Below are 55,799 nucleotides of genomic sequence, written 5' to 3'. Positions count from 1 at the left end.
CGTCGATAAGCGCGCCCATCATGCGTCGGCCCAGGCGTGGGTCCTTGTGCCGGTAGCAGGCGATGATGCGCTGGTAGGCGCCGTGCGCCAGTCTCAAGCGCGTCGTTGACGGGTCGGACAGCAGTACATCGACGCATTCCCTCTGGCGTGGCGTGCGCAGCGGGGCGGTCTTGAGCAGGGCGCGCCGGCAGTCGTAGAGGCGTTCGCCCTTGACACCGCGTCTTCCGGTGGCTTCGCGTTGCAGGCGGCAGCACACCATGGTGAGCCTGACGGCGGCCAGATGCACGACGTGGAACGGGTCGATGACCTCGACCGCCGTGCGCAGCATGCGCGCGGCGGCCTGTTTCCAGCCGGAGAACGCGTCCATGGCCACGACCTCGACTTGGCTGCGAAAGCGTGCGCCGCGCGCTTCGAGCCAGTTCGCGAACGCCCGGGCGGAACGGCCCGGCACCATGTCCAGCAGTCTGGCCGGCGCCCCGTCGGCGCGCGGGGTCAGGTCGACGATCACGGTCACGTACCGGCCGCCGGATGCGCCATGGCGCCACACGTGCTCGTCCACGCCGATGCGCGTCACCGCCCCGTACGGGTCGGATTCGGACAGGATGCGCATGCCGGCCGCGCGCACCGCCCGGTCCAGCGCGTTCCACGAGCAGCCCAGCGTGCGCGCGCACGCCGATATCGACGCCGACTCCAACGCGACGCGCCGCAACGCCCAGTCCACCGCGGCCCGCGACAGCAGCGTGCGTCCCGACGCCAGCGCCCCCAGGTCGTCGTGCCACATACGCGCGCACGCGACGCACTCATAGGAGCGCACCCGCACCCTCAGTCCGAGCCCAGTGGCACGTGCACGACGGTGCGTTCACGCGAGGTGCGCACCCTGCACATGCAGCCGCACGAGACGCACGCGCGCGCCGATTCGTCCCCCGTCTCGCATCGGATCTGCCACACGCCCGAACCGTCCCCGCGACCGAGAAAACGCATGGACCGGGCACGAAGACCCAACCGATCCAGCCCCAACAGGCGCTGACCATCGAACACGCTAAAATCAGGGACAGGCCGTGCCCCGTTCTTTTTATCTTTCACACAACAAATGATGGAGTACGGCCCTTACACACTAAAAAGGGAAGAGCCATAAAAGTCTTTCCCGCACCAAATCGACTCGAGCGCAGAGTATGAACGAATCACCGGAAATCAAAAGGTGGCCCGGCACTCAACGTGCCGGGCCACCTCAGTCAGCTGATCAGAGAATCAGCGGGAACTCACTTCTGGCCCTGGGCCGCGACAGCGGCGGCGCCGGCGGCGGCGGCCTCGGGATCGAGGTACTCGCCACCCTTCTTGATCGGCTTGAAGTTCTCGTCGAGCTCATAGACGAGCGGGATCGCGGTCGGGATGTTGACCTTCGCGATCTCCTCTTCGGTCAGGCCGTCGAGCATCTTGACGATCGCGCGCAGCGAGTTGCCGTGGGCGGCGATCAGGACGGTCTTGCCGGTCTTGAGCTCCGGGATGATCTCGGCATCCCAGTACGGCTCGACGCGGGCGACGACGTCAGCGAGGCACTCGGCTTCCGGAACCGGGTCTCCCGCGTAGCGCGGATCGTGGTTCTGCGCGTACTTGTCGTTCGGATCGATCTCGGGCGGCGGGGTGCCGTAGGAGCGGCGCCACAGCATGAACTTCTCGTCGCCGTACTCCTCGCGGATCTCGGTCTTGTTCTTGCCCTGCAGCGCGCCGTAGTGACGCTCGTTGAGACGCCAGTCACGCTTGACCGGGATCCACAGGCGGTCGGCCTCGTCGAGCGCGATGTTCGCCGTGTTGATCGCGCGGCGCAGCAGCGACGTGAAGACGATGTCCGGAAGGACACCCTTCTCCTTCATGAGCTTGCCGCCGTTCTTGGCTTCCTCGCGGCCCTTTTCGGTCAGCGGGACGTCAACCCAGCCGGTGAACTGATTTGTCTTGTTCCATTCGCTCTGACCATGTCGGAGCAGTACCAGTTTGTATGTCATACGCTTCAGTCTAGCGTTGCGTGCTGCCAAAATCGGCGCGCCGCGCACATCTGCGTTTCACACAACGTTTCACGCATATGTCGACGGTCAGACCATCAATGCGAATCCGTTGAACGCGAGCGCCGTCGCGAGCGCGAGCAGTCCAAGCGAGCGCATCGCGCGCATGTATTTGCGTTTGGCGATGTCGAGTGACGCGAACCATCCGGTCAGCAGCGCGCACAGCGCGCCGAGGATGCCGAGGAACGCGTTCAGCACGGACAGATGCGCCAGCCGCTCCCCCAGCACGCTCGTCGTCGTCCACGCCGCGGCCGCGCCGAGCATGACGATCGCGACGAGCGCGATCGTGCACACGGTGCCCCAGGTGCGTCCCATGCGCACGGCCCATGTGCGCTTGCCGACCTCGCGGTCCGTCTCCAGGTCGCGCAGGTTGTTGACGCACAGCACGCTCACGGCGACGAGGCCGATGGCGGTCGCGCCGACCCATGCGGCGGCGTCGAGCGCGCCGGCGATCGCGTAGGTCGTGCCGAGCGTGGCCACGAGTCCGAAGAAGACGAACACGGCGACCTCGCCGAGTCCGATGTAGCCGTACGGGTGGCGGCCGCCGACGTATCCCCAGCCGGCAGCGAGGCATAGCGCGCCGACGAGGACGAACCACCAGTATCCGGTGATGATGACGACGGCGACGCCGCACGCGCAGGCGAGCGCCGCGTTGGCGATGGCCGCGGCGAGCACATGCTTCGGCGGCACGCCGGAGGCGACGAGGCGCACCGGCGGCACCTCCATGCGGTCGGCGGGCGTGTCGAGGTCGTCGTCGAGCATCGCGGCGATCGCGCGGGCGGAGCGGTGCGCGTCGGTGCCGCGGATGCCATCGGCATAGTCGTTGACGAAGTTCGCAGCGATCTGCAGCAGCACCGCGACGAGCAGACACAGCACGGCGACGGCGACGGTGCGCGCGGTGTCCGGCACGCACGACGTGCCGCCGTGGAGGACCGCGCAGCGCGGCGCCGACGACGTGGCCGCGCGGTCGCGCACGATGCCGACGCCGGCGACCGTGCCGATCCACACGGGGGCGACACTCAGCGCGAGCGTGCGCATGCGCATGCCGCTGATGTACTGGTCGATGGTCACGGGTTCCTCCGTTGTTCGCATTCGTCTTGTCGTTCGGGCGGCGCGTTGTTCGACGGCGGCCGTCGGCGTTCCACACTACGCGCGCCGCGGTGTTTCGGGAACGGCGGCGCGTCGACATCACGAAGACCTCCACATTCGGTGGAGGTCTTCGCTGGGCGTGGCGGCGATGCGCCGCCGTCACGTCATCGTTCGGTCAGGCGTGTCCGCCCGGCATCGTCGGAGGCACGGTCGGAGCGCCCGGCGCACCCGGTGCGGCAGGAGCGGACGGGGCCGCGGGCGCCGACGGAGCGGCGAACTGGCCGGTCGGCGCGCCCGGAGCCATCGGCGCGGCAGGAGCCGGCGTCTGCGGCTGGTTCGGCACGCCGAACTGCCAGTTGCTGTTGTCGGTCGTGCCGACCGGCTGCGTCGGCGGCACGCCGGACTGCCAGCCGTTGTTCACGTAGGCGCTCGACGGCGTCGGATAGGCGGTCGGGATCGGCACGGCCGGCTGCGCGGTGCCGTTGCGCAGCTTCGTCTGCTGGGACTCGAGCCACATCGCGATGATCGTGCCGGCGAGCATGAAGATGACGGCGAAGAGCATCAGATAGAAGCCGACATGGAAGTTCGCGGCACCATGCGTGTTGAATCCACCCCATGCGATCTGGTCGATGAAGTACACGGCGTAGACGATGGCGAGCGTCAGCGAAACGGCCTTGTTGTTGAGGAACACCAGGCCGGCGATCGCGACGGCGAGCACAAGGAAGATCCAGCCGATGTTCACCAGATCCATCGAATCCTTGGCGATGAGCGCGATCGACTTGCTTTGCTGATTGACCGCGAGCCCATCATAGAGGTCGTAGGAGCTCGAGTATCCCTTGACCGAGAAGAACGGCACGAACACGGCGATGACGCCGAGCAGCGCGCCGAAGAACGTGATGAAGTCCGCGTAGATGATGTGCAGCTTGCCGAGCTGGATGCGCGTGGACAAGGTGGCGGCGATGTTGGCGTTCTGCTGACGCGGCGCGCCCTGCGGCGGCATGTACGGGGCGGCGCCCTGCGGCTGCGCGTACTGCGGTTGCTGCGGCTGTGGTGCGGCGAAGGGGGCCTGCGGCGCGGGCTGCGTCATCGGCGCGCCCTGCGGGGGCATCGGTGCGCCCGGCTGCTGCTGATTCGGATCCATATTCCTCTTCTTCCTCTGATGGATACGGCGGTTACGTTGCCCACTCTACATGCCTTGCCTCATTTTTCGCTGACCGCACCATCATGTGGCCACAGGCCGCAGGCGACGAAAAACCGGCCCCGAGGGGCCGGTTGCACATCATCGTCGCATCGACGTCACTGCTGCTGCGGCGCCTGCGGGGCCGGCGGCTGCGGGGACGGCACGTCGCCGTAGGTCGTCTGCTGTCCGATGACGAGGTTGTCGGCACCGGTCGGCGACGCGGGATCGGGCACCTGATAGACGTCGGTCTGCGACACCTCGGTGAGGGACGGCGCGGACGGCGCCGGAGGAGTCGGCATGGCGGCGGCAGGAGCCTGCGGCGATGGCGGGACCGATGCCGCAGGGGCCGCCGGAGCCGACTGCGCATACGGAGGAATCGGCGCGCCGGGCTGCGTCGCCGGGGCGGCCGGCGCCGCACCCATCGGCGCCATCGGAGGAACGGACGGCGACGCCATGGCGGTGTTCGGATGCTGCGGGCCCTGCGCCTTCTTGAGCTGCATCACGTTGTAGAACTCGACGCCCGTCGCGATGAGGATGAGGAACACGGTGACGGCCCACAGCCAGTATCCCGCGCCATAGCTCACCTTGACCTGCACGAGGCCGGAGTACGACGCCGCCTCACCGGCGGCATGGCCGGCGTTGATCGTCTCGAACAGCCACAGCAGGAACTGCAGGACGGCCACGACGAACGCCGCAAGCGCCTGACGGATGACGGCGAGCACTGCGACGGCGACGGCAAGCACGATGACGATCCAGCCGTCGCCCTTGATGAGGCTGACCGTCTGCGAGAAGAAACCGGGGATCGATACGGTCGCGTACGGCAGGAACGTCGCGATGATGGCGATGACGGCGGCGACCACCGTCGTGACGGCGGCGACCGAGACGCCAAGATTGCCGATCTTGACCTTCGGGTCGGTGAATTCACGCAGCGTATGCTGCAGGTCGGATGCAGGCTGCGGCGCCGACGGCATCGGCGGCACCTGCGGCTGTTCGTTGAAACTCATGTCCTTTCCTCTCTTCTCTCGTTGTCGTCGAAGACACATGTCCCGCCAACGGCGAGCGCCGCGGGCGGAAGTCCGACCACCGTATCAGGAAACGCGCGCGATGCACAAAAGGACACCGTCGATTATGGACGTCCGAGAATCGGCCGGCCGCACATCCGACGGCGCGGCCGCGCTGCCGGATGCAAAGGCAACCGGCAGGGCGGCCGCGCCGAGGGGGGAAAAAAATCGATGCTCAGCTGTTGAGCGGCTTGACGAGCGGGAACGTGATCGTCTCGCGGATCGTGGCTCCGGTGAGCGCGATGAGCAGACGGTCGATGCCCATGCCCATGCCGCCCGCCGGCGGCATGCCGACGCCGAGCGCCTCGAGGAAGTCCTCGTCGATGTCGCAGGCCTCCTCGTCGCCGGCGAGCGCGTCCTTCGCCTGTGCGACGAAGCGTTCGCGCTGCACGATCGGGTCGTTGAGCTCGGAGTATCCGGTCGCCAGTTCGAAGCCGCGCACGTAGAGGTCCCATTTTTCGACGACGCCCGGCTTGGAACGGTGCGCCTTGACGAGCGGCGACGTCTCGACCGGGAAGTCGCGCACGAAGGTCGGCTCGTAGAGCTTGTCCTCGTAGAAGTGCTCCCACAGGTGTTCGACGAGCTTGCCGTGGTTCTCGACCTCGTCGCGTTCGACGCCGAGCTTGTCGGCGATCGCGCCGAGTTCGGCGACGCTCGTGGCGGGCGTGATCTGCTGGCCGAGCGCCTCGGACAGCGAGTCGTACATGCTCATCTGCTTCCATTCGCCGCCGAAGTCGTATTCGGTGCCGTCGAGCAGCGTGACCTTCGTCGAGCCGAAGACGTCGATCGCCGTCTTCTGGATGAGCTCCTTGACGAGCTTGGCGATCGTGTCGTAGTTGCCGTAGGCCTCATACGCCTCGACCATCGTGAACTCCGGCGCGTGCGTCGCGTCGACGCCCTCGTTGCGGAAGTCGCGGTTGATCTCGAAGACGCGGTCGATGCCGCCGACGAGGCAGCGCTTGAGGAACAGCTCCGGCGCGATGCGCAGGTAGAGGTCGAGGTCGAAGGCGTTCATGTGCGTCGTGAACGGGCGCGCGGCTGCGCCGCCGTGGATCGTCTGGAGCATCGGCGTCTCGACTTCGAGGAAGTCGTGCTCCTCGAAGGTGTGGCGCAGCGACGAGACGGCCTTCGAGCGGTTGCGCACCATGTTGCGGATCCTCTCGTCGGCGATCATACCGATGTACGGCTTGCGCGTGCGCGTGTCCTCGTTGAGTTCCTTGTGCAGCGTCGGCAGCGGCTGCAGCGCCTTCGACGCGATCGCCCATTCGTCGGCGAAGACCGACAGTTCGCCGGTCTTCGATGCGATGACGCGGCCCTTGACGAACAGATGGTCGCCGAGGTCGACGAGCTGCTTGAAGAGCTTGAGCGAGTCGGCGCCGATCTGCTTCTTCGACAGCATCGCCTGGATCGTCGTGCCGTCGCCGGCCGCGAGCTGCACGAAGCACAGGCCGCCGGCGTTGCGGATGAACAGGACGCGGCCGGCGATGCCGACGACGTCATCGGTCTCGGCGCCCGGCTCGAGCTTGCCGTCCCACTTCGCGCGCACCGCGTCGATCGTGCTCGTCACGTCGAGCGAGACCGGATATGGGTTGAGTCCGTCCTTGAGCATCATCGCGCGCTTGGCGACGCGCATCTGCACCTGCTCGGGATGCGCGAGCGGGCCGAATTCCTTGTTCGACGGGTCGATGGCCTCGTCAAGCGTCGCGCCCTCGTCGATGCGGCGCGTGATCGTCTCGTCCTGCCTGAGCAGCAGCTCGGCGCGCTCGACGGTGCTCATCGACGGCGCCGTGACCTCCTCGTCCTCGACGGCGACGGTCTCGTCGGCCGGCGTCTCGGGAAGCGCTTCATGTTCGTTGTTCGTGTTCTGTTCGGTCATGTCCTCGTTCTCGTCCTTCTTGTCCTTGCACCACACGCGTGCGCGCACCGTGCGCTCGGATATCGGCGCGGCATCCGCCGACGCACACCGTGCGTTTGGATGCCGGGGATTCGAATCCCTCATCGCCCATGGCACACAGATACCCGCGGCACGCATATATGCGCCGGCGCGGGCTCGGTATAGCGCACCAGTGTAACCGCCCGCCACTACACGCGCGCCGCCCGCTTTTCCCACCGCGCAACCGGCGCGACACGCCGAAGTTGCAATTCCTTCACGATTGCGTAAACTGTCACCTGTTGCCGGAAAGCAACATCGGGCTGTGGCGCAGCTTGGTAGCGCGCTTCGTTCGGGACGAAGAGGCCGCGAGTTCAAATCTCGCCAGCCCGACCACTTCAAAGCCTCACCTTCGGGTGAGGCTTTTCGCATATCCGCGCACCGGTGGCGTCAGTCCATCCTCCGCGTCCCATCCCATCGACCGCCTCGACGAACCCACCCGCAACCAGGCCGGTTTCCGTCCCGATCCATCGACCAAGCCGATGAGTCCACCCTCAGACAGGTCCATTGGCGTCCCGATCCGTCGACACGGCCGACGAACCCACCCGCTGCGTCCCGATCCATCGACCAGGTCGACGAACCCACCCGCGAACCAGCCCGTTTCCGTCCCGACCCATCGACACCGTTGACGGAACCACCCACAGCGAAACAATCCATCGGCGATCCCGACGAACCCACCCGCAAAACCAACCGGTTTCCGTCCCAAACCGTCGATGGGGCCGACAACCCCACCCGTTGCGTCCCGACCCATCGGCGACCCCGACGAACCCACCCGCGAACCGGCCCATTTCCGTCCCCGGAACGTCGATGGGGCCGACGAACCCACCCGCCGGCCCCATCTATCCGCCGTGCTTCGGCAGCGCAGCGGCGACTTCCGATCGTCCGCGCCCCTACCGCATCTGCGCGCGCTGCTCCTTGGCTGCGGCGCGCTGCGCTTCCTCGGGCTTCTCGCCCGGATGCACGGACTTGTGCAGCTGCACGAGGTCCTTGAAGCTGAGCTTCTTCGCCGGCTCCGGCACGAAGTAGCGGTCGTAGGAGATGAAGCAGCGCTTGTAGATCAGCGCGATGATGATCGAATCGGCGACGAGCGTCAGCGCCGCGACCGCCGCGAGGATGACGAACTGGTACTTCGCCGCGCTCACCGGGCTCTTGCCGGCGATGATCTGGCCGGACATCATGCCCGGAATCGTCACGATGCCGCTCGACGCGAGCATCGCGATCGACGGCAGCAGGCCGAGGCGGATCGACGAGATCATCGACGGCTTCGCCGCCTCCCATTTCGTGGCGCCGAGCGCGAGCATCGTGTTCACCTCCGCGTACCGTTCGCGCATCGATTCGAAGAAGCGGCTCAGGCCGAGCGCGAGTGCGCTGACGGTGTTGCCGAGCAGCATGCCGGTGAGCGGTATGACGAGCTGCGGCGCATACCACGGCTTCGGCCGCACGATGAGTTCGGCGACGATCGCGAGCATCAGCAGCATCGTCACGACGAGCGACAGCAGCACGATGCCGACGAGTCCCTTCGGCGCGCCGGTCGCACGTCCCATCGTGATCTGCACGGCCGCGAGCAGCATCAACGCGATGAGTCCGATGACGAGCCACACGTTGTTCTGCCGGATCACGTATTCGAGGATGAAGCCCATCGCGAGCAGCTGCACGAGCGAACGCGCCGTCGCCCAGATCAGCGACTTGGCGACGCCCGTCTTCATCAGCGCCGAGATGGCGGCCGCGACGAGCACCATGACGACGGCCGCGACGAGTCCCCATATGTCGATGTCGAAATACGATTCCATCAGCTCACTCCTTCTCATCCGCCGTGCCGTCCGCAGTATCGTCCGCCGATCCGTCGACGACGTCGGCGCGCTGCGCCGCGGCGACCTGCGCGGCCGTCGGCAGCGGCACCTCGCGCAATGCGCCGTCCTTGAGCACCATCATGCGCGTCGCGCGTCCGTCCGGCGCGCGGTGGCGGATGCGCACGACCGCCGTGCCCTCGTGCGCGGCGAGCTTGAGCAGGTCGGCTACCTTGTCCGCGTTCTCCTCGTCGAGTCCGGCGTCGACCTCGTCGGCGAGCAATACGCGCGGCTTCGTCAGCAACGTGCGCGCGAGGCTGACGCGCGCCGCCTGTCCTCCGGACAGGTCGCGCGGCGCACGGCCGAGGTCGATGCCCCGGCAGCCCATGCGGTCGAGCGTCGCGCGGATGTGCGCGTCGGAGAGCATGTCCTTCGGCTCGTGCGCGCGTTCGCCCTGCCGTACCTTGAGCGTCCACGGCAGCCGGATCGCGTCGGCGACCGTCTCGCCGATGAGCGTCGACGTCTGCGGCAGATAGGCGACGTTGACGCGCCACTGCTGCGGCGTGAACGTGTCGGAATCCTTGCCGTCGAGCGCGAACGAACCGGTCGTGTACACGTTGAGGCGCGCAAACGCGGTGAGCAGCGTCGACTTGCCCGAGCCGGACGGTCCGGTCAGGTCGACGACCTCGCCGCCGTCGACATGGAACTCGAGTCCTTGGAACACCGTCGTCTCGCCGCCGCCGCGCCTGGGCATGACCGCCGTCACGTCGCGCGCCGTGAACAGATGCCGCGCGCCGCCTGATGCTCCCGTCACCGTTGCTGTGGATGTCTTCGTCGTCTGTGCCACGACCTCACCTTCCGTCATCTGCAGTCCGCCGCGCGACGTCGGCCTCGCGCGGCCTTGTTCTGCTGCCACTGTAGCGCGCGGAACGCCGCCCCCCCCCTGCCGTTTTCCGCGCTTGGCGCGCGGGACGGGCGGAGGCGGCGTTCGTGTGAGTCGGCCGCGGCCACGGGTAATGGGGTAACTGGAAAAGCGAAGTGCCGCGGCGCCGTGCGTCGAGTGATGGGTCCCTGTCGTCTCCTTTCGTCGAATGATGTCGTGATTACGGATATCGTCGTCTCAGCGTCCGTCGCGGCCGGCCGCGTCGTGGCGGCGGCTTCGCATGTGGGAAACGATGCCCCAGACGATCGCGATGACGCTGAGCAGCACGCCGAGTCCCATCAATGTCCAGTTGACGAGCCCGCGCCAGTCGATGGAGTCGAGCAGGCCGCTGTTCATCGTCGAGCCGACGAGGATCGTCAATGCGCCGATGATCGTGACGACGACGCCGAACACGATCGTGCCGACGCTGGCGCCGCTCGGCCGCACGGCCTTCGGCGCTTCGGGCGGCTGCGGCGCGCTGTACATCGGCACGGCGCCGGACGGCGGCGTGCCGGTACCGTCCGACGTCGCGTCGGCAGCGCCCTGCGTCGCGTCGTCGTCGGCGATGACGGTCGCGTCGAGCGTCGTCGTGTCGTCCGTCGTTTCCGTGTCGTCCGTCGTCGGGGCGCCCGTGTCGTCCGTCGTCACGTCGGCGACGTCGTCCGCCGTTTGCGACGACCACGACCAGCCGGTCGGCAGCGGCCGCGTCATGTCGGCGGCGCCCTGCCGCGGCATGACGGCCGTCGGCGCCGTTTCGTCGACGGCCGCCCGTTCGATGACGACGGTCGTCTCGTCGGCCGCCGTCTGCATCGGCATCTCCCGCATGTCGCCGTCGTTGGGCGCCGGAGCGTCGTCAGCGTCGAATTCGGCGAAACGTTCGCTCAGCGGCACGTCCATCTCGGTCGTCGCGTCGTCCGGCGACGGCGTGTCCTGCCGTGCGATGACCTCGGTGTCGTCATCGCGCATGTTGTGATCTGCGTTGTTCATGTCGTTTTCCGTTTCCTGATTCGCTCAACGCTGCGAGGCGTAGCGTACGGAGACGCCGCCCGAGATGAGCACGTTCGGTTCGATGACGAGTTCGGCTTCCTTCGGCGCCTTGTCGGCGCTCGCCGCGCACGGCCAGTAGCGGTCGGACTCGATGAGCTGCTTCATCTGCGCGTTCGCGGCCGACGCGAGGTCGACCTTGCCCTTCGTCACGCTGACGCCGGTGCACAGATCGGCCATCCTGCGCGATGTGAAGTACATGTCGTCGGTGTCGACCCAGGTCGACTCGTCATCGGCGTCGTCTTCGTCGTCGGCGTCCTCGTCGACGACATCGGTCCTGTCGTCGGGATCGCCGACCTCGACTTCGATGCCGGGCATCCTCACATGCGTGTAGCCGACGATGTTCTCGTTGTCCCAACCGACGACGTCGACGTCGGCGAGGCCGCTGCCGCGCGACATGAAGGTGTACGGGCCGCCGACCATGTCGGTCGGATAGGTCGCGTCGCCGCTTGCGAACTTCCACGAGCAGCCGTCGGGGATCGTCACGATGACGCGCGCGTTTGTCACCGTCATCGGGATATGGCCGGTCGGGCAGGTGCTCGTTCCCGGATGCCCGTCGTTGAGCCACACCGTGTGCTTCTTCGTGCCGGATAGGTTGACGCTCAGCTGGTCGTGGCGGTAGTCGTCGCCGGTGACGGCGATGCCGCGTTCGAGCTTCCTCCAATCATCGGCTGACGACGTCAGCTCGACGTTGCCGCCGGCGACGCTGATCGGCGTGTAGTCGCCGTCGATACCGTTCTTGTAGACGTTGACGGCCGTCCATGCGCCGCCGACCGCCATCGCGCAGACGGCGACGAACATCGCGATCCAGGCGAAGGGATGCAGGCCGCCGGTGCGGCGTCCGGCGCAGCCGAGCACGATGATGACGACGCCGAGCACGACGCAGACGGCGCCCGCATAGAGCACGCCCGGCTGCATCGTGCTGACGAGCGACGTGTTGTTCACGGCGAAGGAGCAGACGGCCATCGAGACGATGAGCAGGCCGAGCACGAGCAGGACGAGCATCGGTCCGGCCGGCTTGCGACGCATGGTCTTCACCGGCGCCGGACGCGACGGCGGCGCGACGTAGGTCGGCGGCACGTTCGGCTGCGGAGCGGCCGGCTGCGGGGCGGCCGCGTACGCCGGCGCCGCGGACGGCATATCGGGCGCCGTGTCGACGGGCGCGTCGCCGCTCATATACATGTCGGGGCGAAAGGGATGGTCGGGCTGCGCCGCACCGGCGGCCGGAGCGGCCGCGGCGTACGCGGCGCCGTTCGCCGCCGGCTGCTGCGGCATCGCGCCGCCGTACGGCATGTTCGCCGGAGGCGTCGTCGGCGGATTGCCAGGCTGGGCGGCGCCGCGCACGGCGAAGCGGCGGCGGCCGTTGTCCACGAGCAGGAAGAACGCGAGCGCGGCGAACAGAAAGGCACCCATGTTGACGCTCCACGACCCCCACCACAGGAAGCCGAAGCCGCTGAACCCGCCGATGAGGATGCACAGGATGACGCCGACGAAGGACCAGTCCCAGTGGCCGTCGATCACCTCCTCGAGCAGGATCCGGTGGTCGAGCTCGTCCGGCAGCAGCAGCCAGCAGATGCCGTAGAGCACGGCGCCGAAGCCGCCGAGGAAGAACGCGACGACCATCAGGACGCGCACGAGCGTCACGTTCCAGCCGAGTTCGAGGGCGATCGCGCCGCACACGCCGGCGATGACGCGGTCGTTCGTGCGTTCGACGCGGCTTTCGCGGATCCAACGGAAGAAGCTCGCCTCCGGCTTCTGCGCGGCCGGCTGGGGTTGGGCAGCGTATTGCGGTTGACCCTGCTGACCGGGCTGCCCTTGCGGCCTCGGGTCGTACTGTGTGTTGCTCATGGTTCCATTACAGCAGCCCGAAGGCGTCAAAACCCTCAGGGGACACCCTGATTTCCTCCTGATTCCTCGCCCGGACCCTCGGTTTTCTTCCTGAACGGCGGCACAATGGAGGCATGTACGACACCTCTTCGACGTCAAGCGCCGCCGTGCGTCCGGCGGCGGCCGGCACGGCGGACGACTTCCGTCCGCTGCATCCGGCGCGGCTGCCGCTGATGCGGCCGCGCAGGGGACGCTGGATCGCCGGCGTCGCGCGCGGCGTCAGCATGCATCTGGGCGTGCATGTGTTCTGGGTGCGGCTCGCCTTCGTCGCGCTGTGCGCGCTGTACGGCGTGGGCTTCGCCGCCTATGTGGCGCTGTGGCTGCTGATTCCGGCCGGCGACCCCGAGGCCGAGGCTCGGCGCATCGCCGCGGCCGCGCACGCCGGCGACGCGCCGCTCGCGAAAGGCAACGTGAACCCGGGGACGCCGTCCGCACATGGCAATGTCGCCGGCGTCGCCGACTACACCGGACTGGGGTCGGCGCCGCCGGCGATCAGCGGCGAAAGCCTCAAGCAGCTGTTCGACGAGGCGTCAAAGCCGGCGCTGTTCGCGTCGCTCGGCGTCCTGCTCATCGCCTGCACGGTCGTCGTCAACATGGCCGCGTCGCGCACCGGCGCCTTCCTGCCGGCCGTGCTCGCCGTCGTCGGCCTCGGCGTCGCCTGGATGCGCTACAACGCGCCGCGCGGGCAGATCACGACGACGGCGATCGGCGTCGCGCTCGAATTCGTCGCCTACGTCGTCTTCCTTGTGCAGCCGCTGTTCGCGCACCACGAGGTCACGCTCGCGCGCAGCCTCGTCAGCGGCCTGCTGCTCGTGTTCGCCGTCATCGGCACGCTCACGCCGTGGATCATGGCGCTGATGCGCGGGTTCACGAACGAACGCGCGCTCAAGGAACGCGAGGAGGAGCGCGCCGACATGACGGCGCATCTGCACGACGGCGTCCTGCAGACGCTCGCCTTGATCCAGCTGCATGCGAACGAACCGCAGACGGTGTTCACGCTCGCACGCTCGCAGGAGCGCGAGCTGCGCAGCTGGCTCTATCAGGAGCGCAAGACCTCGGACCGCTCGGTCAACGCCGGGCTCACGCAGATCGCCGCGCAGATCGAGGACAGCCACGGCAGGCCGATCGACGTCGTCACCGTCGGCGACGCGCGGCCAAGCGCGCAGACGGACGCGCTGCTCGACGCCGCCGCGCAGGCGATGGTCAACGCGGTGACGCACGGCGGCGAACCGGTCTCCGTGTACTGCGAGGCGTCGGACACGCTCGTCGAGGTGTTCGTGCGCGACCACGGCGGCGGCTTTAGCATGGAGGACGTGCCGCCCGAACGGCTCGGCATCCGCGAGTCGATCATCGGACGGATCAGAAGGCGCGGTGGCAGCGTGGAGATCGTCTCGAGGCCCGGATGGGGCACCGAGGTGCGCATGCACATGCCGATCGCCGCGCCGGACGGCGCGCATGCGGCGCCGGATGAGGGAAAGGAACGGGCATGAGCGAACAGGACGGGTCGTCGCGGCCGCGGGTGCGCATCGCCGTCGTCGACGACCATGAGATGTTCAGGGCGGGCGTCATCGCGACGCTCGCGCCGACCTTCGACGTCGTCGGGCAGGCGGCGGACGTCGAATCGTCGGTGATGATGATCGCGGACACGCAGCCGGACGTCGTGCTGCTCGACGTGCATGTGCCGGGAGGTGCGGGCGGAGGCGGCGCCGAGATCCTGACGAAGTCGCGGCCATTGTCCCCCGATTCGGCGTTCCTCGCGCTGTCGGTCTCCGATTCGGCGCAGGACGTCGGCGCCGTCATCCGCGCCGGCGCGCGCGGCTATGTGACGAAGACGATCACCGGCAACGAGCTGATCCATTCGATCGAGCAGGTCGCCGACGGCTACGCGGTCTTCTCCCCCAAGCTCGCCGGATTCGTGCTCTCGGCCTTCCAGGGCGCGCCGCCGGCCGCCGACGACGGCGCGGACCGGCAGGTGCACGACAGCGAGCTCGACCGCCTGTCGACGCGCGAACAGGAGGTCATGCGCCTCATCGCGCGCGGCTACACGTACAAGGAGGTCGCCGCCGAACTGTTCATCTCGGTGAAGACCGTCGAGACGCACGTCAGCTCGGTGCTGCGCAAGCTGCAGCTGTCGAACCGCAACGAACTGACGTTGTGGGCCGCCGACCGCCACATCGTCTGAGCGATTGCGCAGGCGCGCGACACGGCATACGATTCGAACATCCGTTCGCACAAGGCGATCGCGACGACGGCGTGTGCCACGGCCGATGCCCTACGATGGTGCTCAGCGAGACGGCGGCGCAGCGGGCGCCGCCCGGACGGAAAGGCGGCTGCGATGGCGCACGACGAGGACGACCTGCTGGCGAAGCTGACGCGGTTCAGCGAAGGCGTCGCGCCGCCCTTCGCGCAAGCCGACACGACGGACGCGACAACGGACGGCACAGGCGATGCGAACGGCACAGGCGACATGAACGATACGAATGTCGCCGATGACGGCGCCGGATTCGACGTCGACGAGTTCCTGCACGGCCTCGACGCGATCTTCGCCCGCCACGAAGCGGCCACGAAGGCCGAACCCTATCTGCTCGACGCGATGGACCTGGCCGAGAACGCCGGCGACCTTCCCGGCCTGCTCACCGTGCTCAACGAGACGATGGGCTTCTACCGCTCGCAGTCGCGCCACAAGGACAACCAGTGGATCATCCAGCGGGCGATCGAGCTCGCGCTGCGCCTCGGACTCGAAGGCACCGAAGCATGGGCGACGACGCTCATCAACGCGGCCACGTCGCAGCGCGCCGCCGGCAACTACGAGCAGGCCGAGGAACTCTACCGTCAGGCGCTCGACTGCGCCGACCATGTCTACGACGCCGACGACCGACGGCTCGCGGCGCTACACAACAACCTGTCGATGCTCTACGGCGAAACCGACCGTCCCGCCCAGGCCGTGGCCGAACTGCGCGAGGCGCTCGCAATCCTCGAACACGGCAGCCCCGACCCGGACACCGACGTCGACGTCGCCTCCACCTGCGCGAACCTCGCGCTCGCGCTGCTCGCCGAGGCGACGGCGGGCGACAACGACGCCGACACGACATCCGCGGCGCTTGACGAGGCGCGCGCATGCGCCTCACGGGCGCTGGCGATTTACCGCGCCGCCGACGCCGAGGGCAGCGCGCACTACGCATCGGCGCTCGCGACGGCCGCACAGGTGGCGTTCGCATGCGGCGATTTCACGGGCGCCGTCACACGCTACGAACGCGCGCTCGCCATCATCGGCGCATGCTACGGCGAGCACACCGACTACTACCGCGTCACCGAAGCCAATCTCGGCAAGGCGCGCGAGGCGCTGCGCGCGGCCGGCGCGTCGGCTGGCGAAGCCGCGGCGAACGCGCGGGACGAGAACCCGCAGTCCGCCGGCATGGCAGGCAGCGGTACAACGAACGACGCGACGGGCAGCGGCGCGGCAGGCACCATGACCCAGGCATCCGAGGCATCATCCAGCACGGCGCCGTCCGACGCGGCCGCTTCTCCGCGTCGCAGCGGCCTGCAGCTCGCCCGCGATTTCTGGCTCGCTTACGGCAGGCCGATGCTCGAGGAACGCTATCCGGACTACGTGGGCCGCATCGCGGCGGGTCTCGTCGGCCCGGGTTCGGAATGCTTCGGCTTCGACGACGCGCTCTCCGAGGACCATGACTTCGGCGCGCGCTTCTGCCTGTGGCTCACCGACGACGACTATGCGAGGATCGGCGAGCAGCTGCAGCGCGACTACGAGGCGCTGCCGCGCGAGTTCGACGGCGTCACGCGTTCCGCCACGACGCCGCGCGCGTCCGGCGGCGGCCGGCGCGACGGCGTGTTCCCGATCGGCGGCTTCTTCACGGCGCTCACCGGATACGCGAGCGCGCCGGGCGCCGACGAGCCGCATCGCTGGATGATGCTCGACGAGGCCACGTTGGCGAACGCGACGAACGGGCGCGTCTTCGCCGACCCGTTCGGCGCGTTCTCGAAGGCGCGCCAGTCGTTCAGGATGATGCCGGACGACGTGCGGCTCGCATGGATCTCGCGGCGTCTGGGGATGATCGCGCAGGCCGGCCAGTACAACGTGCCGCGCATGCTCGCGCGCGGCGACGGCGCGGCAGCGTGGCTGTGCATCGACGAGTTCACGATGGCCGTCTCCTCGCTTGTGTTCCTGCTCAACAATCCGGTGACGGTCGGCTATGCGCCGTACTACAAGTGGCGTTTCGCCGCGCTGCGCGCATTGAGCCGGCGCGCCGGCATGCGATTGGCCGGCGTGTGCGACGAGCTCGAGGCGCTGCTGCGCCGCTCGTCGGCCGCCTGCTTCGGCGGTGCGGGCTTCGGCGAAGGCGGCTCCGGCGCCGCGCCGCATATCGAGACCGTCGAGCGCACGATCGAGGCGATCTGCGCGCAGATCGTCGAGGAGCTGCAACGGCAGGGCCTGACCGATTCAGACGCCGACTTCCTCGAATGGCAGCGCCCGTATGTGGAGGCGCACATCCACGACCCCTCGCCATGCCTGCACAGCCTGTGACGGCCGCATGGCACGACCACATCGGATATGACCACATCAGAAACGGAGCCATGATGACGCAAGCACATGATGCGACGCAGGACGACGGCTCGCTGCCGGACGACGAACGCACGGCGCTCGTCGAGCAGATCGTGCGGCATGAATGGAACATGTTCCAGCGCACGACGAACGAAGGCGGCCGTGCCGCCTGCCAGGGCAACTGGCCGATGTTCGCGCTGATGCGCACAAGCCAGTTCATGCCGTGGCCGATCGAGCTCATCAGGTCGTATCTGCAGGATCTGGTCGACGCCAAACATCGGGGCCGCAACCTCGTCGAGGAGAAATACGCACGCATGATGGCATCGACCGACCCGGAACGCTACCGGCGCGACATCGCCCCGTATATCCCGGCGCTCGACGACGCGCGCGTCGCTCGGCAGGAGCGGATCGTGGCATGTCAGCTCGACTGGGCGCGCGACTTCACCACGCGTTTCCCCCACATCGGCGCGAACATGCGTGTGCTGACGAGCGATCAGGACACCGGCGAACAGACTTCGTACGAGACGTATCTGCGCGGGGAATTGGGCACCTACTCGCCACGCACATTGGGGTTGTACGAGGATTTCGTCATGCGGCTGCAGGCGCAGGGCGGCAATCTCACGCAGCTGACGGTGGCATGGACGATGCGGCTGGCGGGCAGCGGCTCCCTTGACGAAGCGGAACAGGTGCAAGGCGGTTCGCCACGCGATCGACAGGGAGGCAGGCACGCCGATGCGGACGCGATTTGAGCTTTGCGCCGAAGAATCGGCAAGCCTGACGATACAGTGAGGAACCGTGCAGCATTTCTGGAAGCAATTCGCATGGACGCTTGTCGCATCGACGGTCACACTCGCGTTTTTCCTCGGCGTGAGCGCGTTGATGATGCCGCCATGGCGCATCGAACCGCTCAGCGCGCATATCACCGTCTCGACGTCCGACACCGCGATCGCCGCCGATGGCATCACGACGCCCCAGGAAGGCACCTACAAAGTCAAGGAATCGAAGATTCGGCTCAGGATCAGCGGCGGCAGGACCGTCGATGCGATCGTGCGCGAGCCAATCGGCGCGCCGAAGGGGCGCCCCGCATGCTCCTTCGTGCACGGCGCCGGCACCGGCAAGGCCTCCGAGGTCTACGGCGACATCGCCGGCGCGATGGCGTCGGCCGGCATCACGACGCTCGTGCAGGACAAGCGCCTCGACAACTACACACCGCTGTCGCGCGACTACCTGTCGAACGCCGAGGACTATCTCGCCGGCCTCGACGCGCTGCGCGCATGGCCGGGCGTCGACGCCGCGAAGGCCGGCATCTACGCGGAATCGGAAGGCACCTGGATCGCGACGCTGATGGCGGATCGGGACAAGGACATCGCGTTCGCGATCCTGACCTCCGCCCCGGTGTTCTCCCCCCGCCAGCAGATGGCGATGGCGGCGACGCAATACCTCAACATCATCGGCGCGCCGAGCGGCGTCATCGGCATCATCCCGAAGCTCATCAGCCTCGACTTCGCCCCCTTCGGCCTCAACTACGCCGACTTCGACGCGGCCGCCTACCGGCACAACCTGACGATGCCACTGCTCGTCAACTACGGCACACGCGACCCGTCGATGCCGTGCGAGCAGGGCGCGCAGCAGCTCATCCGCGACGCCCATGACGTCGGCAACGAGAACGTGACGGTGCGCTACTACCCGACGAACCACCAGATGCGCACCGGTTCGTCGCTGTCATTGCCCGGCCTGCAGCTCGAGAAGCACTACACGCACAACCTTGAGGACTGGGTGAACGCGGTGGCCGCCGGCGCGACGGCGACGGACTGGACGACACCGCCGATCGCCGGCGCGCAGCCGTTCCAAGAGTTCGCGGTCCCGGCCAGCGTCAGGCCCGGCTGCATCCATTCGCTGCTCGAGGTGCTCGTCGTCGCCCTGCTCGTCGTCCTGCTGTGGCTCATCGTCGTCATCTGCTGCCTGATCACGTTCCTGCGCCGCCACCACTGCGACGCCGAATCACCGGGGCGCAAGGGGCATACGCTCGTGCACCGGTATACGGCGCAGTCGAGGGCGCTCATCATCGGCAACATCATCCTCACGCCGACGCTCACCTGCGGCTTCCTCGCCTACTTCGCGTTCGTCGCGCGCGCCGCGCTCAAACTCGAGGACGATGCGGCGACGCTCGAAGCCGGATGGGTCGCGCTGCGCATCGGCGCGTTCATCGCGATCGCGATGCTGTGCTGGCTGTGGATCCGCCTGTATTTCTTCTACGGCCCCGGCGAACTCGACCCGCGCGACGCCGACCACGACCTCCCGCGCAAGGAATACCGCATGGCACGCGGTCACAGCTGGATCATCGGCATGCTGTCCGTCTGCGTGCTGCTCGCGCTGGCGCTCGCCGACTTCTTCGGCCTCATCGGCTCATGAGACCTTGCATGTGCAAACGGCGGGCCGTCCGCGGAAAATGGACTCCGCGGACGGCCCGCCGTTTGCACAGGGCTACGTGAGGCTCAGGCCTTCGTGCCGACGACATCCCTGACCGCCTTGTCGAAGGCGTCGATGAACCAGTCGAAATCCGCCTCGGTCGTCGTAATGTTCGGATAGACGCGCAGGATCGTGTCGTCGTTCGTCGACGTCATCGTATGCACGTGGTACTTCTGCGCCATGACGGCGGCCACGCGGTTCGCATAGCCGACGCCGTCGGCGTCCACGCCGAACTTGAGGCCAATCATGAAGCCGCGGCCGCGGATCTCCGCGATGACGTCCGGATACTTCTGGTGGATCTCCTCGAGCTTGGCGAAGATGTACTTGCTCTTCTCGCGGACCTGGCCCGCCACGTCGTGCTCGATCATGTACTGCAACGCACTGAGCGCGACGGCCGCCGAGATGTTGTTGTCCTGGTAGGTGGCCGTATGCATCATCGCGCTGTCGTAGGATCCGTAGGCCTCCCGATACAGGCTGTCCTTGACCTGGATGCCCGAGACCGGCAGCACGCCGTCGCTCATGCCCTTCGCGAAGGTGAACGCATCCGGGACGAGTCCCTCGTAGTACTGATGCGCCCAGACGTAGCCGGTGCGGCACAAGCCGGCCTGCACCTCGTCCATGATCATGTAGACGCCGTACTCGTCGCACAAGCGGCGGATCGTCGGGAAGTAGTCGTCCGGAGGCACGACGACGCCGCCTTCGCCTTGGATCGTCTCGGCGATGAACGCGATGACGTCGCCCTTCTTGAACTCCTCCTCGACGGCCTCGAGGTCGCCGTACGGCACATAGGTGTGGTCGGAGATGACCGGCTGCCAACGGCGCCACACGTCCTTGCCGCCGGCGCTGACGGCGCCGAGCGTCTTGCCGTGGAAGGAGTTGAGCGTCGAGACGATGCGCTTGCGCTCCGGATGATTGCGCCCCGCGGCGATGCGCACAAGCTTGAGCACGGCTTCGACGGCTTCCGCGCCGCCTCCGCCGTTGACGATCGTACGGGTCAGTTCCGGCGTGACGAGCGCCATGTCATGTGCGAAGGCCGCCGTGATCGGCTTGAGCGCAAGCGGATCCATCGTCAGCGGCTTCGTGGCGAGGTACTTGCGCACGTTCTCGACGATGAACGGATTGTTGTGCCCAAGCAGATAGACGCCGACGCAGCCGATGAAGTCGAGTCGCTTGTTGCCCTCCGCGTCCCAGATATAGCAACCCTCGGCGCGTTTGATGTCGAAGGTCAGTCCACCGGCGAGGCCGAGTTTCGTGCGGTACTCGTTCATATGCTTGAGCTGCATGTCCTTGACCTGGTCCTCGGTCAGGTCGAAGGCCTCGTCGAGGCTGATGAATCCCGGATACAGTTCGGATGCGGCAGTCATGGTCAAATCCTTCCGTTTCTTGTTTGTGAGCGTGTGCTCACTTTAAAACATCGAGATTTTCCGGACGATTTCACTTATGTTTCCAGCAACGATCATAGATGTCGATTCTGTTACTTGAGCGCACGCTCACTTATATATCGCATGCGACGACTGCAACTCAGTGCAGCCGCACGATGGCGCGCGCGAGGTCGCGCGCCTCGAGCGCCAGACGGTCGTCACCGGCCATGACATACTCGACCTGCGCCTTGTCGACGATGTCGACGACGGCATCGGCGAGGACCCGCGCCGGGCAGTCGTCGGCGACCTGCCCCATCCCGCGCGCCTCCTCGAGGAAGGCGACGAGCTTCGTGCGCCAGCAGTCGTGCGGTTCGACATACGAGTGTCCGTCGCGCGTCTTCGCCGCCCAATACGCGACGACGACGCACGCCTCCGCCTTCGACGCATCCGTCACCGGCATGAGCTCGTCGATGAGCGCATGGACGGCATCCAGACCGTGCCTGCCGGCGATGCCCCGTTCGATTCGCGCGTTGGTGTGCGCGACGACCTCGCGGTAGGCGCGTTCGACGATCGCATCCATGTCCTTGAAATACCGCCACAGCAGACTGTTCGAGACGCCGAGCTCGGCGGCAAGCGCGCGCGAGGACGCGGCTTCGAGCCCGCGGCCGCGTTCGACGAGCGTCAGGAACGTGTCCACGATCTGCTGTCGGCGTTGTTCGTGGTCGACGACCTTCGGCATCGCTGTCCTCCCTTTTGACCCTTCCGTCGGCATGCGGCCGCGTCCACCATCGTACGCGAACATGCGGTCGGGGCCGCCTTCCAGAACATCATGGAAGACGGCCCCGACCGCGCGGCGGATGGGAGGCTCAGCCAACGACCGCCGCCTCGAGCACACGGTAGGCGTCATGCCGGCGCGCCCGCATGACGAGCGCCTCGACGACGCCGACGACGAGCGAGACGCATGTGCAGACGACGAGCGTGCCGCAGGTGACGCCGAAGGTCGCCTCGCCGACGAGTCCGGGGAAATACACGACGGCGCATACGAGGATCGCGACGAGCAGCAGCACGCCGGCCGCCGGCGCGACGACCGATTTGAGGACGCCCTCCCTGGCGCGCAGATCGGCGCGACGCACGAACATCACGACGACGGCAAGGCATGCGAGCACGAGCAGCAGGACGAAACCGAGGACGGCGGCGCCGGAGAACCACGAGAACACCTGCGTGAACGGATCGAGACCGGCGACGCCGACGCAGGCGAGGATCACCGTCGACATCGCGGATACGACGAGCGACGCGACGGTCGGCGAATGGTGCCGCGCATGCAGGCGTCCCAGCGCGGCCGGCAACGCGTGGGTGTCGGCCATCGAGCGCAGGTAGCGCGCGAGCACGTTGTGGAAGGAGACGACGGCGGCGAACAGGCTCGTGATGATGAGCGCGCTGATCACGTTCGCGAACCAGCCGCCCACGTATTTCGCGCCGGTCATCTGCAACATGTCGCCGGCGGCGAGCGCGACCGCGTCCACATCTCCGTCCGAGCACCAAGCGACGACGATTGCGAACGACGAGACGAGGCAGAGCAACGTGACGAAGACGACGGCGACATAGGTGGCGCGCGGCACCGTCACGTCCGGGTTCTTCGCTTCGGCGCGATAGATCGACGTCGATTCGAATCCGACGAAGCTCGCGATCGCGAAGATGATCGCGACGCCGGGCGCGCCCTCGAGCGAGACGGACGGGGAGAACGTGGCCGCGAAATCGATACCGAGCGGCAGATGTCGGGCGAAGATCGCGACGCACAGCACGACGGCGACGGCGATCTCGCCGGCGATGAGCACGTTGACGACCTTCGCACTCATCGCGATGTTGCGGTAGCCGAGCACGCCGACGACGCCCGCGGCGACAAGCGAGCAGACCCACCACGGCAACGACAGCCCGGTCATCGACGCCATGCATGTGGCGATCTGCATGCCGAGGAAGCAGTAGATGGCCGATTGGATCATCGCATAGGTGAACAGCGCAAGCGTCGATGCGCCGAGACCGAGCACCGGATGGATGCCGCGGCCGATCGCGTCGAAGAACCCGCCCGATCCGGTCACATGACGACCCATCGCCGCAAAGCCGATCGAGAACAGCAGCAACGCGACGCCGACGACGACGAAACTCACCGGGAACGCGGCGCCGTTGCCGTTGAGGATGCCGAGCGGCGTGCCGCCACTGAGCACGGTGAGCGGCGCTGCCGCGGCGACGACCATCATCGTGATCGCCGGCGTGCCGGGGCCGCCGTGCTTCGTCCCCGCGGATGCAGACGGAGCGGCGGAGCTGATTGGGGATTGGACCGGACGCACACTGGCGTCCGCGCATGGTGCGGATATGGATGATGCGGTCATCGTCGCCTTCTTTCGGTCGGGAACGGAGCGGATATGCTCACGAATCGTCGATATGCATTGCCTCCATCGTGGGTGTCGGATGCGGTGTTCTGCTTCGGCATCGAATCGTGCCGGATATCCGGGAAGATAAATGAGCAGCCGCTCACTTACGTAATCGCGATGTTTTCGGTTGGTTACGGAACCGGCCCGCGACCCCGTCCGCGGACACACGGCCGTAACACGGCATACGGGAGCAAACGAAAAAAGGGTTCCGGGATGAACTCCCGGAACCCTTGGAATCAGGCGGATAGGGCGAGATTCGAACTCGCGGACGCTTGCGCGTCAACGGTTTTCAAGACCGTCTCCTTAGACCGCTCGGACACCTATCCAATGTGCTTGGCGCACGGACGACCAGTATACCATGCGTCGTTCCCGACGCGGGGCCGCCGTCCATGCGCCTCGCCGCATCATCACGTCGCCGACGCGAAGGTCACGCCTCCCACGTCGTCGGCTCGATGACCTCCTTGCCGCCCATGTAGGGACGCATCGCCTTCGGCACGACGATCGAGCCGTCCTTCTGCTGGTGGTTCTCCATGATCGCGACGAGCCAGCGCGTCGTCGCGAGCGTGCCGTTGAGCGTGGCGACCGGCTCGGTGCCGTTCTCGACGCGCTCTCGGATGTTGAGGCGGCGCGCCTGGTACTGCGTGCAGTTCGACGTCGATGTGAGCTCACGGTAGCGGCCCTGCGTCGGCACCCACGCCTCGCAGTCGAACTTGCGCGCGGCCGACGAGCCGAGGTCGCCGGCGGCCGTGTCGATGACGCGGTACGGCACCTCGACCTTGCCGAGCATCTCCTCCTCCATCGCGAGCAGGTGCTTGTGCTGCTCGTAGGAGTCCTCGGGCTTGCAGTAGACGAACATCTCGACCTTGTCGAACTGGTGGACGCGGATAATGCCGGTCGTGTCCTTGCCGGCGGCGCCCGCCTCGCGGCGGTAGCACGAGCTCCAGCCGCAGTAGCGCAGCGGGCCGTGGCTCAGGTCGAGGATCTCGTCCTCGTGCATGCCCGCGAGCGCGACCTCGGACGTGCCGACGAGGTAGTCCTCGTCGGGCTCGCGCAGACGGTAGATCTCATCGGCGTGCGAGTTGAGGAAACCGGTGCCGCGCATCACCTCGGGACGCACGAGCGTCGGCGTGATCGCGAGCACGAAGTCGTGTTCGTGCGCCTGGTCGACGGCCATCGTCAGCATCGCGATCTGCATGCGCGCGATGTCGCCGCGCAGGAAGTAGAAGCGCGATCCAGAGACCTTGACGCCGCGCTTCATGTCGATGCCGGCGACGCCCTCGCCGAGCGTGAGGTGGTCCTTCGGTTCGAAGCCCTCGGCTGCGAAGTCGCGGATCTGGCCGACCTTCTTGACGACGACGTAGTCGTCCTCGCCGCCTTCCGGAGCCTCCGGCTCGACGATGTTCGACAGCTGCCACATCGCCGTGGTGTACTGTTCGTTCGCCGTGTCCGCGTCCGCCTTGTACGCGGAGACCTGCTCGGAGAGCTCCTTCGTCTGCGCGATCAGCGCGGCCTTCTCGTCGGCGGCCGCCTTCGCGACCTGCTTGCCGATCTCCTTCTGCTTGGCGCGCGCCTCCTCGTACTTCTTGAGCGAGGTGCGGCGCACCTCGTCGCTTCTGAGGACCTCGTCGACGAGTTCGACCGACTCGCCGCGCTTGCGCTGGGATTCCTTGACGACTTCAGGGTGTTCACGGATGAATTGAATATCGAGCATGGCTCAAGCGTAATGCGCGAAGCCGACAGCTGACCGTCGTTTTTTCCGATGGTTTTCCACGGCGCGCGGACGGGTCCCGCGGCGCCGCGCGCACCGCTTGCTAAGATGGGAAACCGGTAGCTGGGCGCGGACGCCGCCATCGGTGCGGCGCCGGCGGCCGTGCGAGGAGAAGCGAGGGCGAGCCATGGACCAACAGACACTGATCATTCTCGCGACGATGGTCGCGCTCATCGCGCTCATCGTCACGGTCATCGCCGCCATCCGCATCACGATGCATCGCCGGCGCGTGCAGCGGCTCGAGCAGCGCCGCGACGACCAGGTCCACTACGCGTTCATCATCAACCCGTCCAAGCCGACCGCGGCGACGACGCGCGCACGCATCAAGGAATACTGTGCGAACAAGGGACTGACCGAGGTCATGTTCATCGACACGCAGCTCGACAAGGACGGACGCGCATGCGCGAAGGAGGCGCTCGCGCGCGGCGCCGACGTCGTCATCGCCGTCGGCGGCGACGGCACGGTGCGCACGGTCGCGTCCGCGCTCGGCGGCACCGGGCATGCGATGGGCATCATCCCGATCGGCACCGGCAACCTGTTCGCGCGCAACATGGGCATTCCTCTCGATGACGTCGAGGCCGCGCTGACGATCGCCGTCTCCCACGGCTCGCACCGCGTCGACGTCGGCCGCCTGCGGATCCTCGACGACCCGGACGAGGACCATGCGCACGCGTTCCTGATCATCGCCGGCGTCGGCTTCGACGCCGTGATGATCGACGACACCGACCCGAAGCTCAAGAAGAACATCAGCTGGCTCGCCTATTTCATCTCCGGCGCGAAGCATCTGTTCACACCGAAGTACCATGCGTCGATCACGATCAAGGGCCCCGACGGCGAGACCTTCACGCAGCAGGACACCGAGTTCCGCACGTTCATGGCCGGCAACTGCGGCCAGATCCCGGTGTTCTCGCTGATGCCGGACGCGTCGTTCAACGACGGCCTGCTCGATTTCGAGATGATCGACACGAACGGCGGCCTCATCGGCTGGGCGAATCTCTTCGGCGACGTCGTGCACCAGACGATCACCGGCAAGGCCTCGCAGAGCCCGCTGTCGACGCATTCGCACATCGACCAGATGCAGGGCGTGCAGGCCGAGGTCATGCTCGACAAGCCGGTGCCGGCGCAGGTCGACGGCGACATGCTGCCCGAGACGCGCCACATCCTGTTCTCGGTCGACCGCGAGGCGCTGCTCGTGCGCGTGCCGCTCGACGACGGCATCAGCGCGACGACGCAGATCCCGCCGATCAAGGCGCCGCTCGCCAAGGACTGAACGCGCGCCGGCGCAGCCTCCTTCGCGCACGAATCCGCCGTTGGCGCCGCTGCAATCGATTTCATCTCTTTGCCACCGGCTAAACTGGCACAGCGTCTGCACGGCGGCCACGCCCTGCAGCATCGAGCAGTAACTGTTGTCCCCGTCAGAATGAAGGAAGTATGGTTGCACCTAACGCGGGCATGCCCGCCACTGAAGCAGATCTGATCAACGTCGACGAAGTCATCGGCAAGTACTACGACGTCGTCCCGGATCCGTCGGTCCCCGAGGAGCGCGTCATCTTCGGCACCTCCGGTCACCGCGGCTCGTCGCTGAAGACCTCGTTCAACGAGGCGCACATCGTCGCGATCACGCAGGCGATCGCCGAATACCGCAAGGCCGCCGGCGTCACCGGCCCGCTCTACATCGGCCGCGACACGCACGCGCTGAGCCTTCCGGCATGGAAGACCGCGATCGAGGTGCTCGTCGCGAACGGCGTGCGCGTGCGCGTCGACTCGCGCGACGACTTCACGCCGACGCCGGTCGTCTCCCAGGCGATCCTGACGCACAACCGCGCGGCCGACGGCACGCAGCGCTTCGAAGGCGCCGACCTCGCCGACGGCATCGTCGTGACGCCGTCGCACAACCCGCCGACCGACGGTGGCTTCAAGTACGATCCGGTCACCGGCGGCCCGGCGCCGTCCGAGGTGACGAACGCGATCGCGAACCGCGCGAACGAGCTGCTCGGCGACTTCAGGAACGTCAAGCGCGTGCCCTTCGAGCAGGCGATCAAATCGGACCTCATCGAGCGCTTCGACTTCCGCGAGCACTACGTCGACGACCTCAAGAACGTCATCGACTTCGACGTCATCCGCAACTCCGGCGTGCGCCTGGGCATCGACCCGCTCGGCGGCGCCTCGGTCAACTACTGGCCGCTCATCAACGAGAAGTACGGCCTCAACATCGGCGTCGTGCGCCCCGAGGTCGACCCGACGTGGCGCTTCATGACGATCGACCACGACGGCAAGATCCGCATGGACCCGTCGTCGCAGTATGCGATGAAGGGCCTCGTCGACGAGCTCAACGCCGGCGCCTGGGACAAGTACGACCTCGTCGGCGGCACCGATCCGGACGCCGACCGCCACGGCATCGTCTGCCCGAACTGGGGCGTCATGAACCCGAACCACTACATCGCCGTCTGCGTCGAATACCTGTTCGGCGGCAACCGTCCCGACTGGCCGGCGGGCACCGGCGTCGGCAAGACGCTCGTCTCCTCGTCGCTCATCGACCGCGTCGCCGCGTCGATCGACGCGCGCGTCGTCGAGGTCCCGGTCGGCTTCAAGTGGTTCGTCGACCCGCTGTTCACCGGCGAGATCGCGTTCGGCGGCGAGGAAAGCTCCGGCATGAGCTTCCTGCGCTTCAACGGCCGCGTCTGGACGACCGACAAGGACGGCCTGATCCCCGACCTGCTCGCGGCCGAGATCACCGGCAAGACCGGCAAGAACCCGGCGCAGCTCCATCAGGAGCAGGTCGAGCGCTTCGGCGAAAGCTGGTACAGCCGCATCGACACGCCGACGACGCTCGAGCAGAAGCAGAAGTTCGCCAAGCTCGACGCGAAGGACGTCACGGCCACGACGCTCGGCGGCGAGGACATCACCGCGATCCTGACGAAGGCGCCGGGCAACGACGCGCCGATCGGCGGCATCAAGGTCGTCACCGAGAACAACTGGTTCGCGGCGCGCCCCTCCGGCACCGAGAACATCTACAAGGTGTACGCGGAGTCCTTCGTCTCCCCCGAGACGCTCGACGCCGTCCTCGACGAGGCCACGCAGGTCGTCGACAAGGCGCTCGGCGAGTGAGCGCCCGTGCGCCCGCGGCATGACCGCCGCGGGCGCACGTCATCGATTCCCGTGACGACGAAGGCCCGCAGCTGCAGCAGCTGCGGGCCTTCCGCTTACCGAGGGAGTCGCCTACCGGCGAGGCTCTCCCATCGACGAACGCGACGCGATGCTCACGCCTTGTTCGGGTTGACGAGCGTGCGCGGGCCGTTCGGGTCGCCGACGATGACCTCGTTGACCATGTCGAGGAACAGGCCGTCCTCGACGACGCCGACCATGTTGATGAGGTCCTCGTGCAGGCCCGCCGGGTCGTCGATGCGCTCGAGGTGCAGGTCGACGACGTAGTTGTTCTCGTCGGTGCGCACCGGCTTGCCGTCGGCGTCGAGGCGCAGCGTCGGCTTGTAGCCGCGCTCCTTCATGCGCTCGATGACGTGCATCGCGCCGAAGGGGATGACCTCGACCGGCAGCGGGAACTTGCCGATGACGTCGACGAGCTTCGAGGCGTCGACGATCCAGACGATGTGGTCCGAATTGATCGCGACGATCTTCTCCCACAGCAGCGCGGCGCCGCCGCCTTTGATGCCGTTGAAGTTCTTGTCCACTTCGTCGGCGCCGTCGATGCACAGGTCGATGTGGTCGACGTCGTCGATGTTGACGATCTTGATGCCGTAGCCTTCCGCCTGCTCCTGCGTGCGGCGCGACGTCGTCACGCCGATGAACTCGAGGCCCTCCTCCTGCTTGCGGCGGCCGAGTTCGTCGACGAGGAAGCGGACCGTGGAACCCGTGCCGAGTCCGACGATCATGCCGCTCTTGACGAGCTTCGCCGCTTCGATGCCGGCTTCCTTCTTCATTGCATCCTGCTGTGCCTTATCCATGACGCTCCTTTTGTTTCGTCCATCCGGGAACCGCGCCCCGGCTGCCTTTCAGTGTAGTGGATGTAGTGGAATCGCACGGACGCCGTCAGCGCGGACGGTGGACGAGGAACGACGCGCCGTCGAGCGTGATCGTGCCGTCGCCGTCGACGGTGCCCTCGACCTCGATGTAGCCGCGTATCGCGCGCGGGCGGCCGTCGTAGTGGGGGCTCGACGACGGCGGCGGCGTGAACGTGACCGTCCCGTGCACATGCAGTCCGCTGTGCCGCAGCAGCGGCTCCGGCGACGTCGTGTGCGCCGCGTCCGCCGGGGACGACGTGGACTGTGCGGACTGCGCAGTGTCATGCACCGTCGATTCCTCGTCCGGCGCAACGTCGTCGTGCACGGCCGGCGCTTCATGCGCGTTTTCAGCGTTCCGCGCATCGTCGACGGCGGCGCGCGCCGATGCCGCGTCCGCCTCGCGCACGGCGCGCTCGTCGGTGTCGACGACGCCGTCGGCGTCCGTCGTCTCTGGGCCGTCCGCGTCGCCGTCGACGCCGATGCAGCGCGTGCGCCGGTAGTCGTCCGCCGACAGTCCGCCGTCGAGCAGCATCCGCGCATCGAGCGGCACGTCGAGGCCACGCGCGTAGGACGACGCGAGCAGAGACTGCCATCCCTCCTTCGGCAGGTAGCCGTCGCGCACCGATGAACGGCAGTCGCCGGCGTAGGTGCGCGCGAGCTCGTCGACCTTCTCGTTGCCGGCGTTGCCGGCGTGTCCCTTGACCCAGACGAAGCGGACACGTCCCTTGCGGCGGTGGATCTCGTCGTCGATCGCGCGGATGAGCTCCGCGTTCTTCACCGGCTCCTTCTTCGAGTTCTTCCAGCCGTTCCTCTTCCAGCCGTGCACCCATTTCGTCGAGCAGTTGATCGCGTACTGCGAATCGGTCTCGATGACGAGCTCCTCGTCGCCGGGATGCGTGCGCAGCGCCTCGAGCACGGCGCACAGCTCGCCGATCTGGTTCGTGCCGTTCGTCGCGCCGCCGGCGTCGCAGTCGCCGCCGTGCGCGTGGCCGCGCGTCTCATGCGTCGGATGGTCCGCCCACGCCCAGCCCATCGGGCCGTTGGGATTGCCGAGTGCGGAACCGTCTGTGGAAACTGTGATCGTCATGGCTTCCAATGTACCCGCACGGTGCGCCGTCGCACCGCAGGACATATCGTGGAACACGCCGTGAAAAACCGATCCCGCGGCCCGCACGAGGATCGTGCATGGCCGCGGGATCGCGGTAACGCTGTATAGCGCGGTAAGACTACTTGCGCTGGTGGCGAGTCTTACGCAGCAGTTTGCGGTGCTTCTTCTTGCTCATCCGCTTGCGGCGCTTCTTGATGACCGAGCCCATCGTCAGCCTCCGTTCCTTACTTGAAAGTTTGCAACTTGCCTAACACTACACCGTTCATCCGACTTTGGCGAGTCGGCGCGCGCTGCGCTCACAGCGGGAACAGCTTGAACACGGTATCGACGGAGCTCTTCGGTCCGCTGAGCCGCACGCACACGGTGTTGTTGCGCCACACGGCGACCTCCTTCGCGTCGTCGCCCTTGTCGGCGTTGACGACGTAGGCGCCGGTGTTCGCGCCGTTGACCTTGACGCTGCCGGCGGCGATCTCGTCGCCTTCAAGCAGCTTGGTGAGCGCGTTGTACTGCGTGAGCGCCTCCTCCTCGCTCGCCCACTGCCCGACGACGACCTGCACGTCCTTGGCTTCGTCGCCGGTCGAATAGACGAGCCGGTACTCCTCGAGCGGCGACGAGGCGTCCCATTCGTCGGTGGCCTGCGCGTCGGTGCGCGCGAAGTTCGAGACGTGCTCGGGCATCGCCTTGAGCAGTTCCGACGCGTTCGCCGGCAGCGCCTTCGCGTCGATCGTCGGCTTCGCCGAGGCGACCGCCGTCGGCACGTCCATCGGCTCCGGCACATGGCGCACCGCCCAGCCGGGCCATGCGAATGCGCTGAGGATCGCGAGCACGACGATGGCGGCGGCCGCGAACACGACGATGCGCGCCTTGTGCGCCGTCGATGAGGTCTGCGTCTGCTGCTGCTTGCCGGAACTGACTGCCATGTGGCCCATCTTGGCACAGCCTTCTGACCGTGTGCGCGATGCGCAGACGCCGCCGTGCCCAGTCCCACCGAACCCCGCCGCCATACCCGCCGTGTCCAGTCCCACCGAACCCTGCCGCATAACTCGGGAATTGGCCCGAACTGTCGAGTCATGCGACGGCACCCGTCGATTCCCTTCCCCATCATGCGGCACGGCTGTGCGATACCGTGCGATACCGTGCGATGACGATCGCTTCGACGGTCATGATGTGCATATGCGTGCACTTTCGTCGCGGGCGGCCGTTCGACCATCACCCGGCCGGCGCATCACTCTGCAATCGACCCGAAATATCGAGTTATGCGCATGCAGCACGGCACCGGGGCGATGCTCCTGATCGCGCAGCAGTCGACATAGATCGCGCAGCGGCGCAGACGGCGCGCCAGACGGCCTCTGCACGAGCGCCAATCAGGCGCGCCCGCACCCTTGCACGCGCGCATGAAGGCAGCTAGGTTGCTGCATATGGCGAAAAGCAATGTGAGTTACGTATGCACCGAGTGTGGATGGACCGGCGCGAAATGGTTCGGCCGCTGCCCCGAATGCGGCCAGTGGGGCACGATCGAGGAGTTCCACGAGACGCGTCCCGCCGCGTCCACGTCGCGCACGGCCGCACCCGGCCGCACGTCGCGCACGACGCCGACGGCGGTCGCATTAAGCGCCGCCCAGCCGATCACCGACGTCGACACGGCGTCCGTCACCCGCGTGCCCACCGGCTTCGGCGAATTCGACCGCGTGCTCGGCGGCGGCATCGTCCCCGGCTCGGTCGTGCTCATCGCCGGCGAACCCGGCATCGGCAAATCCACGCTGCTGCTGGAGACAGCCGGCAACATCGCACGCAACACGCCGTCCGGCAACGTCCTGTACATCTCCGGCGAGGAGTCGCAGGCGCAGGTGCGGCTGCGCGCGTCGCGCATCAACGCCGTCAAGCCGAACCTGCTGCTCGCCTCGACGACCGACCTCGCGACCGCGCTCGGACTCATCGAACAGCACAGGCCGGCGCTCGCGATCGTCGACTCGGCGCAGACGATCGTCTCCCAAGACGTCGACGGCATCTCCGGCGGCTCCACGCAGGTGCGCGAGGTCGCGAGCGCGCTCATCGACACGGCGAAGTCGCTCGACGTGCCGGTGCTGCTCGTCGGCCATGTCACGAAGGACGGCTCGATCGCCGGCCCGCGCACGCTTGAGCATCTCGTCGACGTCGTCTGCCAGTTCGAGGGCGAGCCGCAGACGGCGTTGCGGCTGCTGCGCGCCGTGAAGAACCGTTTCGGCCCGACAGACGAGGTCGGCTGCTTCGACATGAGCGGCGTCGGCATCGAGGAGGTCGCCGACCCGGCCGGCCTGTTCCTGTCGTCGAACGAGACGCCCGTCGACGGCACCTGCGTCACGTTCACGCTCGACGGCCACCGTTCGCTGCCGGTGGAGGTGCAGGCGCTCGTCACGAACTCGGTGCTGCCGACACCCCGGCGCGCCGTCAACGGCGTCGACTCGAACCGCATCGCGATGCTCGTCGCCGTCCTCTACCGGCACGGCGGCCTGTCGTTGCTGAGCAACGATCTGTACATCTCGACGATCGCCGGCGGCGTCGCGAAGGAGCCGAGCTGCGACCTAGCGATCGTCGCGGCGCTCGCGAGCGCGGCGACGTCCACGCCGATCGCGCGCTCGACCTGCGCGGTCGGCGAGATCTCGTTGACCGGCCAGGTGCGTCCGGTGCCTCGTCTCGAACACCGGCTGCGCGAGGCGGCGCGCCTGGGGTTCACGACGGCGCTCGTGCCGCCGATGCGCACTTCGGTGTCGATTCCGGGGCTGCGCATCGTCGAGGTGCGCTCGCTGCGCGACGCGCTCGACGCGCTCAAACTGACGAAGCGCGGCAAATGACGCGGCGGGTGTCGGCTATGCGCCGACGACCTTCAGTGTCTCGTCGGCGTTGCGCTTGAGTTCGTCGACGAGCGCCTGCGCGGAGTCGAACTTGATCTGCGGGCGCAGGAAGCGCGCGAATTCGACGCGCACGCGGTGGCCGTAGAGTTCGAGCCAGTCGTCGGTGACGGCGTAGGCTTCGAGGACGCGCTCGTCGTGGCCGCTGTCCTCGTTGAAGGTCGGCTTGCGGCCGATCGAGATCGCCGCCGGCCAGCGGTACGGCGAATGCGGCGCGAGGCGGCTTTCGACGCCGCCGGAGGTGTACGGCTGCGCGATCGACGCAACGCCGCCGCCGTCGAGGTCGCCGAAGGGGCGCTGCGACTGCGCGTACGCCTCCTCGCTGCCGAGGTCGATGAGCCATCCCGCGTACACGCCGTCAACGGGCAGGTAGCCGTCGATCGGCGCGACGAGATTCGCCGTCGGGAACCCGATCGTGCGTCCGCGCTCCTCGCCGTGCGTCACCGTGCCTTCGACGCCGTGCAGATGGCCGAGGATGCGGTTCGCGTCGGCGACCCGCCCCTGGCTGAGCAGCCAGCGCACGTTCGTCGAGCTCAGTTCGCGCACCTCGCGCGCGTTGACGCGCTTGCTCCAGGCGCGCCGCTCCGCTTTGCTCATCCCCTCGAGCGGGTCGGAGGGCTCCCCCGGCCGTTCGGGCGCCTGCGGCGTAAAGTCGGCGGGCACGCGCACATGGCCGCCGTTGTCGACGACGACGTCGAGTTCGAACACGCCGGTCGCCTGCGCAAGCGTCCCGATCTTCTTCACGTCGCCTTCGAGGCCGGCGCCCATGCGCGCGTCCTGTCCGAGCACGAGCGTGCGCATGCCGACCTTGCCGACGAGGCGGCCGAGGAAGAAACGGAACGACTTCGCGGCGAACGCGAGGTCGTAGTGGACGATGAGCACGTAGTCGACGCCGAGTTCGTCCATCATCCGCAGCCGTTCGTCGACGCCGCTGATCGCCTGCGCGTCGTGCACGCCGTCGGGCACGCCGATGCCGGCGTGCGTCTTCGCGTATGTGTGCACGAAGGCGGGCCGCGGGTCGAACATGACGACGACGGCGAAGCTGTTGTGCGCCTTCGCGAGTTCGACGGTGCGTCGGATGACGGCCTGGTGTCCGCGGTGCACGCCGTCGAAGACGCCGACGGTGACGACCGATTTTCTGGACGTGCTCAGCGTCGGCCATGCGACGTTGCCGCCCTCGTCCGGTTCGAGCCGAATGATGTTCATTGCTTTCCTCCTGTTGCCTGTTCGCCGCTCCGCGACCTCACCGTGCCGCCGGGAACACGGCGGTCGGCCTGATGGTCTTCCCGTTCGCCTGTTCGACGATCGCGACGACGTCGCCGTCGTCCTCGACGACCGCCGCGCTCGTGCCGTCGACGTGTCCGGCGATCCACCGTCCGTAGCGCAGGTCGCACGCCTCGTCGCGGCTGACGGCGACCGTCGGCATCGCCTCGCGCACCGCGTCGACCATCGGGATCAGATGCGCCGCCATGTCGTCGGCGGGCACGTCGAGCACGGCGCGTGCGCGCGTCACCCGTTCGCCGTCGCGTTTCGTGTACTCGCGCGTCTCGGTGTGCGCGGTCACGACGTGCGGGTCGTCGACGGTGAAGCCGCCGACGGCGAGCCTGCGCAGCCGCGTCAGATGCGCGCCGCAGCCGAAGGCCTCGCCGAGGTCGCGTGCGAGCGCGCGGATGTAGGTGCCGGCCGAGCAGGTCACCGTCACGTCGACGTCGAGCACGGCGTCGCCGTTCGCGGCCGCGGCCGGGCGCGCATCGCCCACGTCGAAGCGGCTGATCGTGACCGGCCGCGCCTCGAGTTCGACGTGTTCGCCGGCGCGCGCGAGATCGTAGGCGCGCCGTCCGTGCACCTTGATTGCCGAATAGGCGTTCGGCACCTGCTCGATCGTGCCGTGAAACTTCTGTGAAACAACGTCGCGGATCATGCCGACGTCCGGCAATGCGGCCGCGCGCGGCATGTCGACGAGCGCGCCGTCGGCGTCGTCGGTCGTCGTGCGCTGGCCGAATCGGATCGTCGCCGCGTAGGTCTTCGTATGGTCGACGATGACGTTGAGCAGCCGCGTCGCGTTGCCGACGCCGACGACGAGCACGCCGGTGGCCATCGGGTCAAGCGTGCCGGCGTGGCCGACGCGGCGCATGTGCACGGCCGCGCGCACGGCGCCGACGATGTCGTGGCTCGTCACGCCCTGCGGCTTGTCGACGACGAACAGACCGTTGAGCGTGCCGTCCTGCGCACCCACCGGCTCAGTCCTGCGTCTCGTCGACCGTCGAGTCCGGACGCGTCGACGCCGCGTCCTGCGCGGCCGTCGTCGGCACGTCGTCCTCGTCGTCGTCGAAGTCCTCGAGTTCCTCGACCTCGACGACGTCGCCGTCGTATTCGGTGTAGTCGTCCTTGTCGCGGTGCTCCTCGTCGTCGAGCGCGCGTTCGGTCGCGGCCTCGGAGACGCCGGCGAGGTCCTCCTGCTCGAAGTCGTCGTGGCGGTACGGGTCGGCGTCGCCGGCGTACTGCGCGTTCGCGCGCATCCTCGCGAGTTCCTCGTCGCGCTTGCGCGCGGTGACGAGGATGTCCTCGATCTCGTGCGCCTCGCCGGGCACCTCGTCGAAGACGAACTCGAGCTGCGGCGTGAGCCTCAGCCCCGCCTTCGCGCCGACGAGCGAACGCAGGCGTCCCTTCGCCTGGTTGAGCGCGGTGCGTGCGCGCTTGCGTTCGCCGTCGTCGTTGCCGGTGTGCGACAGCGTCGTCCAGTAGACCTTCGCGATCTGCAGGTCGTTGGTGACGTGGACGTCGGTGATCGTCACGTTCTTGAGGCGCTTGTCGTGCAGCGCCGACTCCATGTTCGATGCGATGACGCGCTGGATGAGCGCCGCGATGCGTGCGGCGCGCGGATTGGTTGACTGCATGGGTTCTTCTTTCCTTGACTGCCGTGCCTGATGCCGGCCTGCGCTAGAGTACAGCGTACCCGAATGTCACGCGCAACGGGAAACGCCCATAGCCGAAGGGCCATGGGCGTTTCCATCCGAGCGTGCCGTCGGGGCGGCGATGCCGTCCGGCTACTTGCGTTCGATCTCGCGCATCTCGAAGGTCTCGATGATGTCGCCGATCTCGATGTCGTTGAACGAGCCGAGGTTGATGCCGGCCTCGTAGCCTTCGGTGACCGACTTGACGTCGTCCTTGAAGCGGCGCAGCGACGAGATCTCGAGGTCGTTGACGGTCGCGACGCCGTCGCGCAGGATGCGAGCCTTCGTACCGCGCTTGACTTCGCCGTCAAGGACCATGACGCCGGCGATGTTGCCGAACTTCGACGAGCGGAAGATCTCGCGGATCTCTGAATGCGAGGTCGTGACCTCCTCGTACTCCGGCTTGAGCATGCCCTTGAGCGAGGCCTCGATGTCCTCGATCGCCTTGTAGATGACCGAGTAGTACTTGATCTCGACGCCTTCGCGCTCGGCGAGGTCCGCGACCTGACGGTTCGGGCGCACGTTGAAGCCGATGATGACGGCCTTGTCGACGCTCGCGAGGTTGACGTCGTTCTGCGTGATCGCGCCGACGCCGCGGTGGATCACCTGGATGCCGACCTCGTCGGAGACCTCGATCTTCATCAGCGAGTCCTCGAGCGCCTCGACCGAGCCGGACGAGTCGCCCTTGATGACGATGTTGAGCATGTCGATCTCGGACTCGGCGAGCTTCTTCTTGAAGTCCTCGAGCGAGACGACCTTGCGGCGCTTCGCGAGCTGCGCGGCGCGTTCGGTGGCCTGGCGCTTCTCGGCGATCTGGCGCGCGGCGCGGTCGTCGGGGGCGACGAGGAACAGATCGCCCGCCGTCGGGACCGACGTCAGGCCGAGCACCTGGACCGGCGTCGACGGGCCCGCGGCCTCCATGTTCTTGCCGTTCTCGTCGAGCATCGCGCGGACGCGTCCGTAGGACGTGCCGGCCACGATCGAGTCGCCGATGTGCAGCGTGCCGGACTGCACGAGCACGGTCGCGACGGCGCCGCGGCCCTTGTCGAGCCTCGCCTCGACGGTCGCGCCGCGCGCATCCATGTCCGGGTTGGCGCGCAGGTCGAGCTCCGCGTCCGCGGTGAGCAGCACGGCCTCGAGCAGCTTGTCGACGTTCGTGCCCTGCTTCGCGGAGATGTCGACGAACATCGTGTTGCCGCCGTACTCCTCCGGGATCAGGCCGAACTCGGTGAGCTGGCCGCGCACCTTCTCCGGGTTGGCGCCTTCGACGTCGATCTTGTTGACGGCGACGACGATCGGCACATGCGCCGACTGCGCGTGGTTGATCGCCTCGACGGTCTGCGGCATGACGCCGTCATCGGCCGCGACGACGAGGATCGCCACGTCGGTGAGTTCGGCGCCGCGGGCGCGCATCGCCGTGAAGGCCTCGTGGCCAGGGGTGTCGAGGAACGTGATCTTGCGTTCCTCGCCCTCGAGGTCGACGGTCACCTGGTAGGCGCCGATGCGCTGCGTGATGCCGCCGGCCTCGCGGGAGACGACGTTCGTGCGGCGGATCGTGTCGAGCAGGCGCGTCTTGCCATGGTCGACGTGGCCCATGACGGTGACGACCGGCGGACGCGGCTTCAGATCCTCGTCCTCCTGCAGCTCCTCCGATTCGAGGTCGATGTCGAACTGCTGGAGCAGCTCCTTGTCCTCCTCCTCGGCGGAGACGATCTTGATGTTCCAGCCGATCTCCTCGCCGAGGATCTGGAACGTCGCCTCGTCGAGCGACTGCGTCGCCGTGGCCATCTCGCCGAGATGGAACAGCACGGTGACGAGCGCCGCCGGATTGACGTTGATCTTCTCCGCGAGGTCGGCGAGCGAGGCGCCCTGGCGCAGACGGATCGTCTGGCCGTTGCCCTTCGGGATGCGCACGCCGCCGATGACCGGTGCTTTCAGCTCCTCGTACTCATGACGCTTCGCGAGACGGTTCTTGCGAGCCTTCGACGACTTGCCGCCCTGACGGCCGAACGCGCCGGCCGCGCCGCCGCGACCGCGGCCGCCCCCACGCGACGGGCCGTTGCTCGGACCGCTGTGCTGGAAGCCGCCGCTGCCGCCGCCGAAGCGGTTACCGCCCGGACGGCCGCCGTTGCCGGCGCCCTGTCCCTGACGATGCTGGCCCCACTGGCCCGGACGCGCGCCGGTGCCCGGACCCGGACGTCCGCGGAATCCGCCGCGCGGGCCGGGACGGCCGCCGCGGCGGTTCTCGTTGTTGTTGACGGTCGGACGCGCCATCGGATGCGGGCGCGGGATGTCCGCAGGCGTCGGCGTATGCATGCCCTGCTTGCGGCTGAACGGATTGTTGCCCGGGCGCGGCGCATGCTGCTGCGCGCCGCCCTTGCCGGTGTTCTGCTGGCCCGGACGCGGGCTGCGCGGCCCCGGGGACGGCTTGGCGGCGTTCTGGCCCGGATGTGCGTTCGTGCGCGGCTGCGACGAACGCGGATTGCGCTGTTCGCGCTCCTCGTTCCTGCGGCCGCCGTTGCGTGAACCCGGCTTCGCGCCCGGACGCGGGCTGCGTGGCCCCGGCGTCGGTGCCGCAGGCTTCGCGGCTTCGGCGGCCTGCGGCTTCGGCGCGGCCGCCGATGGCTTCGGGGCGCCCGGCTTCGGGGCGTTGTGCTTCTTCGCGGCCGGCTTCTTCGAGTTGGATTCCTGGGACGCCTCTCCCGGCTTCGGGAATGCGGCCTTGAGGCGGCGCACGACCGGCGCCTCCACGGTCGACGAGGCGGATTTGACGAATTCGCCCATGTCCTTGAGCTTTTCAAGAACGGTCTTGCTGTCTACGCCAAGTTCCTTGGCGAGCTCATATACGCGTGCTTTCGGCACTCAATTTCTCCTATTTCCCAGCCGCGCGTATGCGAGCGCAGCTGCTATCTTCTCACGGCGAGCTTTCTGTTTCTCATCGTGCAACCATGGTTGTTCACCCTCGTTCTTGTCCTGAGCGTCGCGCATCACGCGCGCCGGTCAGTTTTCGTGCCCAGCTTACTCCCGCCGTTGGATACGCGCGGCGGGAATAAGCGGGCGACGAACGGCCCGGTCTAGGCCTTGCCGCCGTCCGTCTTGCCGTCCTTGCGCTCGCCGCGTGCGCGCACGAGCTGCGCGGCCTTCTTCTGCGCGTACGCCTCCTCGGATTCGATGCCGATCTTCCATCCGGTGAGCTTGGCGGCGAGGCGGGCGTTCTGGCCCTCCTTGCCGATCGCGAGCGACAGCTGGTCCTCGGAGATGAACGCGACGGCCGTCTGGTTCTTCTCGCTGACGACGCGCACGTCGGTGACGTTCGCCGGCGACAGCGCGGCGGCGATGAACTTCGCCGGGTTGCTCGACCAGTCGACGATGTCGATCTTCTCCTGGCCGAGGTTCTCCATGACGGCGCGTACGCGCGACCCGCCCGGTCCGATCAGCGCGCCCTTCGGGTTGACGCCCTGCGTGTTCGCGCGCACGGCGACCTTCGTGCGGGCGCCGGCCTCGCGCGCGATCGCCATGATGGACACGGTGCCGGAGACGAGCTCCGGGACCTCGCGTTCGAAGAGCCTGCGCACGAGCTCCGGATGGGAGCGCGACACGATGATCTCGGGTCCCTTGAGGCCGCGCGAGACGTTGACGACGTAGACGCGGATGCGCTCGCCGTGGCGGTAGTGCTCGCCCGGCACCTGCTCGCGGCGCGGCAGCAGCGCCTCGACGTCACCGACGGCCACATGCACGTTGGCGGTGTCCTTCGCGTCCTGCTGGACGACGCCGGTGATGAGCTTGCCCTTCTGTCCGGAGAAGGCGCCGAAGATCTTGTCGTCCTCGGCCTTGCGGAACAGCTGGGAGATGACCTGGCGCGCCGTGGCGGCGGCGAGGCGGCCGAAGTCCTTCGGCGTATCGTCGTATTCGTCGCCGAGCGCGGGCGCCGGGTGCGGGTTGTCTTCGGTGGGTTCCTGGGCGATTTCGTCACGCGCCCAGATCGTGAAGCTGCCGGCGCGCGGGTCGAGTTCGACGCGTGCGTGCTTGGCGGCGTGCGGAGTCTTGAGATAGGCAAGGCGCAGTGCCTCGGAGAGCGCCTCGTCCACGGTTTCGGCATCGATGTCCTGCTCGCGTGCGAGCTGGTGAATTCCGTTCAGGTCCAGTTCCATATGCAGACCTCCTCTGAAGCTATGTACGAGCGCTATGCCCTATGGTCACAGTCCATCATTACTCTAGTGTCTCATGCAGACACCTTCCGCCCCGCCGATCGTCCGACACTCCGCGCACCTTCGCCCGTGGCGCAGGCCGCTTGCACGGCTCATCGCCGCCGCCGTCGCATGCGCCTTCGTCGGCTCGGCGGCGGCCTGCTCAACGCCGCGCGTCGAAGGCCGCGCCGAAGGCGAGCGGAGCGTCGACGTCTGCGAGACGCTGCTCGGCGAGGCGACGGACGCATCGACGCGCGGCGCCGAGCCGGGCGCGCCGAAGATCGCACGCTACATGGCCTTCGAGGACGCATCGCACCGCTGGCTCGACGTCGCCATCCAATGTCCCGCGCGTTTCGCCGAGGGCACATTGCGCAGCGCGCAGGCACAGGCCGCGGCATACACGCTCGCCGGCACGATCGGCGTCGACTACGAGCCGCTCACCGTCACGAGACTCGACGACGTCGACGCGCTCGGCATCGGCGGCGACGCGCTTGCGAAGCTTGCGCTCGCCGAGGATCGCGCCGGTTTCGCGACCGAAGTGATCGCCGGCCGTTTCGCCGACGGCGTGGCCGACGACGCACGGACCGCGGCGCTCGCCGAGGACGGCACCCTGCTCGCGATGAGCAACGACCACAAGGAGACGGCGTCGCGGCTCATGCATCTGTCCGACGGCGCGAAGGACCTGCGCCGCAAAGTGTATGCGACGCAAGCGCTCACGAAGCACAGCGCGGACGTCGTCGACCCGGCGACCGGACTGCGCGCGAACACCGTCGCCGTCCTCGAGATCGACTGCGCGCGCGACGAGCTCACCGCCTTCGATGCCTCCGCGCACGTCGACTACGGAACGATGCCCGAGGGGCGGCGCATGCAGATGCGCACCGCATTGGCACAGCTGTCGATGCTCATCGCGACGCATGCGTACACGGCCTTCACGCTTGGCTATCCGTCCACCGACGCCGCGTTGTTCGGCTGACCGAATCCGCGGACGGCATGCCGTAGCTGTGCCCAAGCCTTCCCTAAGCTGAAGCCCGACTGTGTTCCTTGGGCCCCGGAATCGGCCGTGGCGGGCGCGACATGCCGAGGATTTGACGTGGGCGCAAGCTGTGCCATAATGAACAAGTTGCTTGATTGCAACGAATGGATGAGTGTCCGAGCGGTCTAAGGAGCACGCCTCGAAAGCGTGTGAGGGCAACCCCCTCCGCGAGTTCGAATCTCGCCTCATCCGCCATCAGGGTTTCCGGCTTCGCTCGGAAGCCCTTTTTTCATGCCGTCCCAGTTCCACAGACGTCCCACACTGCGCACACATACGCCACGCAGGACGCCAGACCACCCCGCAATGTCCCACATGCGCACGCATACGCCGCACAGGACGCCAAGCGCGCGTCAGGCTTCCGGCAGCGTGCGGCGGGCGCGGATCGCCTCGGCGCGCGACGCGAGCTCATCGTCGGCCGGGTATTCGATGTACTCGAGCGTCAGTCCCTGCGGCGCGATCGGACCGGTCGATCCTTCACGCAGCGGCGCGGCCATCTTGCCGGCGAACCAGTCGACGCCGCGCTTGCCCAGCCCCACCTGCACGCAGGCGCCCACGAGCGAACGCACCATGTTGCGCGCGAAGGCGTCGGCGACGATCGTGAAGCACAGCAGCCCCGACTCGGCGGTCGGTGTGCGGTAGCGCTCCCCCATGCCGGTGTCGAGCAGCGGCCGCGCCGGCACCCGCGCCCAATACGCGGTCTTCACGTCGCGGATCGTCGTCCCCCCGGGATTCGCGATGGCGAAGGAGCCGAAGTCGTGCAGACCGAGCGTCAGCGCGGCGGCCGCGTTCATCCGCCCGACGTCAAGTTCGCGGTCGGTGCGCCATACGAAGTCCTTGAGCCGTGGATCCCACGGCGTGCGCGCATCGGCGATGCGGTACACGTAGGTGCGTTCGAGCGCGGAGAAGCGTGCGTCGAATCCGTCGGGCGCAACGGCGACGTCGTGGATGGCGACGTCGCCGGGCATCATGCGCGACAGCCTCGTCGCCAGCGCCTGCACCGGCGTGAGCCGCATATGGCCGACGCAGCGTGCGAGCGCGGCGTCGTCGACGTCGAGATGGCAGACCTGATGCGAGGCATGCACACCGGCGTCGGTGCGTCCGGCGACGGTCAGCCGCGGCGTGCCGGAGGCGCCGTTCCCGCCGCGTTGTCCGAGGATCCTGCCGAGGGCCTCCTCAATCGTCCCCTGCACGGTCCTGCCCTGGGGTTGCACCGCCCATCCGTGGAAGGCGGCGCCATTGTATGCCAGATCGATTCGTAAGCGTGTCACAGGGCGAGCTTAGCAAACGCGCCGTCCGCGTCTTCAGCGTCCGTGGCGCCGGCGCACGCCGGAGAAGGCGTAGCAGCCCGGGATGAGCGTCATGCCGGCGAGCAGCGCGGACAACGTGAACACGTTCCAGAATCCGTTCACGCCGATAACCGGCATGATCGGGTCCGATCCGCCCGTCGTCAGCTCATAGCGCACGACGCTGCCGTTGTAGTTGTATCTGGCCATCATGTCCCACTGCGCGGCGCCGGCCGGATATCCGCCCGGATAGTGCGCGTCCGTGTCCCCGACGATCCGTATGGCCCCAGCTTGTAGCCTGCGGGCACCAGACCGCCTTCCTTGGCCTTGAGCGCGTCCATCGTCTGCGGATAGTCGCTCTTCGCGAACAGGTCCTCGTTGTTCTTCAGATGCCTGATCAGGTTCGGCAACGGCACGACATGCTCGGTGCCCGAGGCGTCGGCGTACGCCAACTGCGCGGTGATCGTCGATCTGCCGGAGACGGTGATCGTCGGCGTGCGTTCGTCGCCTTCACGGTAGATGAGCGGCGTCATCTTCAGACCTGCGATGTACAGTCCGGATTCCACCGATTCGGTTTTGCCGGCATCCACGGCGAGCGTGGGATCGATGCCGTTGAGGATGAAGATGAAATGGCCGGCCATCGTGCTGCTGTCCACTTCGGGTATCGTGATGAGCACCGAGCGGATCGAGCCCCAGTCGGTGACATGCGCCGCGTCCACATAGGATGACGTGTCCGGGACCGCCGTCGAGCTCAGTACGGCGGCTTTCGTCGAATAGGTGACCGTCGTGCCGTCGGCCAAGGTGAGCTCGTGGCGGTACGAGGTCAGTCCCTTGAGCTTGGTGGCGTCGGACGGCGTGACGACCGCCGTGGCGTCGAAGCCGTCGGGCACATTGAGCGTGATCACGGCGTTGTCGAGGTCTTCGGTGCTGTTGTTCGCAAAGCCGGCGAAGGCGAGCGTCGTCAGATGGCTCGGGTCGGTGAGCAGGATGTTGCTGCTGCGGTTGTTGCCCGCGATCGTCACTTTGAGGCATTGCCCCCTGCGAGGACGGACACAGTCCCTGCAGGTCGGTCGAACGCAGCTGTTCGCTCTAGGTGTCGGGAATCTGTTTGATCAGGTGCTGCGTCTTGCCGTCGACGTCCACATAGGTCTGATTGACGACGATGTTGCCCGACGCGGTGAAGGTCTGCTTCGTGGTGGTGTTGTCGGCGTTGATCTGCCCGACCAGATAGTACCCCGGCGCATTCTGGCAGTTTTGCGAACCGCTGCCCTTCGGCACGGTGATGACGATGTCGTGTCCTTCGCCTCCCGGCTGGCTGATCGTCGTCTTGTCACCGAACTTGTTCGCGTCCATCGTGCCCTGTTCGTTGAGGATGAAGTGCGGCGGCGTCGGAATCGTGATCGTCGTGCCGTAGTTGGCGGCCGAATTCACGCGCGCGGACGCGTATGACGTATCGTCCTGTCGTCCTGCACGCCGTCCGCCTCGTTCACGTTGAACAGATATGTGTAATCGGTCTTGCCGTTGACCGCCGGCGCCGAATCCGGATCCGGCGACGTGCGTTCGGGCACCGTCGGCGCCATCGCCGGCTGCACGCGCTGCGTGATCGTCAACGACGGCAGCTGCGTCGGTTTCGTCTCGCCTGCGCGCTGCCTCGTCCATGTGATCGTGCGCGTCGATTCGCTGATGATCGTCATCGGCGCATTCTGCTGATGGTAGTTGTTGCAGGCCGACAGTTCCACCGCCAACTCGACCGACGCCGCCGACGCGCCGGAGGCGAAGCCGATCGTGAACGTGACCGCGTCGTCGGTTTCCGTTCTGACGACGTTGCCCATGTCCTCCGGCAGCTTGGTACCGGGGCCTATCGTTTAGGTGCCGTTGAAGCCGTTGTTCTTCGTGGATTTCGGGATGGTGACCTTATAGGTCGTCCCGGTTTCGACGACGGCGGTGAAGGTCACGGTGATGCCTGCCGGCGGATCGGGGAAGTTGCCGATCTTGTTCGTGCTGATATACAGCTTCGCCTTGTTGTCGGAGGTCGTCGCCGTCAGTGCGGGGTCTTCGCCCTCGTCCGAAGCGGCGGCCGGTTCCGCCGAGGACGCCGCGCCGTCGCGCTCGGGCAGCGACTGCGGCGATTCATCCGGCGTTTCGGACTGTGTCCCTTGCTGCGACTGCATCGGCGCGGCCTGTTCCGCCTCCTGCGTGTCCATGGCATACGCCGAGGACGGCAGGCCCATCCCCGCGGCCATCGCGAGGGCCGCGACCACCGCCACGAAACGACGACCCCGCAACGGGGTCGTCCGAGCATGCCGCCTACTATCGTTCATACCTGTTTTTTCCAATCTGCACCAGTACGGCCCATTGTCCCGCACGGGAGGCGATCCGGACGGTGTTTTGTCCATGAGGGTAAGCGCGCGGAACCGTTCGGCGCCGTCGCACCGGAACGGCTGCGGGCGAAGGCGATGCAGGCAAAGAAAAAGGGTCAGCACCTGCAGGTGCTGACCCTGTGCGGTCATCGACCGGACTCACTCGGCGTTCTCGGCTTCGTTCGTCGCGGTCTCGGCCGGAGCCTCAACCGGGGCCTCTTCCTTGGCGGCGACCTTCGTCGCAGCTTCGGCTTCCTTGACGACGGCCTTCTTCGGGCTCACCGGCTCGGTGACGAGCGCGATGATCGCGGCCGGAGCGGAATCGCCCTTGCGCGGCGCAATCTTGACGATGCGGGTGTAGCCGCCCTCACGCTGTTCCATCTGCTCAGCGATCTCGGTGAAGAGCTTGTGCACGACGGACTTGTTGCGGATGACGCGCATCACACGACGGCGCGAGTGCAGATCGCCACGCTTCGCGAAGGTGATCAGGCGCTCGGCGAGCGGACGGAGGCGCTTGGCCTTCGGCAGCGTCGTCGTGATACGGCCGTGCTCGAACAGGCTGGTGGCCATGTTCGCGAGCATCAGGCGCTCGTGTGCCGGGCTGGAAGCCAGACGTGGGCCTTTCTTAGGTGTAGGCATTGTTTCTCCTTGAATGCCCCGCCGGACTCAGGTGGGCAACTGCCCGAACATCCGAAACCGGCGAAGCGGTGGTTGTGTCGAAAGGGCTCGGTCTCACTCGTCCTCAGGCGAGAAGAAGGTGCCACCCTCGAGGTTGCTGGTATCGAAGCCGAGCGGCGAGGCCTTGAGCGACAGTCCCAGGGACTGGAGCTTCTCCTTGACCTCATCGATGGACTTCATACCGAAATTACGGATGTCGAGCAGATCCTGCTCCGTGTGGTTGACCAGTTCGCCGACTGTGTGGATGCCCTCGCGCTTGAGGCAGTTGTAGCTGCGCTGCGTGAGGTTGAGATCCTCGATCGGGACGGCCATCTCCGGATCGGCCTCCTCCACGACGGGGGCGGGGCCGACCTCGACGCCCTCGGCCTGGGTATTGAGCTCACGGCACAGGCCGAAGAGCTCCACCAGCGTCGAGCCCGCGGACGCGACGGCGTCGCGCGGGGAGATGGCGGGCTTGGTCTCCACATCCAGAATGAGCCGATCGAAGTCGGTGCGCTGTTCGACGCGCGTCGCCTCGACCTTGTAGCTCACCTTGAGCACCGGCGAGTAGATGGAATCGACCGGGATGCGGCCGATCTCATCACCATCCTGCTTGTTCATCTGCGCCGGGACGTAGCCGCGGCCGCGCTCGACCGTGAACTCGATCTCGAGTTCGCCGTCGTCGGCGAGGGTCGCGATGTGCATCTCCGGGTTGGCGATGGTGACGCCGGCCGGCGGGGTGATGTCCCCGGCGGTGGCTTCGCCCTTGCCGCTCTTGCGCAGATACATGACAACGGGCTCGTCATATTCGCTCGTGAGCACGATGCCTTTGATGTTGAGCAGGATCTCAGTGACGTCTTCCTCAACTCCCGGCAGAGTGGTGAACTCGTGCAGGGCACCGGAAATACGCACCGACGTGACTGCCGCTCCCGGAATCGAGCTCAAGAGGGTACGGCGAAGCGAGTTGCCAAGCGTGTAGCCGAAGCCCGGCTCGAGTGGCTCGATGATGAAACGGGAACGCTGAGGGTTGAGCGATTCCTCGGTAAGTGTCGGACGCTGTGCGATAAGCACTGTGTTATCCTTTCAGCTTCGGCCGATGGTGCACTCATCGGCCTCAAGCGGCTCTATGGATGGTATGGTCTAGTGCTCAGACGTGGCGACGCTTCGGAGGACGCACGCCATTGAAAGCCACCGGCGTCGCGTCGGTGATCGAACCGACTTCGAGGCCTGCGGACTGCAGGGAGCGGATCGCGGTCTCACGACCGGAACCCGGGCCCTTGACGAAGACATCGACCTTCTTGACGCCGTGTTCCATGGCCTTGCGGGCCGCGGACTCGGCTGCCATGCCAGCGGCGTACGGCGTGGACTTGCGCGAGCCCTTGAAACCGACGTCGCCACCGGACGCCCAGGACACAACCGCGCCGGACGGATCGGTGATGGAGATGATGGTGTTGTTGAACGTTGACTTGATGTGCGCCTGACCGACCGGGATCGACTTGCGATCGCGGCGACGAGTCTTGCGCGCAGCCTGCTTTTGAGCTGCCATTGACCCTCGTTTCCTTGTAACGAACTCTTGGTTGATTTGGCGCGGCGATGGTGTGTGCCGTGGCCGCGGCCCGGGGCTCACCTATTACTTGGTGGCCTTCTTCTTTCCGGCGACCGTGCGCTTCGGTCCCTTACGGGTACGCGCATTGGTCTTGGTACGCTGTCCGCGGACCGGGAGTCCCTTACGGTGACGCATGCCCTGGTAGCAGTTGATCTGAATCTTACGACGGATATCGGCGTCGATCTCGCGACGCAGATCGCCTTCGATCTTGTAGTTGGACTCGAGGTAATCACGCAGCGTGATCAGCTGCTCATCCGTCAGATCCTTGACGCGGGTGTCCGGATTGATTCCGGTCGCGGCAAGGGTTTCCTTCGCACGAGTGCGGCCCACACCGAAGATGTAGGTCAGCGCGATCTCGATGCGCTTGTCATTGGGGATGTCGACTCCGGCAAGACGTGCCATTGCGATTCCTTCTGTTTCACGCAGGTCTTGCACCGAGTCTCCCGGTTTCCCGGCCCGGGCCTGCGCTCCCGGGGTTCAGTCCGTGCGGACTGTGACTTAGTGCCTGGATTGGTGTGCCGCTGTGTCTGCTCAGCCCTGACGCTGCTTGTGACGCGGGTTGGTGCAGATCACCATGACGCGGCCGTGACGACGGATCACACGGCAGTTCTCGCAGATCCTCTTCACACTTGGGCTAACCTTCATGGTTGTTCCTTACTTTGGTTGTACCTTACTTGTAGCGGTACGTAATCCGACCACGATTGAGATCGTATGGGCTCATCTCAAGCACGACACGATCCTGCGGCAGGATGCGGATGTAGTTCTTGCGCATCTTGCCCGAGATCGTCGCCAGCACGATGTGCTTGTTCTCCAGCTCGACGCGGAACATCGCGTTCGGCAATGCCTCGACGACTCGTCCTTCGACTTCAATCACACCGTCTTTTGCCATAGTCTCGATTCCATTCGATGATCGACTTACTGCTGTGTCCGAAGACACACCAAATTGCAAGAATACACGAAAAGTTCCGAGACTCAAATACGGCGTGTCGCATCACGTCCCGCCGTGCACAACCGACGTCGCTCCCCCGCTATTCCTCGCGCATGCCGCACGACGCGCGCGTCGTCCCGATATACGACGATGTGCGGGTCGCCGCGGCCTTTTCATCCGAGGCGACCCGCACAGAATGCCGTCATCATGTGCGCGTGACCGGCGTTCAGCTCGCCTTGACGTTCGCGTCGAGCTTCTCGATGATCGTCTGCGAGATCGCATCGACGTCGCCGACGCCGTCAACGGTGATCAGCAGGCCGCGGTCCTTGTAGATGTCCAGCAGCGGGGCCGTCTCCTTCTCGTAGGTCTCGAGGCGCTTCGCGATGGCCTCCGGCGTGTCGTCGGAGCGGCCCTGCTCCTTCGCACGCTTGGCCATGCGCTCGAGCAGCACGTCGCGGCCCGCCTCGAGCGCGACGACGGCGTCGAGGGACTGGCCGAGATCGGCGAGCATCGCGTCAAGGGCCTCGACCTGCGCCGCGTTGCGCGGATAACCGTCGAGGATCCAGCCATTGGCGGTGTCGTCCATCGCTAGGCGGTCCTTGACGATCGTGTTCGTCAGCGTGTCCGGCACGAGTTCGCCCTTGTCCGTGTAGGACAGCGCCTCGAGGCCGAGCGGGGTCTTGTTCTTGATGTTGTAGCGGAAGATGTCGCCGGTCGAGATCGCCGGGATGTCATAGTGGGTGGCGAGCAGCGCGGCCTGCGTGCCCTTGCCGACGCCCTGGGGTCCCATGATGAGAAGACGCATGAGTGGTCCTTTCGTTGTCGCATTGCTGGATGAATCCACGTCAAGCATACTCGGACATAGGAATGCACGGAGCCGCCGCGCGTGGGCGCGGCGGCTCCGTGTCGGGGAATCATCGGTTCGGACCGGTCACTTGCCTTCGATGTGTTCGTTGTTCTCGAACAGGAATCCGGCGTACTGGTACTGCTCGGTCTGGGCCTTCGCCTGACGCAGCGTGTCGAGGCCGACGCCGGCGATGATCAGGATCGTCGTACCGCCGAAGGGCAGCTGCGTGTTGAGGTTGAGCGCCATGATGAGCACGGTCGGCAGCAGCGCGACGAAGAGCAGGTAGACGGCACCGACGGTGTTGAGTCGGTTGATGACGTACTTGAGGTAGCGCGCCGTCGCGTTGCCCGCGCGGATGCCCGGGATGAAGCCGCCGTACTGCTTCATGTTGTCGGCGGTCTCCTCCGGGTTGAACGTGATCTCGGTGTAGAAGAACGTGAAGAACACGATCATCAGCGCGTACAGCAGGATGTACCACAGCGTCGTCGAGTTCGCGAGGTTCGTGTTGATCCACTGGACCCAGCCCTCGTCGGACTTGCCGAACTGCGCGATGAGCGTCGGGATCGCGAGGATCGACGAGGCGAAGATCGGCGGGATGACGCCGCTCATGTTGATCTTGAGCGGCAGGTAGGTGGACGAGCCGCCGTACATCTTGCGGCCGATCATGCGGCGCGTGTACTGCACCGGGATGCGGCGCTGCGAGAGTTCGACGTAGTTGACGAAGACCAGGATGACGAGCAGGACGCCGGTGACGATCGCGAACTTGCCCCAATCGCCGTCGGAGCCGTTCGTGCCGTAGCCGATCTGCCACAGCTGCGGCAGGAAGCCGGAGCAGATGGACAGGAAGATGAGGATCGACATGCCCTGGCCGATGCCCTTCTCGGTGATGAGCTCGGCCATCCACATGATCAGGCCGGTGCCGCCGGTCATGACGAGGACCATGACGATGAGCGTCCAGATCGAGCCGTCCGGGATGATATTCGGGCACTGGTAGTTGAACAGTGCGCCGGACTTCGCGGTGACGACGATCGTCGTCGACTGCAGGATCGCCAGGCCGATCGTCAGGTAACGCGTGTACTGCGTGAGCTTCGCCTCACCCGACTGGCCTTCCTTGTGCAGCGTCTCGAAGCGCGGGATGACGACGCGCAGCAGCTGAATGACGATCGACGCGGTGATGTACGGCATGACGCCGAGTGCGAAGATGGACAGCTGGAGCATCGCGCCGCCGGAGAACAGGTTGACCAGTCCGATGAAGTTCTCGGATCCGGCGCCCGCCGTGCACTGGCGCACGGCCTGCTCGCTGACGCCCGGGGCGGGGATGAACGCGCCGATGCGGTAAATGATGATCATGCCAAGGACGAAGAAGATCTTCTTCCTCAGTTCCTTGGTTCGGAAGGCCTGGATTAATGTCCTCACCTTGGGTTCCCTCCATGTCTGGTACGAACTCTCTCGCACACGGTCGAAAAACACACTCTAGGGGAAGAGTTTATCCCATTGTGTCTACCGGTTGCGGCGTCGCTTCCAAAATCTATAGAATTTCCGCGCATTTCGTATGCCGAGAACGTTCGCAGTCGCGCCGCATACAAGGCGGCAGATGGGCGTCGGCGCCCGCGGACACGCACGGTCGGCCGTGCGGATATATGACCGGATAATGATGTGGTCCCCTCCCGCGATGCGTGGAGGGGACCATATCGACCGTATCGATCAGGCCGGGGTCAGACCCGGCCGACCTCAATCAGTCTTCGCTGATCGAGCCACCGGCGGCTTCGATCTTCGCCTTGGCGGAAGCGGAGGCCTTGACACCCTTGATGGTGAAGGCCACCGTCGTCTCGCCCTCGCCGAGGACCTTGACCGGACGGTTGGCGCGGACGGCACCCTTGGCCACGAGATCGGCCACGGTGACGTCGCCACCCTGCGGGAAGAGTTCCGCGAGGGTGCTGATGTTGACGACCTGATACTCGGTCTTGAACGGACTACGGAAGCCGCGGAGCTTCGGCAGGCGCATGTAGAGCGGCAGCTGGCCACCTTCGAAGCCAGGACGGACCTGGTAGCGCTTCTTGGTGCCCTTGTCGCCGCGACCCGAGGTCTTGCCCTTCGAGCCTTCGCCACGACCGACGCGAATGCGGTCCTTCTTGGCGCCCGGAGCCGGACGGAGGTCATGCATCTGCAGAATGTTGTTCTCTTCAGCCATGATCACTCAGCCTCCTCGACCTTGACCAGATGACGCACGACGTTGATCAGGCCGCGCGTCGTCGAATTGTCTTCACGGACGACGCTCTGGCCGATCTTGCGAAGGGCCAGCGTCTGCACGGTCGCACGCTGCTTGGGGTTCGCACCGCAGACACCGTGCACGAGCGTGATCTTGAGATTAGCCATCACTCACCATCCTTTGCGGCAGCCTGGGCTTCCTCGCGAGCCTTGCGGGCTTCGGCGATGCCGGCCGCACGAGAGCGGAGCAGCGCATCCGGCGCGACTTCCTGCACGGACAGTCCACGACGGGCCGCGATCTCCTCAGGCTCTTCGAGCTGCTTGAGGGCGTCGACGGTCGCGCGGACCACGTTGACCGCGGTCGACGAACCCATCGACTTCGTCAGGACGTCGGTGATGCCTGCGCATTCCATAACGGCGCGCACCGCGGAGCCGGCGATGACGCCGGTACCCGGAGCGGCCGGGCGAAGCATAACGACGCCGGCGTGGTCGCGACCGGTGACCGGGTGAGTCACGGTGCCGCGCACGCGCGGGACGTTGAACAGATGCTTCTTGGCGTCCAGCTGGCCCTTGGCGATGGCCGCCGGGACCTCACGGGACTTGCCGTAGCCGACGCCGACGGTGCCGTTGCCGTCACCGACGACGACGAGCGCGGCGAAGCTGAACGTACGGCCGCCCTTATGGGTCTTGGACACGCGGTTGATCGTCACGACGCGGTCGAGCATCTCGTCGCCGCGGTTCTCCTCGCGACGGTTGCGACGCTCACCACGGCGGCCTTCGCCACGCTGTCCGCGACGGTTCCTGCGGTCGTCGTTGTTGGACTCGGCGGTTGCCTGAGTGTTCTGAGTTTCTTCAGCCACCTGGGTTTCCTTTTCGTTGTCGCTCACAGTGCCAGACCTCCCTCGCGGGCGCCATCAGCAACGGCTGCGACGCGACCATGGTACATGTTGCCGCCACGGTCGAAGACGACCGCGGTGATGCCTGCATCCTGGGCCTTCTTGGCGATCAGGAGGCCGACCTGCTTGGCCGCTTCGGTCTTCGTGCCCTCGAAGTCGGCGAAATCGCTCATCAGCGTGGACTCGCTGACGATCGTCTTGCCGATCGTGTCATCGACGATCTGGGCGACCATGTGACGGTTGGAACGCGTGACCACCAGACGCGGGAGCTCGGCGGTGCCGCTGATGCGCTTGCGGATACGAGCGTGGCGACGCTTCAGCGCGACCTTCTTGCCTTTACCGTAGATCTTGACGCTCATATCACTTACCAGCCTTTCCAGCCTTGCGACGGATGCGCTCGTCCGTGTACTTGATGCCCTTGCCCTTGTAGGGTTCCGGGGCGCGAAGCTTGCGGATGTTCGCGGCAACCTGGCCAACGGCCTGCTTGTCGGTGCCCTTGACGATTACCTGGTTCGGGTTCGGCAGTTCGAACTCGATGCCCTCCGGAGGTTCAACGGTGATGGTGTGGGAGTAGCCGAGCGAGAACTCGATGCCCTTGCCCTTCATCTGAGCGCGGTAACCGGTGCCGACGATGTCGAGGCTCTTCGTGTAGCCGTCGTGCACGCCCTTGACCATGGAGGCCATGATCGAGCGGGCCAGACCGTGCTTCGCACGGGTCGGACGCAGGTCGTCGTTCGCGCTCACGATGAGCTCGTTGCCTTCGACCTTGGCGGTAATGCCTTCAGGCATGGTGTAGGAGTCGGAGCCCTTCGGTCCCTTGACCGTGAACTCCTGACCGTTGATCGTGATTTCATCGCCCGCCGGAATGGTGATCGGGAGCTTGCCAATATGTGATGCCATTGTTCAGCTCTCCTTTCTCACCAAACGTAGGCGACGATCTCGCCACCGATGCCCCGGTCGAGGCATTCCTTCTGGGTCATCAGTCCCGAGCTCGTCGAGATGATGGCGATTCCGAGACCACCGAGCGGCATCGGCAGCGCGTCGGACTTCGCGTAGCGGCGAAGGCCCGGCTTCGAGATGCGCTTGATGCCCTGGATGGAGCGCTCGCCGTTCGGGCCGTACTTGAGCGTGAGCTCAAGCGTCTGGCCGACGCGGGCCTCCTTGGCGGTGAAGTCTGCGATGTAGCCTTCACGCTTGAGGATCTCGGCGATGTTCTTCTTGAACTTGGAGTACGGCATATCCACGGTTTCGTGCTTGGCCGCGCTCGCATTACGCAGACGCGTAAGCATATCTGCGATCGGATCTGTCATTGTCATTTGGGCTAACGCCCTTTCTCGCCGTGGTTTCCGCCGCCCTTGGGACTGCGAGCAGTCCTTCAGGGCCGCGGACCTTCAGCGTCGATATTTACCAACTGGACTTCGTGACGCCGGGCAGCTCGCCGCGGTGGGCCTTCTCGCGAAGGCAGATGCGGCAGAGGCCGAACTTGCGGTAGACCGAATGAGGACGGCCGCAGACCATGCAACGGGTGTACGCACGCACCTTGAACTTCGGCTTGCGCAGCGCCTTGACCTTAAGACACGTTTTTGCCATTTCAGTTCTCCTTGAACGGGAAGCCGAGCGCCTTGAGCAGCGCGTAGGCCTCGTCGTCGCTCTTAGTGCTGGTCACCACGGTGATGTCCATGCCGCGCTGGTGATCGATCGAATCCGGATCGATCTCGTGGAACATGGACTGCTCGGTCAGACCGAAGTTGTAGTTGCCCTGACCGTCGAACTGGTGGCCGTTGATGCCGCGGAAATCACGGATGCGCGGCAGCGCCAGCGTGAGAAGACGATCGAGGAACTCCCACATGCGGTCGCCACGGAGCGTGACATAGGCACCGATGGCCTGGCCCTCACGCAGATGGAACTGCGCGACGGACTTCTTGGCCTTCGTGATCTTCGGCTTCTGGCCGGTGATCGCGGTGAGGTCACGCACGGCGCCTTCGATGAGCTTGGAGTCGCGAGCCGCGGCGCCGACGCCCATCGAGACGACGACCTTCTCGATGCGCGGAATCTGCATCGGGTTGTCGTGCTTGAATTCCTTCTCGAGTTCAGGGACGATGACGTCCTTGTACTCCTGCTTCAGGCGCGGAGTAACAGGCGCTTCGACGGTGATCTCTTCAACCACTTCGCTCATGCCAGCTCCTTTCCTGACTTCTTCGCAACGCGGACGCGCACGGTCTTGACCTTGCCGTCGCGTGCTTCTTCCTTGACGATGACGCCAACGCGGGTCGGCTGCTTGGTCTCCGGATCGATGACCATCACGTTGGAGCGATGGATCGGGGCCTCGACCTCGACGATGCCGGCCTGCTGACCCTGCTGGGTCGCGCGGACGTGCTTCTTGACGATCTGAACGCCTTCGACGATCAGACGGTCATCCTTGAGCACGCGCTTGACGGTGCCTTCCTTGCCGCGATCCTTGCCGCGGATGACCTTGACCAGGTCGCCGCTCTTAATCTTGGCTACCATTCTCAGATCACCTCCGGGGCGAGGGACACGATGCGCATGAAGCGCTTGTCGCGCAGTTCACGGCCGACCGGTCCGAAGATACGAGTGCCCTTCGGTTCACGGCCGGAGCCGAGAATGACGGCGGCGTTCTCGTCGAACTTGATATAGGAGCCGTCGGCGCGACGGCGTTCCTTGACGGTGCGGACGACGACGGCCTTGACGACGTCGCCCTTCTTGACGGAACCGTTAGGGATCGCGTCCTTAACGGAGGCGACGATCACGTCGCCGATTCCAGCATAGCGTCGCTTCGATCCGCCGAGCACTCGGATGCACAGGAGTTCCTTTGCACCCGTGTTGTCGGCGACATGAAGCCGCGTTTCCTGTTGAATCATTGATTCTCCTTAGCCGAGCTGGTTCTCCCTGATCACCCGGTCCATCCTAGCGTAAGGATGGACCGGGTGAGTCAGCGAGCCTTGCCGAACTTATTACTTAGCGCGCTCGATGATGCTATCGAGACGCCAACGCTTGGTCTTGCTCAGTGGACGAGTCTCCATGATACTCACGAGGTCGCCAACGTGAGCCTCATTGTGTTCGTCATGAGCCTTGACCGTGCGGGTTGAACGGACGACCTTGCCATACAGCGGGTGGGTCGTACGGAGTTCGAGTTCCACGGAAATGGTCTTGTCCATCTTATCGGACACGACATAACCGCGACGAACCTTGCGGGAGTTGCGCTCTTCAGCCATTACTTCTCCTCGGCTTTCGTTTCGGTCGCCTCGGGAGCCTGGCTGAT

56 protein-coding genes, 3 tRNA genes and 3 pseudogenes (2 of these 62 running past the window's edge) are annotated in these 55,799 nt (G+C 66.4%); 11 read left to right on the top strand and 51 right to left on the bottom strand.

Annotated elements, in window-relative coordinates; translation table 11 throughout:
- The 6 genes and pseudogenes from BcFMB_RS04780 to lysS form a co-directional block, all read right to left on the bottom strand.
- A pseudogene (locus BcFMB_RS04780) lies at positions 1-1,031 on the bottom strand (ISL3 family transposase); it reaches 248 nt to the left of the window's first position.
- Positions 1,032-1,259: 228 nt separating this feature from the next.
- Positions 1,260-2,000, bottom strand: a complete 741-nt coding sequence (locus tag BcFMB_RS04775) for a phosphoglyceromutase (protein WP_099721174.1) — start codon at positions 1,998-2,000, stop codon at positions 1,260-1,262.
- A gap of 87 nt (positions 2,001-2,087) precedes the next feature.
- The gene (gene menA, locus BcFMB_RS04770) at positions 2,088-3,128 is read right to left on the bottom strand and encodes a 1,4-dihydroxy-2-naphthoate octaprenyltransferase (RefSeq protein ID WP_232513745.1); all 1,041 of its coding nucleotides are present in this window, start codon (positions 3,126-3,128) and stop codon (positions 2,088-2,090) included.
- Between the two features lie 193 nt (positions 3,129-3,321).
- On the bottom strand, positions 3,322-4,287 hold the full coding sequence (locus BcFMB_RS09530; protein ID WP_157775106.1) for a hypothetical protein: 966 nt from the start codon (positions 4,285-4,287) through the stop codon (positions 3,322-3,324).
- Positions 4,288-4,442: 155 nt separating this feature from the next.
- Positions 4,443-5,330, bottom strand: a complete 888-nt coding sequence (locus BcFMB_RS04760; RefSeq protein ID WP_099721171.1) for a hypothetical protein — start codon at positions 5,328-5,330, stop codon at positions 4,443-4,445.
- Between the two features lie 232 nt (positions 5,331-5,562).
- Positions 5,563-7,263 (bottom strand): lysine--tRNA ligase, encoded by a 1,701-nt coding sequence (lysS, locus tag BcFMB_RS04755; protein WP_157775103.1) that lies wholly within the window; start codon positions 7,261-7,263, stop codon positions 5,563-5,565.
- A gap of 313 nt (positions 7,264-7,576) precedes the next feature.
- Here lysS and BcFMB_RS04750 point away from each other — a divergent pair.
- Positions 7,577-7,653 (top strand) — tRNA-Pro (locus BcFMB_RS04750).
- Between the two features lie 554 nt (positions 7,654-8,207).
- Here BcFMB_RS04750 and BcFMB_RS04745 read toward each other — a convergent pair.
- From BcFMB_RS04745 to BcFMB_RS04730, 4 genes are all read right to left on the bottom strand, one after another.
- Complete coding sequence (locus BcFMB_RS04745) at positions 8,208-9,107, bottom strand: ABC transporter permease (protein ID WP_099721169.1); 900 nt, start codon at positions 9,105-9,107, stop codon at positions 8,208-8,210.
- Between the two features lie 4 nt (positions 9,108-9,111).
- Positions 9,112-9,858, bottom strand: a complete 747-nt coding sequence (locus BcFMB_RS04740; RefSeq protein ID WP_232513908.1) for an ABC transporter ATP-binding protein — start codon at positions 9,856-9,858, stop codon at positions 9,112-9,114.
- 366 nt (positions 9,859-10,224) lie between these two features.
- The gene (locus tag BcFMB_RS04735) at positions 10,225-11,013 is read right to left on the bottom strand and encodes a hypothetical protein (protein WP_099721167.1); all 789 of its coding nucleotides are present in this window, start codon (positions 11,011-11,013) and stop codon (positions 10,225-10,227) included.
- Between the two features lie 24 nt (positions 11,014-11,037).
- Entirely contained in the window at positions 11,038-12,918 is a 1,881-nt protein-coding gene (locus tag BcFMB_RS04730) for a PspC domain-containing protein (protein ID WP_099721166.1), read from the bottom strand.
- Positions 12,919-13,031: 113 nt separating this feature from the next.
- Between BcFMB_RS04730 and BcFMB_RS04725 the strand changes: the two genes are divergently transcribed.
- From BcFMB_RS04725 to BcFMB_RS04705, 5 genes are all read left to right on the top strand, one after another.
- Positions 13,032-14,447, top strand: a complete 1,416-nt coding sequence (locus BcFMB_RS04725; protein ID WP_099721165.1) for an ATP-binding protein — start codon at positions 13,032-13,034, stop codon at positions 14,445-14,447.
- A complete protein-coding gene (locus tag BcFMB_RS04720) occupies positions 14,444-15,139 on the top strand; it encodes a LuxR C-terminal-related transcriptional regulator (protein ID WP_099721164.1) in 696 nt (231 codons plus the stop codon). Before BcFMB_RS04725 ends, BcFMB_RS04720 begins: the two co-directional genes overlap by 4 nt.
- Positions 15,140-15,292: 153 nt before the next feature.
- Complete coding sequence (locus BcFMB_RS04715) at positions 15,293-17,500, top strand: DUF4037 domain-containing protein (protein ID WP_099721163.1); 2,208 nt, start codon at positions 15,293-15,295, stop codon at positions 17,498-17,500.
- Between the two features lie 50 nt (positions 17,501-17,550).
- Positions 17,551-18,267 carry a DUF4125 family protein gene (locus BcFMB_RS04710; RefSeq protein WP_024540929.1) on the top strand — a complete coding sequence of 239 codons (717 nt, stop codon included), beginning with the start codon at positions 17,551-17,553 and terminating at the stop codon, positions 18,265-18,267.
- A 46-nt stretch (positions 18,268-18,313) separates the two neighbouring features.
- Positions 18,314-19,930 carry an alpha/beta hydrolase family protein gene (locus BcFMB_RS04705; RefSeq protein WP_024540930.1) on the top strand — a complete coding sequence of 539 codons (1,617 nt, stop codon included), beginning with the start codon at positions 18,314-18,316 and terminating at the stop codon, positions 19,928-19,930.
- An 83-nt stretch (positions 19,931-20,013) separates the two neighbouring features.
- Here BcFMB_RS04705 and BcFMB_RS04700 read toward each other — a convergent pair whose 3' ends face one another.
- The 5 genes from BcFMB_RS04700 to serS form a co-directional block, all read right to left on the bottom strand.
- A complete protein-coding gene (locus BcFMB_RS04700) occupies positions 20,014-21,351 on the bottom strand; it encodes an aspartate aminotransferase family protein (protein WP_099721162.1) in 1,338 nt (445 codons plus the stop codon).
- Positions 21,352-21,508: 157 nt separating this feature from the next.
- On the bottom strand, positions 21,509-22,087 hold the full coding sequence (locus BcFMB_RS04695) for a TetR/AcrR family transcriptional regulator (RefSeq protein ID WP_198405393.1): 579 nt from the start codon (positions 22,085-22,087) through the stop codon (positions 21,509-21,511).
- Between the two features lie 127 nt (positions 22,088-22,214).
- Complete coding sequence (locus BcFMB_RS04690; protein WP_099721160.1) at positions 22,215-23,735, bottom strand: APC family permease; 1,521 nt, start codon at positions 23,733-23,735, stop codon at positions 22,215-22,217.
- Between the two features lie 283 nt (positions 23,736-24,018).
- Positions 24,019-24,103: transfer RNA gene (locus tag BcFMB_RS04685), tRNA-Ser, on the bottom strand.
- 101 nt (positions 24,104-24,204) lie between these two features.
- Positions 24,205-25,488 (bottom strand): serine--tRNA ligase, encoded by a 1,284-nt coding sequence (gene serS / locus BcFMB_RS04680; RefSeq protein ID WP_024540934.1) that lies wholly within the window; start codon positions 25,486-25,488, stop codon positions 24,205-24,207.
- Between the two features lie 184 nt (positions 25,489-25,672).
- Between serS and BcFMB_RS04675 the strand changes: the two genes are divergently transcribed.
- Together BcFMB_RS04675 and pgm are read left to right on the top strand one after the other, a co-directional pair.
- Positions 25,673-26,815: a diacylglycerol/lipid kinase family protein gene (locus tag BcFMB_RS04675; protein ID WP_099721159.1), complete on the top strand. Its 1,143-nt coding sequence runs from the start codon at positions 25,673-25,675 to the stop codon at positions 26,813-26,815.
- Positions 26,816-26,976: 161 nt separating this feature from the next.
- The gene (gene pgm, locus BcFMB_RS04670; RefSeq protein WP_024540935.1) at positions 26,977-28,653 is read left to right on the top strand and encodes a phosphoglucomutase (alpha-D-glucose-1,6-bisphosphate-dependent); all 1,677 of its coding nucleotides are present in this window, start codon (positions 26,977-26,979) and stop codon (positions 28,651-28,653) included.
- A 152-nt stretch (positions 28,654-28,805) separates the two neighbouring features.
- On the opposite strand, the gene rpiA is transcribed toward pgm, so the two are convergent.
- The 4 genes from rpiA to BcFMB_RS04650 all read right to left on the bottom strand — a co-directional run bounded on the left by rpiA (position 28,806) and on the right by BcFMB_RS04650 (position 31,592).
- Positions 28,806-29,507, bottom strand: a complete 702-nt coding sequence (gene rpiA / locus BcFMB_RS04665) for a ribose-5-phosphate isomerase RpiA (RefSeq protein ID WP_099721158.1) — start codon at positions 29,505-29,507, stop codon at positions 28,806-28,808.
- 85 nt (positions 29,508-29,592) lie between these two features.
- Positions 29,593-30,651 carry a ribonuclease H family protein gene (locus tag BcFMB_RS04660; RefSeq protein WP_099721157.1) on the bottom strand — a complete coding sequence of 353 codons (1,059 nt, stop codon included), beginning with the start codon at positions 30,649-30,651 and terminating at the stop codon, positions 29,593-29,595.
- 139 nt (positions 30,652-30,790) lie between these two features.
- Positions 30,791-30,880, bottom strand: a complete 90-nt coding sequence (locus tag BcFMB_RS04655; protein WP_004268639.1) for a 30S ribosomal protein bS22 — start codon at positions 30,878-30,880, stop codon at positions 30,791-30,793.
- 88 nt (positions 30,881-30,968) lie between these two features.
- Entirely contained in the window at positions 30,969-31,592 is a 624-nt protein-coding gene (locus BcFMB_RS04650; RefSeq protein WP_029675469.1) for a hypothetical protein, read from the bottom strand.
- A 498-nt stretch (positions 31,593-32,090) separates the two neighbouring features.
- On the opposite strand from BcFMB_RS04650, the gene radA reads away from it, so the two are divergent.
- Positions 32,091-33,503: a DNA repair protein RadA gene (gene radA, locus BcFMB_RS04645; protein WP_099721156.1), complete on the top strand. Its 1,413-nt coding sequence runs from the start codon at positions 32,091-32,093 to the stop codon at positions 33,501-33,503.
- A 15-nt stretch (positions 33,504-33,518) separates the two neighbouring features.
- Here radA and BcFMB_RS04640 read toward each other — a convergent pair whose 3' ends face one another.
- The 6 genes and pseudogenes from BcFMB_RS04640 to nusA form a co-directional block, all read right to left on the bottom strand.
- Positions 33,519-34,766 (bottom strand): riboflavin kinase, encoded by a 1,248-nt coding sequence (locus BcFMB_RS04640; protein WP_099721155.1) that lies wholly within the window; start codon positions 34,764-34,766, stop codon positions 33,519-33,521.
- A gap of 37 nt (positions 34,767-34,803) precedes the next feature.
- The gene (gene truB / locus BcFMB_RS04635) at positions 34,804-35,796 is read right to left on the bottom strand and encodes a tRNA pseudouridine(55) synthase TruB (RefSeq protein WP_232513744.1); all 993 of its coding nucleotides are present in this window, start codon (positions 35,794-35,796) and stop codon (positions 34,804-34,806) included.
- 4 nt (positions 35,797-35,800) lie between these two features.
- Positions 35,801-36,457: a 30S ribosome-binding factor RbfA gene (gene rbfA / locus BcFMB_RS04630; RefSeq protein ID WP_099721154.1), complete on the bottom strand. Its 657-nt coding sequence runs from the start codon at positions 36,455-36,457 to the stop codon at positions 35,801-35,803.
- A 150-nt stretch (positions 36,458-36,607) separates the two neighbouring features.
- Positions 36,608-38,875: pseudogene (gene infB / locus BcFMB_RS04625) on the bottom strand (translation initiation factor IF-2); the annotation flags it as partial.
- A 351-nt stretch (positions 38,876-39,226) separates the two neighbouring features.
- Positions 39,227-39,376: pseudogene (locus tag BcFMB_RS10060) on the bottom strand (translation initiation factor IF-2 N-terminal domain-containing protein); the annotation flags it as partial.
- 212 nt (positions 39,377-39,588) lie between these two features.
- A complete protein-coding gene (nusA, locus tag BcFMB_RS04620) occupies positions 39,589-40,665 on the bottom strand; it encodes a transcription termination factor NusA (protein ID WP_099721153.1) in 1,077 nt (358 codons plus the stop codon).
- Between the two features lie 73 nt (positions 40,666-40,738).
- On the opposite strand from nusA, the gene BcFMB_RS04615 reads away from it, so the two are divergent.
- Together BcFMB_RS04615 and BcFMB_RS04610 are read left to right on the top strand one after the other, a co-directional pair.
- Positions 40,739-41,674 (top strand): hypothetical protein, encoded by a 936-nt coding sequence (locus BcFMB_RS04615; RefSeq protein WP_232513743.1) that lies wholly within the window; start codon positions 40,739-40,741, stop codon positions 41,672-41,674.
- 166 nt (positions 41,675-41,840) lie between these two features.
- A tRNA-Ser gene (locus tag BcFMB_RS04610) sits at positions 41,841-41,929 on the top strand.
- A 155-nt stretch (positions 41,930-42,084) separates the two neighbouring features.
- Here BcFMB_RS04610 and BcFMB_RS04605 read toward each other — a convergent pair.
- The 26 genes from BcFMB_RS04605 to rpmC all read right to left on the bottom strand — a co-directional run.
- Positions 42,085-43,002 carry a tRNA pseudouridine synthase A gene (locus tag BcFMB_RS04605; RefSeq protein WP_024540946.1) on the bottom strand — a complete coding sequence of 306 codons (918 nt, stop codon included), beginning with the start codon at positions 43,000-43,002 and terminating at the stop codon, positions 42,085-42,087.
- Between the two features lie 33 nt (positions 43,003-43,035).
- A complete protein-coding gene (locus BcFMB_RS04600) occupies positions 43,036-43,230 on the bottom strand; it encodes a hypothetical protein (protein ID WP_157775100.1) in 195 nt (64 codons plus the stop codon).
- A complete protein-coding gene (locus BcFMB_RS04595) occupies positions 43,227-44,039 on the bottom strand; it encodes a hypothetical protein (protein WP_024540948.1) in 813 nt (270 codons plus the stop codon). Before BcFMB_RS04595 ends, BcFMB_RS04600 begins: the two co-directional genes overlap by 4 nt.
- 67 nt (positions 44,040-44,106) lie before the next feature.
- The gene (locus tag BcFMB_RS04590; protein WP_024540949.1) at positions 44,107-44,448 is read right to left on the bottom strand and encodes a hypothetical protein; all 342 of its coding nucleotides are present in this window, start codon (positions 44,446-44,448) and stop codon (positions 44,107-44,109) included.
- Positions 44,445-44,849: a hypothetical protein gene (locus BcFMB_RS04585; RefSeq protein ID WP_024540950.1), complete on the bottom strand. Its 405-nt coding sequence runs from the start codon at positions 44,847-44,849 to the stop codon at positions 44,445-44,447. The genes BcFMB_RS04590 and BcFMB_RS04585 overlap by 4 nt, the downstream gene beginning before the upstream one ends.
- A 33-nt stretch (positions 44,850-44,882) precedes the next feature.
- Positions 44,883-45,527 carry a carbohydrate-binding protein gene (locus BcFMB_RS09525; RefSeq protein ID WP_157775098.1) on the bottom strand — a complete coding sequence of 215 codons (645 nt, stop codon included), beginning with the start codon at positions 45,525-45,527 and terminating at the stop codon, positions 44,883-44,885.
- Between the two features lie 9 nt (positions 45,528-45,536).
- On the bottom strand, positions 45,537-46,016 hold the full coding sequence (gene rplQ / locus BcFMB_RS04575; protein ID WP_024540952.1) for a 50S ribosomal protein L17: 480 nt from the start codon (positions 46,014-46,016) through the stop codon (positions 45,537-45,539).
- A gap of 93 nt (positions 46,017-46,109) precedes the next feature.
- Complete coding sequence (locus tag BcFMB_RS04570) at positions 46,110-47,105, bottom strand: DNA-directed RNA polymerase subunit alpha (protein WP_024540953.1); 996 nt, start codon at positions 47,103-47,105, stop codon at positions 46,110-46,112.
- A gap of 76 nt (positions 47,106-47,181) precedes the next feature.
- Positions 47,182-47,580, bottom strand: coding sequence for a 30S ribosomal protein S11 (gene rpsK, locus BcFMB_RS04565; protein WP_024540954.1), 399 nt, complete (start codon positions 47,578-47,580; stop codon positions 47,182-47,184).
- Between the two features lie 84 nt (positions 47,581-47,664).
- Complete coding sequence (rpsM, locus tag BcFMB_RS04560) at positions 47,665-48,042, bottom strand: 30S ribosomal protein S13 (protein ID WP_024540955.1); 378 nt, start codon at positions 48,040-48,042, stop codon at positions 47,665-47,667.
- 129 nt (positions 48,043-48,171) lie between these two features.
- Positions 48,172-48,285, bottom strand: coding sequence for a 50S ribosomal protein L36 (gene rpmJ, locus BcFMB_RS04555; protein WP_003814578.1), 114 nt, complete (start codon positions 48,283-48,285; stop codon positions 48,172-48,174).
- A gap of 25 nt (positions 48,286-48,310) precedes the next feature.
- Positions 48,311-48,529: a translation initiation factor IF-1 gene (infA, locus tag BcFMB_RS04550; protein ID WP_004268611.1), complete on the bottom strand. Its 219-nt coding sequence runs from the start codon at positions 48,527-48,529 to the stop codon at positions 48,311-48,313.
- Between the two features lie 265 nt (positions 48,530-48,794).
- Positions 48,795-49,373, bottom strand: coding sequence for an adenylate kinase (locus BcFMB_RS04545; protein ID WP_024540956.1), 579 nt, complete (start codon positions 49,371-49,373; stop codon positions 48,795-48,797).
- Positions 49,374-49,499: 126 nt separating this feature from the next.
- Entirely contained in the window at positions 49,500-50,831 is a 1,332-nt protein-coding gene (gene secY, locus BcFMB_RS04540; RefSeq protein ID WP_024540957.1) for a preprotein translocase subunit SecY, read from the bottom strand.
- A gap of 319 nt (positions 50,832-51,150) precedes the next feature.
- Positions 51,151-51,606, bottom strand: coding sequence for a 50S ribosomal protein L15 (rplO, locus tag BcFMB_RS04535; RefSeq protein WP_024540958.1), 456 nt, complete (start codon positions 51,604-51,606; stop codon positions 51,151-51,153).
- A 2-nt stretch (positions 51,607-51,608) separates the two neighbouring features.
- On the bottom strand, positions 51,609-51,791 hold the full coding sequence (rpmD, locus tag BcFMB_RS04530) for a 50S ribosomal protein L30 (RefSeq protein ID WP_024540959.1): 183 nt from the start codon (positions 51,789-51,791) through the stop codon (positions 51,609-51,611).
- Complete coding sequence (gene rpsE, locus BcFMB_RS04525) at positions 51,791-52,510, bottom strand: 30S ribosomal protein S5 (RefSeq protein WP_034247860.1); 720 nt, start codon at positions 52,508-52,510, stop codon at positions 51,791-51,793. The genes rpmD and rpsE overlap by 1 nt, the downstream gene beginning before the upstream one ends.
- A complete protein-coding gene (gene rplR, locus BcFMB_RS04520) occupies positions 52,507-52,878 on the bottom strand; it encodes a 50S ribosomal protein L18 (RefSeq protein WP_024540961.1) in 372 nt (123 codons plus the stop codon). The genes rpsE and rplR overlap by 4 nt, the downstream gene beginning before the upstream one ends.
- A 1-nt stretch (position 52,879) precedes the next feature.
- Complete coding sequence (gene rplF, locus BcFMB_RS04515; protein ID WP_024540962.1) at positions 52,880-53,419, bottom strand: 50S ribosomal protein L6; 540 nt, start codon at positions 53,417-53,419, stop codon at positions 52,880-52,882.
- Between the two features lie 17 nt (positions 53,420-53,436).
- The gene (gene rpsH, locus BcFMB_RS04510; RefSeq protein WP_024540963.1) at positions 53,437-53,835 is read right to left on the bottom strand and encodes a 30S ribosomal protein S8; all 399 of its coding nucleotides are present in this window, start codon (positions 53,833-53,835) and stop codon (positions 53,437-53,439) included.
- Positions 53,836-53,923: 88 nt separating this feature from the next.
- Positions 53,924-54,109: a type Z 30S ribosomal protein S14 gene (locus BcFMB_RS04505; RefSeq protein WP_004268593.1), complete on the bottom strand. Its 186-nt coding sequence runs from the start codon at positions 54,107-54,109 to the stop codon at positions 53,924-53,926.
- 1 nt (position 54,110) lies between these two features.
- On the bottom strand, positions 54,111-54,695 hold the full coding sequence (rplE, locus tag BcFMB_RS04500) for a 50S ribosomal protein L5 (protein WP_051354872.1): 585 nt from the start codon (positions 54,693-54,695) through the stop codon (positions 54,111-54,113).
- A complete protein-coding gene (gene rplX, locus BcFMB_RS04495) occupies positions 54,692-55,027 on the bottom strand; it encodes a 50S ribosomal protein L24 (RefSeq protein ID WP_024540965.1) in 336 nt (111 codons plus the stop codon). Before rplX ends, rplE begins: the two co-directional genes overlap by 4 nt.
- 2 nt (positions 55,028-55,029) lie before the next feature.
- Positions 55,030-55,398, bottom strand: a complete 369-nt coding sequence (gene rplN, locus BcFMB_RS04490; RefSeq protein ID WP_022858223.1) for a 50S ribosomal protein L14 — start codon at positions 55,396-55,398, stop codon at positions 55,030-55,032.
- A 93-nt stretch (positions 55,399-55,491) separates the two neighbouring features.
- Positions 55,492-55,752 (bottom strand): 30S ribosomal protein S17, encoded by a 261-nt coding sequence (gene rpsQ / locus BcFMB_RS04485; RefSeq protein ID WP_024540966.1) that lies wholly within the window; start codon positions 55,750-55,752, stop codon positions 55,492-55,494.
- A protein-coding gene (gene rpmC / locus BcFMB_RS04480; protein WP_024540967.1) for a 50S ribosomal protein L29 crosses the window boundary here: on the bottom strand, positions 55,752-55,799 show its end. Its footprint extends 210 nt past the window's final position; 48 of the gene's 258 nt are visible here — the last part of the coding sequence; the start codon falls outside the window, past its right edge; its stop codon occupies positions 55,752-55,754. Before rpmC ends, rpsQ begins: the two co-directional genes overlap by 1 nt.

It is taken from the genome of Bifidobacterium choerinum (assembly GCF_002761235.1).
Classification (GTDB): Bacteria; Actinomycetota; Actinomycetes; order Actinomycetales; family Bifidobacteriaceae; genus Bifidobacterium; species Bifidobacterium choerinum.
This window is presented reverse-complemented; position numbering and strand designations above follow the sequence as displayed.

What these genes read in the sequence shown, in the direction of transcription:
- BcFMB_RS04740 (WP_232513908.1), bottom strand. Translation starts at nt 9,858, where the DNA reads ATGCCCAGGCGCGGCGGCGGCGAGACGACGGTGTTCCAAGGACTCGAG.
- BcFMB_RS04715 (WP_099721163.1), top strand. Translation starts at nt 15,293, where the DNA reads ATGGCGCACGACGAGGACGACCTGCTGGCGAAGCTGACGCGGTTCAGC.
- lysS (WP_157775103.1), bottom strand. Translation starts at nt 7,263, where the DNA reads ATGACCGAACAGAACACGAACAACGAACATGAAGCGCTTCCCGAGACG.
- BcFMB_RS04615 (WP_232513743.1), top strand. Translation starts at nt 40,739, where the DNA reads ATGCAGACACCTTCCGCCCCGCCGATCGTCCGACACTCCGCGCACCTT.
- infA (WP_004268611.1), bottom strand. Translation starts at nt 48,529, where the DNA reads ATGGCAAAAGACGGTGTGATTGAAGTCGAAGGACGAGTCGTCGAGGCA.
- rpmD (WP_024540959.1), bottom strand. Translation starts at nt 51,791, where the DNA reads ATGGCTAATCTCAAGATCACGCTCGTGCACGGTGTCTGCGGTGCGAAC.
- BcFMB_RS04650 (WP_029675469.1), bottom strand. Translation starts at nt 31,592, where the DNA reads ATGGCAGTCAGTTCCGGCAAGCAGCAGCAGACGCAGACCTCATCGACG.
- rpsM (WP_024540955.1), bottom strand. Translation starts at nt 48,042, where the DNA reads ATGGCACGTCTTGCCGGAGTCGACATCCCCAATGACAAGCGCATCGAG.
- BcFMB_RS04775 (WP_099721174.1), bottom strand. Translation starts at nt 2,000, where the DNA reads ATGACATACAAACTGGTACTGCTCCGACATGGTCAGAGCGAATGGAAC.
- BcFMB_RS09530 (WP_157775106.1), bottom strand. Translation starts at nt 4,287, where the DNA reads ATGGATCCGAATCAGCAGCAGCCGGGCGCACCGATGCCCCCGCAGGGC.
- BcFMB_RS04730 (WP_099721166.1), bottom strand. Translation starts at nt 12,918, where the DNA reads ATGAGCAACACACAGTACGACCCGAGGCCGCAAGGGCAGCCCGGTCAG.
- BcFMB_RS04760 (WP_099721171.1), bottom strand. Translation starts at nt 5,330, where the DNA reads ATGAGTTTCAACGAACAGCCGCAGGTGCCGCCGATGCCGTCGGCGCCG.
- rpmJ (WP_003814578.1), bottom strand. Translation starts at nt 48,285, where the DNA reads ATGAAGGTTAGCCCAAGTGTGAAGAGGATCTGCGAGAACTGCCGTGTG.
- rplO (WP_024540958.1), bottom strand. Translation starts at nt 51,606, where the DNA reads ATGGCTGAAGAGAACAACATTCTGCAGATGCATGACCTCCGTCCGGCT.
- rpsQ (WP_024540966.1), bottom strand. Translation starts at nt 55,752, where the DNA reads ATGGCTGAAGAGCGCAACTCCCGCAAGGTTCGTCGCGGTTATGTCGTG.
- rplX (WP_024540965.1), bottom strand. Translation starts at nt 55,027, where the DNA reads ATGGTAGCCAAGATTAAGAGCGGCGACCTGGTCAAGGTCATCCGCGGC.
- BcFMB_RS04695 (WP_198405393.1), bottom strand. Translation starts at nt 22,087, where the DNA reads ATGCCGAAGGTCGTCGACCACGAACAACGCCGACAGCAGATCGTGGAC.
- pgm (WP_024540935.1), top strand. Translation starts at nt 26,977, where the DNA reads ATGGTTGCACCTAACGCGGGCATGCCCGCCACTGAAGCAGATCTGATC.
- rpsH (WP_024540963.1), bottom strand. Translation starts at nt 53,835, where the DNA reads ATGACAATGACAGATCCGATCGCAGATATGCTTACGCGTCTGCGTAAT.
- rplE (WP_051354872.1), bottom strand. Translation starts at nt 54,695, where the DNA reads ATGAGCGAAGTGGTTGAAGAGATCACCGTCGAAGCGCCTGTTACTCCG.
- nusA (WP_099721153.1), bottom strand. Translation starts at nt 40,665, where the DNA reads ATGGAACTGGACCTGAACGGAATTCACCAGCTCGCACGCGAGCAGGAC.
- BcFMB_RS04660 (WP_099721157.1), bottom strand. Translation starts at nt 30,651, where the DNA reads ATGACGATCACAGTTTCCACAGACGGTTCCGCACTCGGCAATCCCAAC.
- BcFMB_RS04720 (WP_099721164.1), top strand. Translation starts at nt 14,444, where the DNA reads ATGAGCGAACAGGACGGGTCGTCGCGGCCGCGGGTGCGCATCGCCGTC.
- rplN (WP_022858223.1), bottom strand. Translation starts at nt 55,398, where the DNA reads ATGATTCAACAGGAAACGCGGCTTCATGTCGCCGACAACACGGGTGCA.
- BcFMB_RS04640 (WP_099721155.1), bottom strand. Translation starts at nt 34,766, where the DNA reads ATGAACATCATTCGGCTCGAACCGGACGAGGGCGGCAACGTCGCATGG.
- BcFMB_RS04600 (WP_157775100.1), bottom strand. Translation starts at nt 43,230, where the DNA reads ATGATGGCCAGATACAACTACAACGGCAGCGTCGTGCGCTATGAGCTG.
- BcFMB_RS04700 (WP_099721162.1), bottom strand. Translation starts at nt 21,351, where the DNA reads ATGACTGCCGCATCCGAACTGTATCCGGGATTCATCAGCCTCGACGAG.
- BcFMB_RS04655 (WP_004268639.1), bottom strand. Translation starts at nt 30,880, where the DNA reads ATGGGCTCGGTCATCAAGAAGCGCCGCAAGCGGATGAGCAAGAAGAAG.
- BcFMB_RS09525 (WP_157775098.1), bottom strand. Translation starts at nt 45,527, where the DNA reads ATGACCGCACAGGGTCAGCACCTGCAGGTGCTGACCCTTTTTCTTTGC.
- BcFMB_RS04745 (WP_099721169.1), bottom strand. Translation starts at nt 9,107, where the DNA reads ATGGAATCGTATTTCGACATCGACATATGGGGACTCGTCGCGGCCGTC.
- BcFMB_RS04710 (WP_024540929.1), top strand. Translation starts at nt 17,551, where the DNA reads ATGATGACGCAAGCACATGATGCGACGCAGGACGACGGCTCGCTGCCG.
- rpsK (WP_024540954.1), bottom strand. Translation starts at nt 47,580, where the DNA reads ATGGCAGCTCAAAAGCAGGCTGCGCGCAAGACTCGTCGCCGCGATCGC.
- BcFMB_RS04505 (WP_004268593.1), bottom strand. Translation starts at nt 54,109, where the DNA reads ATGGCAAAAACGTGTCTTAAGGTCAAGGCGCTGCGCAAGCCGAAGTTC.
- serS (WP_024540934.1), bottom strand. Translation starts at nt 25,488, where the DNA reads ATGCTCGATATTCAATTCATCCGTGAACACCCTGAAGTCGTCAAGGAA.
- rplQ (WP_024540952.1), bottom strand. Translation starts at nt 46,016, where the DNA reads ATGCCTACACCTAAGAAAGGCCCACGTCTGGCTTCCAGCCCGGCACAC.
- BcFMB_RS04735 (WP_099721167.1), bottom strand. Translation starts at nt 11,013, where the DNA reads ATGAACAACGCAGATCACAACATGCGCGATGACGACACCGAGGTCATC.
- BcFMB_RS04690 (WP_099721160.1), bottom strand. Translation starts at nt 23,735, where the DNA reads ATGACCGCATCATCCATATCCGCACCATGCGCGGACGCCAGTGTGCGT.
- BcFMB_RS04585 (WP_024540950.1), bottom strand. Translation starts at nt 44,849, where the DNA reads ATGGGCAACGTCGTCAGAACGGAAACCGACGACGCGGTCACGTTCACG.
- rpiA (WP_099721158.1), bottom strand. Translation starts at nt 29,507, where the DNA reads ATGGATAAGGCACAGCAGGATGCAATGAAGAAGGAAGCCGGCATCGAA.
- radA (WP_099721156.1), top strand. Translation starts at nt 32,091, where the DNA reads ATGGCGAAAAGCAATGTGAGTTACGTATGCACCGAGTGTGGATGGACC.
- rplR (WP_024540961.1), bottom strand. Translation starts at nt 52,878, where the DNA reads ATGAGCGTCAAGATCTACGGTAAAGGCAAGAAGGTCGCGCTGAAGCGT.
- BcFMB_RS04545 (WP_024540956.1), bottom strand. Translation starts at nt 49,373, where the DNA reads ATGCGTCTTCTCATCATGGGACCCCAGGGCGTCGGCAAGGGCACGCAG.
- BcFMB_RS04725 (WP_099721165.1), top strand. Translation starts at nt 13,032, where the DNA reads ATGTACGACACCTCTTCGACGTCAAGCGCCGCCGTGCGTCCGGCGGCG.
- rbfA (WP_099721154.1), bottom strand. Translation starts at nt 36,457, where the DNA reads ATGCAGTCAACCAATCCGCGCGCCGCACGCATCGCGGCGCTCATCCAG.
- rplF (WP_024540962.1), bottom strand. Translation starts at nt 53,419, where the DNA reads ATGGCATCACATATTGGCAAGCTCCCGATCACCATTCCGGCGGGCGAT.
- BcFMB_RS04675 (WP_099721159.1), top strand. Translation starts at nt 25,673, where the DNA reads ATGGACCAACAGACACTGATCATTCTCGCGACGATGGTCGCGCTCATC.